General features: G+C 56.4%; 54 protein-coding genes and 1 pseudogene (1 of these 55 cut by a window edge). 35 read left to right on the forward strand and 20 right to left on the reverse strand.

From position 1 onward, the window contains the following. Both QRD42_RS04220 and QRD42_RS04225 read left to right on the forward strand, forming a co-directional pair. Positions 1-327 (forward strand): annotated as a pseudogene (locus QRD42_RS04220) (hypothetical protein); the annotation flags it as partial. A gap of 53 nt (positions 328-380) precedes the next feature. Next, a complete protein-coding gene (locus tag QRD42_RS04225; RefSeq protein WP_321988245.1) occupies positions 381-2,096 on the forward strand; it encodes a ShlB/FhaC/HecB family hemolysin secretion/activation protein in 1,716 nt (571 codons plus the stop codon). 36 nt (positions 2,097-2,132) lie between these two features. Here QRD42_RS04225 and QRD42_RS04230 read toward each other — a convergent pair whose 3' ends face one another. Continuing rightward, positions 2,133-2,948, reverse strand: coding sequence for an AraC family transcriptional regulator (locus QRD42_RS04230; protein WP_321988246.1), 816 nt, complete (start codon positions 2,946-2,948; stop codon positions 2,133-2,135). Between the two features lie 255 nt (positions 2,949-3,203). Between QRD42_RS04230 and QRD42_RS04235 the strand changes: the two genes are divergently transcribed. The 4 genes from QRD42_RS04235 (at position 3,204) to QRD42_RS04250 (ending at position 7,950) form a co-directional block, all read left to right on the forward strand. Then, entirely contained in the window at positions 3,204-4,604 is a 1,401-nt protein-coding gene (locus tag QRD42_RS04235) for an MFS transporter (RefSeq protein ID WP_321988247.1), read from the forward strand. A 10-nt stretch (positions 4,605-4,614) separates the two neighbouring features. After that, positions 4,615-6,570 carry a glycoside hydrolase family 127 protein gene (locus QRD42_RS04240; RefSeq protein WP_321988248.1) on the forward strand — a complete coding sequence of 652 codons (1,956 nt, stop codon included), beginning with the start codon at positions 4,615-4,617 and terminating at the stop codon, positions 6,568-6,570. 67 nt (positions 6,571-6,637) lie between these two features. After that, a complete protein-coding gene (locus QRD42_RS04245) occupies positions 6,638-6,949 on the forward strand; it encodes a hypothetical protein (RefSeq protein WP_072571074.1) in 312 nt (103 codons plus the stop codon). Positions 6,950-7,068: 119 nt separating this feature from the next. Continuing rightward, positions 7,069-7,950, forward strand: a complete 882-nt coding sequence (locus QRD42_RS04250; protein ID WP_321988249.1) for an ROK family protein — start codon at positions 7,069-7,071, stop codon at positions 7,948-7,950. Positions 7,951-7,964: 14 nt separating this feature from the next. Here the strand turns inward: QRD42_RS04250 and selB are convergent, their stop codons facing one another. From selB to QRD42_RS04265, 3 genes are all read right to left on the reverse strand, one after another. After that, positions 7,965-9,812 (reverse strand): selenocysteine-specific translation elongation factor, encoded by a 1,848-nt coding sequence (selB, locus tag QRD42_RS04255; protein ID WP_321988250.1) that lies wholly within the window; start codon positions 9,810-9,812, stop codon positions 7,965-7,967. Then, a complete protein-coding gene (gene selA / locus QRD42_RS04260) occupies positions 9,809-11,197 on the reverse strand; it encodes an L-seryl-tRNA(Sec) selenium transferase (protein WP_321988251.1) in 1,389 nt (462 codons plus the stop codon). Before selA ends, selB begins: the two co-directional genes overlap by 4 nt. Before the next feature lie 92 nt (positions 11,198-11,289). Then, on the reverse strand, positions 11,290-11,898 hold the full coding sequence (locus tag QRD42_RS04265) for a glutathione S-transferase (protein ID WP_072571070.1): 609 nt from the start codon (positions 11,896-11,898) through the stop codon (positions 11,290-11,292). A 513-nt stretch (positions 11,899-12,411) separates the two neighbouring features. Between QRD42_RS04265 and QRD42_RS04270 the strand changes: the two genes are divergently transcribed. The 8 genes from QRD42_RS04270 to trmL all read left to right on the forward strand — a co-directional run bounded on the left by QRD42_RS04270 (position 12,412) and on the right by trmL (position 20,975). Continuing rightward, the gene (locus QRD42_RS04270) at positions 12,412-14,319 is read left to right on the forward strand and encodes a PTS mannitol transporter subunit IICBA (RefSeq protein WP_321988253.1); all 1,908 of its coding nucleotides are present in this window, start codon (positions 12,412-12,414) and stop codon (positions 14,317-14,319) included. A gap of 103 nt (positions 14,320-14,422) precedes the next feature. Next, positions 14,423-15,571, forward strand: a complete 1,149-nt coding sequence (gene mtlD / locus QRD42_RS04275; protein ID WP_321988254.1) for a mannitol-1-phosphate 5-dehydrogenase — start codon at positions 14,423-14,425, stop codon at positions 15,569-15,571. Then, the gene (gene mtlR / locus QRD42_RS04280) at positions 15,568-16,158 is read left to right on the forward strand and encodes a mannitol operon repressor MtlR (protein WP_072571067.1); all 591 of its coding nucleotides are present in this window, start codon (positions 15,568-15,570) and stop codon (positions 16,156-16,158) included. Before mtlD ends, mtlR begins: the two co-directional genes overlap by 4 nt. Positions 16,159-16,217: 59 nt before the next feature. Continuing rightward, a complete protein-coding gene (locus tag QRD42_RS04285) occupies positions 16,218-16,580 on the forward strand; it encodes a YibL family ribosome-associated protein (protein WP_072571066.1) in 363 nt (120 codons plus the stop codon). A 277-nt stretch (positions 16,581-16,857) separates the two neighbouring features. Further along, entirely contained in the window at positions 16,858-18,513 is a 1,656-nt protein-coding gene (gene lldP, locus QRD42_RS04290) for an L-lactate permease (protein ID WP_318377490.1), read from the forward strand. Further along, positions 18,510-19,253 carry a transcriptional regulator LldR gene (lldR, locus tag QRD42_RS04295; protein WP_321988255.1) on the forward strand — a complete coding sequence of 248 codons (744 nt, stop codon included), beginning with the start codon at positions 18,510-18,512 and terminating at the stop codon, positions 19,251-19,253. Before lldP ends, lldR begins: the two co-directional genes overlap by 4 nt. Positions 19,254-19,279: 26 nt before the next feature. Then, positions 19,280-20,464 (forward strand): FMN-dependent L-lactate dehydrogenase LldD, encoded by a 1,185-nt coding sequence (gene lldD, locus QRD42_RS04300; protein WP_321988256.1) that lies wholly within the window; start codon positions 19,280-19,282, stop codon positions 20,462-20,464. Between the two features lie 37 nt (positions 20,465-20,501). Then, the gene (gene trmL, locus QRD42_RS04305; RefSeq protein WP_072571062.1) at positions 20,502-20,975 is read left to right on the forward strand and encodes a tRNA (uridine(34)/cytosine(34)/5-carboxymethylaminomethyluridine(34)-2'-O)-methyltransferase TrmL; all 474 of its coding nucleotides are present in this window, start codon (positions 20,502-20,504) and stop codon (positions 20,973-20,975) included. A gap of 2 nt (positions 20,976-20,977) precedes the next feature. On the opposite strand, the gene cysE is transcribed toward trmL, so the two are convergent. The 5 genes from cysE to QRD42_RS04330 all read right to left on the reverse strand — a co-directional run bounded on the left by cysE (position 20,978) and on the right by QRD42_RS04330 (position 24,092). Next, a complete protein-coding gene (cysE, locus tag QRD42_RS04310; RefSeq protein WP_072571061.1) occupies positions 20,978-21,799 on the reverse strand; it encodes a serine O-acetyltransferase in 822 nt (273 codons plus the stop codon). A gap of 62 nt (positions 21,800-21,861) precedes the next feature. Further along, positions 21,862-22,890 carry an NAD(P)H-dependent glycerol-3-phosphate dehydrogenase gene (gpsA, locus tag QRD42_RS04315; protein ID WP_129363858.1) on the reverse strand — a complete coding sequence of 343 codons (1,029 nt, stop codon included), beginning with the start codon at positions 22,888-22,890 and terminating at the stop codon, positions 21,862-21,864. Beyond that, the gene (gene secB, locus QRD42_RS04320) at positions 22,890-23,357 is read right to left on the reverse strand and encodes a protein-export chaperone SecB (RefSeq protein WP_072571059.1); all 468 of its coding nucleotides are present in this window, start codon (positions 23,355-23,357) and stop codon (positions 22,890-22,892) included. The genes gpsA and secB overlap by 1 nt, the downstream gene beginning before the upstream one ends. 31 nt (positions 23,358-23,388) lie before the next feature. Continuing rightward, positions 23,389-23,640, reverse strand: a complete 252-nt coding sequence (gene grxC, locus QRD42_RS04325; RefSeq protein ID WP_218336023.1) for a glutaredoxin 3 — start codon at positions 23,638-23,640, stop codon at positions 23,389-23,391. A 20-nt stretch (positions 23,641-23,660) separates the two neighbouring features. Further along, positions 23,661-24,092 (reverse strand): rhodanese-like domain-containing protein, encoded by a 432-nt coding sequence (locus QRD42_RS04330; RefSeq protein WP_072571055.1) that lies wholly within the window; start codon positions 24,090-24,092, stop codon positions 23,661-23,663. A 245-nt stretch (positions 24,093-24,337) separates the two neighbouring features. Between QRD42_RS04330 and gpmM the strand changes: the two genes are divergently transcribed. From gpmM to QRD42_RS04345, 3 genes are read left to right on the forward strand one after another with little or no spacing between them, the layout of a single operon-like run. Then, positions 24,338-25,885 carry a 2,3-bisphosphoglycerate-independent phosphoglycerate mutase gene (gpmM, locus tag QRD42_RS04335; RefSeq protein WP_072571053.1) on the forward strand — a complete coding sequence of 516 codons (1,548 nt, stop codon included), beginning with the start codon at positions 24,338-24,340 and terminating at the stop codon, positions 25,883-25,885. A 9-nt stretch (positions 25,886-25,894) separates the two neighbouring features. Next, the gene (gene envC / locus QRD42_RS04340) at positions 25,895-27,163 is read left to right on the forward strand and encodes a murein hydrolase activator EnvC (protein ID WP_321988259.1); all 1,269 of its coding nucleotides are present in this window, start codon (positions 25,895-25,897) and stop codon (positions 27,161-27,163) included. Positions 27,164-27,166: 3 nt separating this feature from the next. Continuing rightward, positions 27,167-28,117, forward strand: coding sequence for a divergent polysaccharide deacetylase family protein (locus tag QRD42_RS04345; RefSeq protein WP_072571049.1), 951 nt, complete (start codon positions 27,167-27,169; stop codon positions 28,115-28,117). Positions 28,118-28,120: 3 nt separating this feature from the next. On the opposite strand, the gene QRD42_RS04350 is transcribed toward QRD42_RS04345, so the two are convergent. The 3 genes from QRD42_RS04350 to kbl form a co-directional block, all read right to left on the reverse strand. Further along, complete coding sequence (locus QRD42_RS04350; protein ID WP_072571047.1) at positions 28,121-28,918, reverse strand: glycosyltransferase family 2 protein; 798 nt, start codon at positions 28,916-28,918, stop codon at positions 28,121-28,123. 143 nt (positions 28,919-29,061) lie between these two features. Continuing rightward, entirely contained in the window at positions 29,062-30,087 is a 1,026-nt protein-coding gene (gene tdh / locus QRD42_RS04355) for an L-threonine 3-dehydrogenase (RefSeq protein ID WP_321988261.1), read from the reverse strand. 9 nt (positions 30,088-30,096) lie between these two features. Beyond that, positions 30,097-31,293 (reverse strand): glycine C-acetyltransferase, encoded by a 1,197-nt coding sequence (kbl, locus tag QRD42_RS04360; RefSeq protein ID WP_072571043.1) that lies wholly within the window; start codon positions 31,291-31,293, stop codon positions 30,097-30,099. A 216-nt stretch (positions 31,294-31,509) separates the two neighbouring features. Here kbl and rfaD point away from each other — a divergent pair, with 216 nt between their 5' ends. Genes rfaD through QRD42_RS04385 form a run of 5 tightly spaced genes read left to right on the forward strand, consistent with a single transcriptional unit; the run spans position 31,510 to position 36,680 of the window. After that, the gene (gene rfaD, locus QRD42_RS04365) at positions 31,510-32,442 is read left to right on the forward strand and encodes an ADP-glyceromanno-heptose 6-epimerase (protein ID WP_072571042.1); all 933 of its coding nucleotides are present in this window, start codon (positions 31,510-31,512) and stop codon (positions 32,440-32,442) included. 2 nt (positions 32,443-32,444) lie between these two features. Further along, positions 32,445-33,491, forward strand: a complete 1,047-nt coding sequence (gene rfaF / locus QRD42_RS04370) for an ADP-heptose--LPS heptosyltransferase RfaF (RefSeq protein ID WP_321988262.1) — start codon at positions 32,445-32,447, stop codon at positions 33,489-33,491. A 3-nt stretch (positions 33,492-33,494) separates the two neighbouring features. Continuing rightward, positions 33,495-34,478, forward strand: coding sequence for a lipopolysaccharide heptosyltransferase RfaC (gene rfaC, locus QRD42_RS04375; protein WP_318376781.1), 984 nt, complete (start codon positions 33,495-33,497; stop codon positions 34,476-34,478). Continuing rightward, on the forward strand, positions 34,471-35,574 hold the full coding sequence (gene rfaQ, locus QRD42_RS04380; protein WP_318374920.1) for a putative lipopolysaccharide heptosyltransferase III: 1,104 nt from the start codon (positions 34,471-34,473) through the stop codon (positions 35,572-35,574). Before rfaC ends, rfaQ begins: the two co-directional genes overlap by 8 nt. After that, positions 35,571-36,680, forward strand: a complete 1,110-nt coding sequence (locus QRD42_RS04385; RefSeq protein WP_321988263.1) for a glycosyltransferase family 4 protein — start codon at positions 35,571-35,573, stop codon at positions 36,678-36,680. Before rfaQ ends, QRD42_RS04385 begins: the two co-directional genes overlap by 4 nt. On the opposite strand, the gene QRD42_RS04390 is transcribed toward QRD42_RS04385, so the two are convergent. After that, a complete protein-coding gene (locus QRD42_RS04390; protein WP_321988264.1) occupies positions 36,659-37,762 on the reverse strand; it encodes a glycosyltransferase family 4 protein in 1,104 nt (367 codons plus the stop codon). The genes QRD42_RS04385 and QRD42_RS04390 overlap by 22 nt on opposite strands. A 244-nt stretch (positions 37,763-38,006) precedes the next feature. On the opposite strand from QRD42_RS04390, the gene QRD42_RS04395 reads away from it, so the two are divergent. The 7 genes from QRD42_RS04395 to coaD all read left to right on the forward strand — a co-directional run bounded on the left by QRD42_RS04395 (position 38,007) and on the right by coaD (position 45,834). After that, entirely contained in the window at positions 38,007-39,377 is a 1,371-nt protein-coding gene (locus QRD42_RS04395; protein ID WP_321988265.1) for an O-antigen ligase family protein, read from the forward strand. A 139-nt stretch (positions 39,378-39,516) separates the two neighbouring features. After that, complete coding sequence (locus QRD42_RS04400; RefSeq protein WP_072571029.1) at positions 39,517-40,500, forward strand: glycosyltransferase; 984 nt, start codon at positions 39,517-39,519, stop codon at positions 40,498-40,500. Positions 40,501-40,509: 9 nt separating this feature from the next. After that, positions 40,510-41,481, forward strand: coding sequence for a glycosyltransferase family 1 protein (locus QRD42_RS04405; RefSeq protein ID WP_321988266.1), 972 nt, complete (start codon positions 40,510-40,512; stop codon positions 41,479-41,481). Positions 41,482-41,499: 18 nt separating this feature from the next. After that, complete coding sequence (locus QRD42_RS04410) at positions 41,500-43,134, forward strand: sulfatase-like hydrolase/transferase (RefSeq protein WP_321988267.1); 1,635 nt, start codon at positions 41,500-41,502, stop codon at positions 43,132-43,134. 176 nt (positions 43,135-43,310) lie between these two features. Continuing rightward, positions 43,311-44,585 (forward strand): lipid IV(A) 3-deoxy-D-manno-octulosonic acid transferase, encoded by a 1,275-nt coding sequence (waaA, locus tag QRD42_RS04415; protein ID WP_072571023.1) that lies wholly within the window; start codon positions 43,311-43,313, stop codon positions 44,583-44,585. Then, complete coding sequence (locus QRD42_RS04420) at positions 44,585-45,355, forward strand: glycosyltransferase family 2 protein (protein WP_321988268.1); 771 nt, start codon at positions 44,585-44,587, stop codon at positions 45,353-45,355. The genes waaA and QRD42_RS04420 overlap by 1 nt, the downstream gene beginning before the upstream one ends. Then, positions 45,352-45,834 carry a pantetheine-phosphate adenylyltransferase gene (gene coaD / locus QRD42_RS04425; RefSeq protein ID WP_321988269.1) on the forward strand — a complete coding sequence of 161 codons (483 nt, stop codon included), beginning with the start codon at positions 45,352-45,354 and terminating at the stop codon, positions 45,832-45,834. The genes QRD42_RS04420 and coaD overlap by 4 nt, the downstream gene beginning before the upstream one ends. A 12-nt stretch (positions 45,835-45,846) precedes the next feature. Here coaD and mutM read toward each other — a convergent pair whose 3' ends face one another. From mutM to radC, 4 genes are all read right to left on the reverse strand, one after another. Continuing rightward, positions 45,847-46,656 carry a bifunctional DNA-formamidopyrimidine glycosylase/DNA-(apurinic or apyrimidinic site) lyase gene (gene mutM / locus QRD42_RS04430; protein WP_072571018.1) on the reverse strand — a complete coding sequence of 270 codons (810 nt, stop codon included), beginning with the start codon at positions 46,654-46,656 and terminating at the stop codon, positions 45,847-45,849. A gap of 66 nt (positions 46,657-46,722) precedes the next feature. Beyond that, complete coding sequence (rpmG, locus tag QRD42_RS04435) at positions 46,723-46,890, reverse strand: 50S ribosomal protein L33 (protein WP_003024094.1); 168 nt, start codon at positions 46,888-46,890, stop codon at positions 46,723-46,725. Positions 46,891-46,910: 20 nt separating this feature from the next. After that, complete coding sequence (gene rpmB, locus QRD42_RS04440; RefSeq protein ID WP_002436699.1) at positions 46,911-47,147, reverse strand: 50S ribosomal protein L28; 237 nt, start codon at positions 47,145-47,147, stop codon at positions 46,911-46,913. A 216-nt stretch (positions 47,148-47,363) separates the two neighbouring features. Further along, positions 47,364-48,029: a RadC family protein gene (gene radC, locus QRD42_RS04445; protein ID WP_318362540.1), complete on the reverse strand. Its 666-nt coding sequence runs from the start codon at positions 48,027-48,029 to the stop codon at positions 47,364-47,366. A 155-nt stretch (positions 48,030-48,184) separates the two neighbouring features. Between radC and coaBC the strand changes: the two genes are divergently transcribed. From coaBC to slmA, 3 genes are all read left to right on the forward strand, one after another. Continuing rightward, positions 48,185-49,396 (forward strand): bifunctional phosphopantothenoylcysteine decarboxylase/phosphopantothenate--cysteine ligase CoaBC, encoded by a 1,212-nt coding sequence (gene coaBC / locus QRD42_RS04450; protein ID WP_321988733.1) that lies wholly within the window; start codon positions 48,185-48,187, stop codon positions 49,394-49,396. Next, positions 49,374-49,832 carry a dUTP diphosphatase gene (gene dut, locus QRD42_RS04455; RefSeq protein WP_072571014.1) on the forward strand — a complete coding sequence of 153 codons (459 nt, stop codon included), beginning with the start codon at positions 49,374-49,376 and terminating at the stop codon, positions 49,830-49,832. Before coaBC ends, dut begins: the two co-directional genes overlap by 23 nt. 120 nt (positions 49,833-49,952) lie before the next feature. Then, entirely contained in the window at positions 49,953-50,549 is a 597-nt protein-coding gene (gene slmA / locus QRD42_RS04460; RefSeq protein ID WP_072571012.1) for a nucleoid occlusion factor SlmA, read from the forward strand. Positions 50,550-50,594: 45 nt separating this feature from the next. On the opposite strand, the gene pyrE is transcribed toward slmA, so the two are convergent. Together pyrE and rph are read right to left on the reverse strand one after the other, a co-directional pair. Then, a complete protein-coding gene (gene pyrE, locus QRD42_RS04465) occupies positions 50,595-51,236 on the reverse strand; it encodes an orotate phosphoribosyltransferase (RefSeq protein WP_072571010.1) in 642 nt (213 codons plus the stop codon). 60 nt (positions 51,237-51,296) lie between these two features. Further along, positions 51,297-52,013, reverse strand: a complete 717-nt coding sequence (rph, locus tag QRD42_RS04470) for a ribonuclease PH (RefSeq protein ID WP_072571008.1) — start codon at positions 52,011-52,013, stop codon at positions 51,297-51,299. A 123-nt stretch (positions 52,014-52,136) separates the two neighbouring features. On the opposite strand from rph, the gene QRD42_RS04475 reads away from it, so the two are divergent. From QRD42_RS04475 to QRD42_RS04485, 3 genes are all read left to right on the forward strand, one after another. Beyond that, entirely contained in the window at positions 52,137-53,000 is an 864-nt protein-coding gene (locus QRD42_RS04475; protein ID WP_072571006.1) for a YicC/YloC family endoribonuclease, read from the forward strand. Between the two features lie 167 nt (positions 53,001-53,167). Then, positions 53,168-55,156, forward strand: a complete 1,989-nt coding sequence (locus QRD42_RS04480; protein WP_321988270.1) for an acyltransferase family protein — start codon at positions 53,168-53,170, stop codon at positions 55,154-55,156. Positions 55,157-55,332: 176 nt separating this feature from the next. Then, the gene (locus tag QRD42_RS04485) at positions 55,333-55,950 is read left to right on the forward strand and encodes a trimeric intracellular cation channel family protein (protein WP_072571004.1); all 618 of its coding nucleotides are present in this window, start codon (positions 55,333-55,335) and stop codon (positions 55,948-55,950) included. 9 nt (positions 55,951-55,959) lie between these two features. Here QRD42_RS04485 and ligB read toward each other — a convergent pair whose 3' ends face one another. Then, positions 55,960-56,732: the 3' end of an NAD-dependent DNA ligase LigB gene (gene ligB / locus QRD42_RS04490; RefSeq protein WP_321988271.1), read on the reverse strand. Its footprint extends 907 nt past the window's final position; only the last 773 of its 1,680 coding nucleotides appear in the window; its start codon lies beyond the right edge, outside the window; its stop codon occupies positions 55,960-55,962.

Consider the following 56,732-nt stretch of genomic DNA (forward strand, 5'->3'; position numbering starts at 1 on the left):
ACCAGCAGTAATGCGGGCCTGAGCGGCGTCGGCCAGGTGGTCAGCAATCTCGGCCAGACGGTTGCGGATGTCGGCGGCGTGGTAAAACCGGCCACCGTGACCGCGCCTCCGGCCAGTTCAACGGGCGGTATCGCAGTGGATGCGACGGCGGATGCCAGTAAAACCGGTCTGGTAGCCAATGTTGGCGCCACGGTCAATAACCTGACTGCCGGACTGACCGCCAGTGCCGGGACGACAACCAGCAATGACACCGGTGGAACGACCGCCTCCGGACCGCTTAGCGGCGTGACCGGTATCGTGGGCGGGCTATTACAACCTAAACAATAACACGCTATTCCGTGCCTCCGTCCGGGGGCACGTTTTCCTGAAGGGAATGCATCATGAGACTACACCTCTGCTATGCGCTCATGTGCGGCGCGGTGCTCGGCATCGCCCGGGCGGATACCCTCCCCGCCATTATCGATCCGGTTAACCCGTCAAAAGCCGTACCCGGCGAACAGGATCCCACTGCGGTTCAGCGCCGTGCGCCGACGGTAACGGTGCCGAAATCCGCCACGCAGCTCACCCCGGATACGCCTATCCTGGTCAAACATATTCAGTTTATTGGCGGCAAGCTTTACCCGCTGAAAAGCCTGCTTGCCCCCTTTCGCCCTTATGCGGGCAAAACCGTACCGCTGAAAGAGATCATCCGGCTGGTGAATGACATTACCACCCGCTACCGGGCCGATGGCTATCCGCTCTCTTATGCCTGGCTGCCGGACAATAATTTTCACCATGGCAAAATTAACATCGTGCTGGTCGAAGGGTATGTCGCTCACAGCGATATTAAGAGCAATAACGCCAGCATCGCCGCGCGCCTGAAGCGGCTGGCAGAAAAAATGATGACCGAAAAGCCATTGCGACAGGAAACGTTCGATCGCTACAGCCTGCTGATGACCCGCACGCCGGGCACCAAAGTGGATGTGAATGCGCAGCTGCCGAAGAATATTTATGGCGCGGCGGCGATGAAAGTGGACGCCAGCCAGCCGCGTATCTGGGATCTCTCTTCCACGCTCGACGTGCGCAGAGGCGAAAACCTGGCGCTGGTCAACGGCACCTTGAGCAACTTCACAAGTTATGGCGATCAGCTCGGCGTCGCCACTTTTATCCCGCTGGACGGTGAAACCCGCAAGACTTATGTCGGGCTTAATTATCAGCAGTTCCTCACTGACGAAGGGCTGAATATGCAGCTTCGGGGCAGCTTTTATCGTGACGATCCTGAGGAGTTCACTCCCTTGCTGAATCTTAACGGGTTCACGGTGGATGCCCGCCAGCAATCCACGCAATACAACGGCGGCATCAGTTTTGTCTATCCACTGCTGCTCACCCGTCAGAAGCAAATCAGCCTCTCCGGCGGCGTGGACTACACCAACAAACGTAACGATATCGACCTGCGGGCGCGCGGCTTCGGGCAGACCATTCCGCTGGAATCCCAGAGCCAGCATACCCGTTATCCGGCGCTGGATCTGGGGATCACCGGCTACCGGGAATTCAGTAAGGCCAGCATCAACGCCCGGCTGAACCTGCGCCAGGGGCTGGATACCTTTGACGCGGACGTCTCTCCGGTGGCCGGTACCGATCTCAGCTTTACCCGCTGGAAAGGCAACCTGGATGCAGGCTGGATGATGACGGAGAAATGGCGACTGAGTTCATCCATGGAAGGCGTCTGGTCTGATACCACGCTGCCGGATCCGGAGCGCGTACAGTTCGGCGCGCAGCGTTTCGGGCGCGGCTATCAGGACGGCGAAGCCAGCGGCGATTACGGCTATGGCGGTCAACTGGAGCTGCGCTACCTGCACAGTCGTAAAGAGAGCAAATGGCTGGCGACGGTACAGCCCTACGTGCTGGCCGACACCGCACGCACCTGGTATAACGCGTCCGGCTTTCGCCAGCAGCGGTTAAGCTCGGTGGCGGCAGGCGTGATGGTGGGCGATAACAAACACTATACGCTGGCGGTGGAAGCCGCCCGTCCCACGGGCGATCTGCCCACCGACAACCGCCGTCGCGACTGGCGCTATAACCTCACCGTGACGTGGAATTTTAATAACTTACGTTAATGGATTGACTGAATTTTCTGTAAACCGATAATAATTTCATGAATTTATATGTTCCTTGCAGTAGCGCCGTTTCCAGACGGCGGGCGTTAAGCCGGTGTGCTTACGGAAAATTTTTCTGAAATAGCCGACATCGCTGAAGCCGCACAGCGTGGCAATCTCTTTCAGCGAACACGCATCGCTGAGTAAAAACTTTTCTGCCGTCCGCACCCGCTGGCGGTGGATCGCTTCCGTCAGCGTGAGGTGAAACGTCCGCCGGTAAACGCGCCCGAGGTAATCGGCATTGCAGTGTAATTCCCGCGCGAGCGTGGCGGTGGAAACGGGCAGATGATACTGCGTACGAATAAGCTGCTGCGCTTTCCAGGCAAAAGACACTCCCCGATCGTCTTGCTGCGTTTCGGCACTTCCGGTCAGGGTAATTTGTTGCAGGATCAGTAATAAAATAAGTTCCAGAGCGACACTGCGCGTTAATTTTTCCTGTTCGCTCAGAAACTGGCGGAACAAGGAAATAACATATTGCGGATCCTCTGGCGTAGTATGCTGCGGTACGGTAAGCGTTAGCGTCGACTCAACAGGCAGGCTGCTTTCCTGCACTTCAAAATGCAGCCAGTAGAATTTAAGATCGGCGGGAAAATCCTCCACGCCTACGTGACGCCGCTGTGGCCATAATAATAGACTTTGCCCGGCGCTAACCTTAAATAGCTGCCCTTCTTCCTCGATCGTCAACGTCCCCTTTTCGACGAAAATCACTTCCCATGAATTCAGTTTACGAGCCGGATGACGCCCCATACCGCGTGAAATAAATAAACCGCCATTTTGCACTTTAATCGGATGTATTATGGATAAATTAAGCATGAATATTCAATTTCCTGTTCTTATCGCCAATAATTAAAGGCTTATAAATTGATTATTAATGAATTATTCCCCGTCAGCTCGATCGGCTTCACACTTTTCCGATGAGGTCGGGATCGTCATCTTTTTATACTTCTTTGTTGCCTTGTGGGCGGTAATAATCCGGGCAGAATTAATAAGGTCATAACCCATAATAACGGCCTGTGGTGTTTCACGGGCAACGTAAAAACGGCCTCTCCACGCTGCGAGGAGTTATCGATGACCTCTACATCTCTGTCTGAAACAGATATCGCCCATTCTAATCACGACGCCCTATTATCGGTACGCGAAAAAATAGGTTACGGCCTGGGCGATGCCGGCGGCACGGTTATTACCTGCCTGATAATGAATTTCCTTACCTTTTTTTATACCGATATTTTTGGACTAACACCGGCGTTGGTCGGCACGCTGTTTATCGCCTTACGCGTCTTTGATGCTATTTCCGATCCGGTAATGGGCATTATTGCCGACCGTACGCAAAGTCGTTGGGGACGGTTTCGTCCCTGGCAATTATGGATGGCCATACCTATTGGCGTTATCGGTTTCCTGACCTTCACCGTGCCGGATGCCAGCATGGGCGTGAAAATTGCGTGGGCGTTTGGCACCTATCTGCTGCTGTCCGTGGGCTACACGGCGATTAACGTTCCTTACTGCGCGCTAATCAATACCATGACGACACGGCACAATGAGGTGATTTCGTGCCAGTCCTGGCGCTTCGTACTGTGCGGCGTGGCGGGTTTTCTGGTCTCGGTTGGTCTGCCGTGGATGGTGGACGTGCTGGGCAAGGGCGACGCCGCCCGGGGTTATCAGCTGGGCGTTGGCGTGCTGTGCACGCTCGCCGTGGTGATGTTTTTATGTTGCTTTTTCTGGGTCCGTGAACGCGTGCCGCTGGCGCTGATGGGTAAATTTACCCTGCGCGAACACCTTGCCGGGCTGCGTAAAAACGATCAGCTGTTACTGATGCTGGTGATGTCATTCCTGCTGATCAACGTGTTCAATATTCGCGGCGGCGGCTACATGTATTTCATCACCTACGTGCTGGAGGGCAGTACGGCTTATACCTCGCTGTTTTTTACCATGGTGACTTTCGCCTCGATTTTAGGCTCGGTGATTGTTAACCCCCTGACCCGACGTATTGATGCCGTAAAACTGTATTACTACACCAATCTGGTCCTGGCCGCGCTGGCTGTCGGGATGTGGTTTTTACCGGGCGGCCCGGCGTATCAGACCCTATGGCTGGCGGTCATTCTTGGTAACGGCGTGATCCTCGGCTTCACGCTGCCGCTGCACTTTTCGCTGATGGCCTTTTCCGATGACTACGGTGAATGGAAAACCGGCGTCCGTTCTTCCGGCATGAACTTTGCCTTCAACCTGTTTTTTATCAAGCTCGCCTGGGCATCCAGCGCCGGGATCATCAGCCTGCTTTTTATCGTCGTCGCCTACCAGCCCGGCGCAGGCAATCAAACTCCCGCCTCGCTACAGGGCATTACGGCGATGGAAACGCTGTTGCCCGCCCTTTTCCACCTGCTGCTGGCCGTCACTATTCGTGCCTGCAAACTTAATAACCCGATGATGTCGCGTATTGCCACCGATTTGCGTCAGCGCCATGTTCAGTCCTGAGGAGAAGATAATGAAAGTAATGGAAACCGACCTGCACACGCTCAAGGTCACCGATCCGTTTTTAGGCGAGTATCAGCGTCTGGTGCGCGATGTGGTGATCCCTTACCAGTGGGATGCACTGAATGATCGTATTCCGGATGCCGATCCCAGCCATGCGATTGCTAATTTCCGCATCGCCGCTGATCTGCAGGAGGGAGAATTTTACGGCATGGTTTTTCAGGACAGCGATGTGGCGAAATGGCTCGAAGCCGTCGCCTGGTCCCTGTGCCAGAAGCCCGACCCCGAACTGGAAAAGACTGCCGATGATGTCATTACGCTCATCGCCGCCGCACAGTGTGATGACGGGTACCTCAATACCTGGTACACGGTAAAAGCGCCCGGCGAGCGCTGGACGAATCTTGCGGAATGCCATGAATTGTACACTGCTGGCCATATGATCGAAGCGGCGGTAGCTTATTTTCAGGCCACCGGAAAACGTGCTCTGCTCGACGTGGTCTGCCGTCTTGCCGATCACATTGATCGTGTCTTTGGCTCGGGCGTGGACCAGTTGCAGGGCTATGATGGGCATCCGGAAATCGAACTGGCCCTGATGCGCCTGTATGAAGTCACCGGCGAGACGCGTTATCGCGATCTCGTGGCCTACTTCGTTGAACAGCGCGGCACTCAGCCGCATTTCTATGATACTGAGTTTGAAAAGCGTGGCGGCACCTGGCACTGGCCGAATCATGGCACCGCATGGATGGTGAAAGACAAGGCCTATAGTCAGGCGCACGTACCGCTTTCAGAACAGGACAGTGCCATCGGTCATGCGGTACGTTTTGTCTATCTGATGACTGGCGTGGCGCATCTGGCGCGTCTGGCCGGAGATGAGCAAAAACGTCAGGATTGTCTGCGGTTGTGGCAAAACATGGCACGCCGTCAGCTCTATATTACCGGCGGCATCGGCTCGCAGAGCCGTGGTGAAGCGTTCAGTCACGATTACGATCTGCCGAACGATACGGTGTATGCAGAAAGCTGCGCCTCCATTGGCCTGATGATGTTTGCCCGGCGGATGCTGGAAATGGAAGGCGACAGCCATTATGCCGACGTCATGGAGCGCGCACTGTATAACACGGTGCTCGGCGGGATGGCGCTGGACGGCAAACACTTCTTTTACGTTAATCCACTGGAAGTACAGCCCCGTTCGCTGCCATTTAATCATATTTATGACCACATCCAGCCGGTGCGCCAGCGGTGGTTTGGCTGCGCCTGCTGTCCGCCGAATATCGCCCGTCTGCTGACCTCCATCGGCCATTACATTTATACCCCACAGGCAGATACCCTGTTTATTAATTTATACATTGGCAACCGGGCAGAGATTCCGGTTGGGGAGCGAACGTTGCGCTTACAGCTGAGCGGCAATTACCCGTGGCAGGAAAATCTTACCCTGCGTATCGAGTCGCCGGAGCCGGTGGAACATATCCTGGCCCTGCGCCTGCCGGACTGGTGCCCCAACCCGACAATTACGCTGAATGGCGGCCCGGCCATGGGTGAGATCCGCAAAGGCTATCTGCATCTTCGCCGTGTCTGGCAGGAAGGCGATACGCTTTCCCTGACGCTGCCAATGCCGGTACGCCGGATTTATGGCAATCCGCTGGTGCGCCATCAGGCTGGTAAAGTCGCCGTACAGCGCGGACCGCTGGTGTATTGTCTGGAGCAGGCCGATAACGGCGAGGAGCTGCATAATCTCTGGCTGCCGGAGGACAGCGTCTTTACTACGCTGGACGGTAAGGGAATTTTTGCGCATAAAGTGCTGATTCAGGCGGATGGTTATAAACGTACCGCCGCACAGGCCGAGCAGCAACCGCTGTGGCATTACGATGCTTCTCCCGTCAGACGTACCCCTCAGAAGCTGACGTTTATTCCCTGGTTCAGTTGGGCGAATCGAGGCGAAGGAGAGATGCGTATCTGGGTGAATGAAGAGTAACGGCATATTAGATCCGCGCGGGAATTCAGCCCATAATAGTAATTCATTAAACTCAACAGGATGTTGTATGGATACTGAAAACCGCGCGGTGACCGACATGAAACGTATTAAGGCCCGCAGCATTTATCGTTTACTGCTTATCGGCCTGAGTATTCCCATGGCCGTACTGGGCTTTATCTTTGGCTTATTCGCCTGCTTTGGCTACGACACCGTGAGCTGGAACCAGCAGTATATTCATGGTTTGCTTGCACTGCCGGTCGGGCTGCTTATCGGCATTCTTATGAGTGCGATCATGACGGCCATTCTTGGCTCACTGAGCTGCCTTGGGCTTTGGATCTACAGCCGCTTCAGGCCGCTGAGAATCGCTGTACTGGATTAATCTATCCTGCCACCCCGTCATAATTTAAGAATAAGTGAAGGTGTTTATTACCTTACTTTACGTTGCGCTGGCCTGCCTGAACCATACTTAGCCTGAGCGGTTATCACAGGAAAAAAACTATGCAGTATTTTATTGGTTTTGACGTGGGTGGTACACACATCAAGCACGGCGTGATTGATGAGAATGGCGAGGAACTGACCTCGGACGAGTACGACACGCCGGAAGACGTTGAGACGTTTAAGCAGAAATGGCAGGCGGTGGTTGAGGGCTATCAAAAGGAGCACGACATCGTCGCCGTTGGCATCAGTTTCCCCGGATACATCAACATCCGTACTGGCGTTGCCATGAAAGCCGGAGCGCTGGACTTTATGGACGGCATTAACCTGCGCGAGTTGTTTGCGGAACTCAGCGATCTGCCGGTGATTGTCGAGAACGATGCCAACTGTGCCGCGCTGGGCGAGCGCTGGCTGGGTGCAGCGCAGGATTACGACAACGTCGTCTGTATCACCGTCGGCACCGGTATCGGCGGCGGCATTATTTTTGACGGCGAACTGTATCGCGGATCGCATTTCCGTGCCGGTGAGTTTGGCGTGATGCCGGTCGGTAACGACGGCGAATGCATGCATGAAGTGGCGTCCGCCCGTGGCCTGATGGAAGCCTGCCGCCGTGCGCTGGCACTCTCCGCCGAAGAGATGCCTCACGGCAAAGAGATTTTCGAACGTATGGACAGTGACGTGCACCTGCGCGAAGCCGTTAACCAGTGGGCGCGCTTTCTGTCGCGTGGCATTTACAGTGTGATTTCCATGTACGATCCGCAGGTTGTGCTAATTGGCGGCGGATTAAGCGAGCAGGAGAAAGTCTATCAGCTGCTCGATCGCCATCTGGAAACCTTTGAGATGTGGGAGTTTCTGAAAGCGCCCATCCTGCCATGCAAACTGGGTAACCAGGCGGGCAGGCTCGGCGCGGTATGGCTGGCGAAACAACAGGTTAAAGCCGGGTAAAAACCCGGCTGGATTCAGCTATTTTCCGGAAACAGCTGCGCATCCCGCAGCAGGTGGTCGTTGCCGCGTCGGCGGGTAAAGCCGATGCGGTCGAAATATTCCAGGATCTGGATCGCCAGCTTGCGGCCAACGTTCAACCGATCGCGGAAATCTGCCGCACAGGTTGATCCCCGCGCCTGATCCAGTTCGCGGATCATACTGGCAAAGGCGACGATCCGATCGTTACGGTAATAGCGATCTTTGACGATCGCCGTTATCAGTCCCTGCTGCGCCGCCTGTCGTAATACACTCCGCATTAACTGCTCATCCGTGCCCGTTTCCCGCGCCAGATCGCGTACCCACCAGGGTTCATCCGCAAACAGCGGTGCCGCACGCTGCCAGATCGCCGCCTGCTCTTCGGTAAAACCGGCTTTGTGTTGCGGCAGATGCAGCCAGCCGTGATGGCTGGCAATGTCGCCGCTTTCCCGCATCCGCTCGATTAACGTCAACACCAGCGCATCGTCTTCCATCGGCAGCGCCATGCGCCGCAGACGCTCGCGTCCGGGGCCGGGTTCGTCTTTATGCTGTTCGTGATAGGTCGCCAGCGTGTCGAGCAGTTTACGCAGCCAGCCTGCGGCCACCGCCGCGCTCAGTACGCTGTCCCCCGACTGGATCAGCCCGTCATTGCGGGTTAACGCGTCCAGTCCGCTGCGGCTTAACTGCCGCGCCCAGCCAAAGCGACTCAGGGATACCGCACCGCGGATCAGGTGCGCTGCCAGCGCGCTGGTATCGTCCTGCGCGGCGGCAAGCGTAGCGAGCCAGTCCAGATACGCTGTTTTACGTTTGCCACGGCGGGGCGGATCGAGCATCACCACCCGCGCGCCAGCCAGCGTGATACGCGCCGAAATATCACGCAGCACCAGCCGATCGTTATCCGCCAGCCACAGCGGGCTGTCGAGCACCAGCTCGGCCAGATCGTCGGTCAGCAGCGAGACGCGCCCGGTGATATGGCTGGCGGCATGGTGAATATGTAAGGGCTGCCACTGCGTCAGGGGCGTATGGCTTTGCAGCGCCACGATAACGCGGGAAGACGGCTCCGACGGCGCCTCGCTGAGCAGCCAGTCGCCGCGGGTTATGGATCCCTTTTCGGCGTCGCCGCTAATATTCAGCGCGATACGCTGCCCGGCCATCGCATGATCGACCGGCTGGTTTTGCGCATGCAGACCGCGCACGCGCATGGGTTTGTTAATGCCGGTCAGCCACAGGGTATCGCCGGTGCGCACCTCGCCAGACAGCGCCGTGCCGGTCACCACCAGGCCCGCGCCCTTCACGGTAAAGGCGCGGTCAATCGCCAGCCGGAAACGCTGATGCTGCACGTGCTCCCGCTCCGGGAGGCGTAGCAGATGCTCGCGCAGTTCATCGATGCCGCGTTGGGCGGTCGCGGCGGTGATAAATAGCGCCGCGCTCGTAAAGCCGTACTCCCGCAGCGTGTTGCGCACCTCGTCCTGAACGGCAGCAATGCGCGCCTCGTCGACCCGGTCGGCTTTGGTCAGCGCCACGGTCAGGGTTGGCTGGCCGGTCAGCTGCAAAATCGCCAGATGCTCACGAGTCTGGGCCATCACGCCATCATCACAGGCCACCACCAGCAGCGCGTGATCGATACCGCCGACGCCTGCCAGCATATTGGCGAGAAACTTTTCATGGCCCGGCACATCAATAAATCCTGGTACGCGGCCATCAGCCTGCGGCCAGTAGGCATAACCCAGATCGATGGTCATGCCGCGCTTTTTCTCTTCCGGCAGGCGGTCGGCATTTACACCGGTGATCGCTTCCAGCAGTGTCGTTTTGCCGTGATCCACATGTCCGGCGGTGGCAATAATCATTTCAGTAACATCTCCAGAAAACGGGTTTCGTCCTCAAGACAGCGTAAATCGAGCCACAGGCGGCCATCGGTGATGCGGCCAATCACCGGGACTTCACCTGTGCGCCATTGCGCCGCGAGCGTTTCAAGCCTGCTGCCGCGCCCGTCCTGCGGGGTGAAGGTCAGGGCCACGCTCGGCAGCCGATCCACCGGCAGGGAACCGCTGCCAATCTGCGACAGACAGTCTTCGATCTGCACATGGAAGTCAGAAAAATGCGCGGCCAGTACCGGCTGAAGTTTTTCCGCCAGGGCGCGGATCGTCGCGGTATCGCGGGTCAGCAATCGCAGCGTCGGCAGATCCTGCGTGAGTTTTTCCGGATGCAGGTAGAGGCGCAGCGTGGCCTCCAGCGCGGCGAGGGTCATCTTGTCTGCCCGCAGCGCGCGTTTTAACGGGTGCTGTTGCAGACGGGCAATCAGCGCTTTTTTGCCGACGATGATCCCGGCCTGCGGGCCGCCGAGCAGTTTATCGCCGGAGAAGCTGACCAGGCTGACGCCCGCGGCGATCAACGCCTGCGGCATGGGCTCTTTCGGCAGGCCGTACTGGCTGAGATCCACCAGCGAGCCGCTGCCTAAATCCACCACCACCGGCACGTCCCGCTCGTTGCCAATAGCTACCAGTTCCGCTTCGTCCACGGCTTTCGTAAAACCTTCGATCTGATAATTACTGGTATGCACTTTCATCAGCAGCGCAGTATTGTCGTTGATGGCCTGACGATAGTCTTTCGCGTGGGTGCGGTTAGTGGTGCCGACTTCATGCAGCTCGCAGCCCGCCTGGCGCATGACGTCCGGAATGCGAAATGCGCCGCCAATCTCCACCAGCTCGCCGCGCGACACCACCACTTCCTGGCCGCTGGCCGTAGCCGCCAGCATTAACAGTACCGCCGCCGCGTTGTTATTGACGATACAGGCGTCTTCCGCCCCCGTCAGACGGCACAGCATGGCGGCCAGCGCGCTGTCACGATGTCCGCGCCCGGCACCATCCAGATCGTACTCCAGCGACACCGGAGAACGCATCGCCTGTGCCACCGCCTCGATCGCCGCTTCCGCCTGTAATGCCCGCCCGAGATTAGTGTGCAGCACCGTGCCGGTCAGGTTGATCACTGGACGAATGGCGCTTTGCTGCTGATGATGAAGATGCTGGCGCGTCGCCCCGGCCCAGTCAGCGCTCCAGTCTGGCAGCGTCTGGCTGTCATGGATGGCGGCGCGGGCCTCGTTCTGCAACAGGCGCAGCGCCTCCACCACCCGCGTATGGCCAAAAGTGGCTAACAGCGGGCGGAACGCGTCATCACGCAATAAACGGTCGGTTGCCGGGATCTGGCTGAACAGGGAACGATTTTCAGGGGTCATGACACTGCCTTGCTGTGATTGGCCCCTCCGTCGGGAAGGGGTCGACGTGAGGGGATTGTACAGCGTCTTTGCTCAGGCTGTCATAATGCGTATCAAGCCTTTGGCGGTTCGGTGCGGGCAAAGCTTTCGCGCTGGAAGAGCGTTTCCACCAGCTTCACCAGCTGCGGGCGCTCCACGCACCAGCCTGGCGACACGCGGCGGAAGTTCAGATAGCCAATCGCGCAGGCGACAGCGATGTTCGCCAGATCGAGGGACTGCGACTGCAACACGCCGTTGGCGGCGTATTGTTCCAGGGCATCCAGCGCGCGGCTGATTTTTTCCCGCTGGCGCACCAGTTCGCTTTCCGACTGCTGTGCTGCCGGACGGGCCTGCTCGCGCACGGAGGTCAGCGCCGCATCCATGATGCCGTCCGCCAGCGCTTCCAGCTGCCGCACCCGTAATGCCGCTTTCGCATCGCTGGGCAGCAATGCAGGCGCCATACCCAGCTGTTCCAGATATTCCGCAATAATGGGGGAATCAAACCAGGTTTCGCCGTCGTCAGTCACCAGCGCGGGCACTTTACCAAGCGGGTTAAATTGCGAAACGCCATTCTCTGCGTTATAGGGCATTTCGTTGACGAATTCGAAGGTGATGCCTTTTTCCAGCAAGATCACGGAAATCTTCCGCACGAAGGGGCTGGTGTAGCTGCCAATCAGTTTCATGGCCGGGTCCTTAATCGCCTGTGAAGAGATAATTATGGCCCACCGCCGCACAAAAGGCAGGGGCGCCTTCATAAATGTGAAAAGTCTGTTCCGTAAGGTGTCGGCAGTGTAAGGAAGTTACATCTGTCGTCTGCGTCTACATCACAGTTTGCCTTTGATCACAGTCAGAAAACTCCTGACAAAAATATCTTGTGATTAAGATCACAAATAAATAACAAAGTCATGAAATACAAATGTGATTAACATCACATTAACAGCCATTCTGCGTCGATTTTTTCGGCGGTGTTCTTTTTTTACACCAGTGTTTTGTGAAGTTGATCACGCCTTATCCCCGGATACACCCTATGTTTATGTGATTCAGATCACACCAAAGGGCACTGTCTGGACAGAAAGGCGATTCGGTGCCAGATTTCGCCTCACACACATCATGGGTCCGGCTACCTCTGCCGCCACATTAACAACAAACCTCGGGCTTCCGGCCTGTGCGCTAGCAAACATAAGAAGGGGTGTTTTATGTCATCCGATATCAAGATCAAGGTGCAAAGCTTTGGTCGGTTCCTTAGCAATATGGTAATGCCCAACATCGGCGCGTTTATCGCCTGGGGTATTATTACTGCACTCTTTATTCCAACAGGATGGTTACCTAACGAAACGCTGGCGAAACTCGTCGGCCCGATGATTACTTATCTGCTGCCGCTGCTGATCGGTTATACCGGTGGTCGTCTGGTTGGCGGTGAGCGTGGCGGCGTGGTCGGTGCTATCACCACCATGGGCGTTATCGTGGGCGCAGATATGCCGATGTTCCTCGGCGCTATGATTGCCGGTCCGCTGGGCGGTCTGTGCATCAAGAAATTTGATGCCGCGGTAGATGGTAAGATCAAATCCGGTTTCGAAATGCTGGTGAATAACTTCTCCGCCGGCATCATCGGTATGATCCTCGCCATTCTGGCGTTCCTCGGCATTGGCCCGGCGGTGGAAGTGCTGTCCAAGGCACTGGCTGCGGGCGTTAACTTCATGGTTGTCCATGACATGCTGCCGCTGGCGTCCATCTTTGTTGAACCGGCGAAAATCCTGTTCCTCAACAACGCCATCAACCACGGTATCTTCTCGCCGCTGGGTATTCAGCAGTCTCACGATCTCGGCAAGTCCATCTTCTTCCTGATCGAAGCAAACCCGGGTCCGGGTATGGGCGTGCTGCTGGCGTATATGTTCTTCGGTCGCGGCAGCGCGAAACAGTCTGCGGGCGGCGCGGCAATCATCCACTTCCTGGGTGGTATCCACGAAATTTACTTCCCGTATGTCCTGATGAATCCGCGTCTGCTGATCGCGGTGATCCTCGGCGGTATGACTGGCGTGTTTACGCTGAGCGTGCTGGGCGGTGGTCTGGTGTCTCCGGCGTCTCCGGGTTCTATCCTGGCGGTACTGGCAATGACGCCGAAAGGTGCCTATTTTGCTAACCTCGCGGCAATCTTCGCAGCGCTGGTCGTCTCTTTCGTTATCTCCGCCATTCTGCTGAAAACCAGCAAAGTGAAAGAAGATGACGATATTGAAGCCGCAACCCGTCGCATGCAGGACATGAAAGCCGAGTCCAAAGGCGCCTCTCCGCTGACCGCGGGCGAAGTGTCCAACGACCTGAGCCATGTGCGTAAAATCATCGTCGCCTGTGATGCCGGTATGGGCTCCAGCGCCATGGGCGCAGGCGTGCTGCGTAAGAAAGTGCAGGATGCGGGGCTGACTAACATCTCCGTGACCAACAGCGCGATCAACAACCTGCCGGGCGATGTTGACCTGGTGATCACGCACCGCGACCTGACCGAGCGTGCGATGCGCCAGGTGCCGCAGGCGCAGCATATTTCGCTGACCAACTTCCTCGACAGCGGCCTGTACACCAGCCTGACTGAACGTCTGGTTGCCGCACAGCGCCACGAGCAAAATGAAGAGAAAGTGCGCACCAGCCTGCAGGACAGCTTCGACGAAAGTAACAGCCACCTGTTCCGCCTCGGCGCAGAAAACATCTTCCTGGGCCGCACGGCGAGCACCAAAGAAGAAGCCATTATTTTTGCCGGTGAGCAGCTGGTGAAAGGCGGCTACGTTGAGCCGGAATATGTGCAGGCGATGCTGGATCGCGAAAAACTGACCCCGACCTATCTGGGTGAGTCCATCGCCGTGCCGCACGGTACGGTTGAAGCGAAAGACCGTGTTCTGAAGACCGGCGTGGTATTCTGTCAGTATCCGGAAGGCGTACGCTTCGGTGATGATGCCGACGACATTGCCCGTCTGGTTATCGGTATCGCCGCCCGTAACAACGAGCACATCCAGGTGATCACCAGCCTGACCAACGCGCTGGACGACGAATCTGTGATTGAGCGCCTGACGCACACGCAGAGCGTTGAAGAAGTGCTGGCTCTGCTGAACAAGTAAGGTTACGCCCTTTTCCCTCTCCCATTGGGAGAGGGTTAGGGTGAGGGGAATTCGCCTCCTCACCCCAGCCCTCTCGGGTAAAAACATTGATGAAGGTAATTCTATGAAAGCATTACATTTTGGCGCAGGTAATATCGGACGTGGTTTCATCGGCAAATTGCTGGCGGACGCGGGTATTGAGCTGACATTCGCCGATGTGAATCAGGCGGTGCTCGACGCCCTGAATGCCCGTCATAGCTATCAGGTTCACGTTGTCGGTGAAAATGAACAGGTGGACACCGTTTCAGGTGTTAACGCGGTCAGCAGCATTGGCGACGAGGTTATCGATCTCATCGCGCAGGTTGATCTGGTGACCACGGCGGTTGGCCCGGTGGTGCTGGAGCGCATTGCACCGGCTATCGCCAAAGGTCTGGCAAAACGTAAAGCCCAGGGTAACGACACGCCGCTGAACATCATCGCCTGTGAAAACATGGTACGCGGCACCACACAGCTGAAAGGTCACGTGTTTAACGCGCTGGCGGAAGAAGATAAAGCCTGGGTGGAAGCACATACCGGCTTTGTGGACTCCGCCGTTGACCGTATCGTGCCGCCGTCGGCCTCCGCCACCAACGATCCGCTGGAAGTCACCGTGGAAACCTTCAGCGAATGGATCGTCGATCAGACCCAGTTCAAAGGCACGCTGCCGAATATTCCGGGCATGGAGCTGACCGATAACCTGATGGCCTTTGTGGAGCGTAAGCTGTTCACCCTGAACACCGGCCACGCCATTACCGCCTATCTCGGCCAGCAGGCGGGTCTGCAGACTATCCGTGACGCCATTCTCGACGAGAAAATCCGTACTGTGGTAAAAGGTGCAATGGTGGAAAGCGGCGCGGTGCTGATCAAACGTTATGGCTTTGAAACGCAGAAACACGCTGCCTATATCCAGAAAATTTTGGGTCGCTTCGAAAACCCCTATCTGAAAGATGATGTCGAGCGCGTTGGCCGTCAGCCGCTGCGTAAACTGAGCGCGGGCGATCGCCTGATCAAGCCGCTGCTGGGCACGCTGGAATACGACCTGCCGCATCACAACCTGGTGCTGGGTATTGCCGCCGCGATGCACTATCGCAGCGAGCAGGATCCGCAGGCCATTGAGCTGGCGCAGTTGATTGAAGAGAAAGGCCCGCAGGCGGCTCTGGCGCAGATTTCCGGGCTGGACGCGGCGAGCGACGTCGTGACCGAGGCCGTTAACGCGTACAACGCAAAGGCATGATGCCAAACCCGGCGCGGAGCTTTCCGCGCCCGAACAACAGATTGTCGGATATGCAGGCAATAATGGAAGAAACCCAGGCCTTTGAAAACCGTGTGCTTGAGCGTCTTAATGCAGGCAAAACCGTACGCAGCTTTTTGATCGCCGCCGTCGAGCTACTGACCGAGGCGGTGAACATTCTGGTGCTTCAGGTTTTTCGCAAAGACGATTACGCGGTGAAATATGCCGTTGAGCCGCTGCTGGACGGCAACGGCCCGCTGGGCGATTTGTCGGTGCGCTTAAAACTGATTTACGGGCTTGGCGTCATCAGCCGTCCGGAATACGAGGACGCCGAGCTGCTGATGGCGCTGCGGGAAGAGCTGAATCACGACGGCAACGAATACGCTTTCACCGACGACGAGATCTTGGGCCCCTTCGGTGAGCTGCACTGCGTCGCCGCCCTGCCCCCCGCGCCGCAGTTTGATCTCAGCGATGCCGATCTCTATGCCATGCAAAAGCAGCGTTATCAACAGGTTGTACGTTCCACCATGGTGCTTTCCCTGACAGAGCTGATCTCCCGCATCAGCCTGAAAAAAGCCTTTCAGAAGTAACCGCCCGCGGTTTAGTGTATCCTTAGCGCAATATCTCCCCGATTCAGAGTCCAATTGTCATGAAAGAAGTTGAAAAGAGTGAAATTAAACGCCTGAGCGATCGCCTTGACGCTATCCGCCACCAGCAGGCCGATATTTCGCTGGCCGAAGCCGCCGACAAATACGCCGAGCTGGAAAAAGAAAAAGAGACGCTGGAAGGCGAAATCGCCCGTTTGCGCGCCCTGCACGGGCATAAGCTGAGCAAAGAAGCGCAGAAACTGGCGGATATGCCGTTCCGCCGCGCCATCACCAAAAAAGAACAGGCCGACATGGGCAAGCTGAAGAAAAGCGTGCGCGGCCTGGTGGTGGTGCATCCGATGACCGAATTAGGTCGCGAAATGAAGCTGACCGAGATGACCGGCTTTTCGAAAACCGAATTCTGATCCCCTGCTTTCTGACCTCTCCCCGTCCGCGGGAGAGGTTTTTATCTGCGCTTCCCTTCTGATGTGGTCCTACCAATCCTGCCCCTGAGTCCTGTTCTGCTCACAGATATATCATTTCCTGTCACACATGCATTGCCAGTCAATAACATTTAGTTAACCATTCATTGTCATTAACCCTACAAACCTTAACTGGCAGGGCCACTTTTACAGACAGTGTGACGTGCAGACGAGCGCAGACTCGCCGCGCGACAGGATAAATGGCCCTCAGGAGATCTTCATGAGCCTCTGGCAACAAAATTACGATCCGGCAGGGAATCTGTGGCTGTCGAGCCTTATCGCCTCGTTACCGATCCTGTTTTTCTTCTTCGCCTTAATTAAGCTCAAGCTGAAAGGCTACGTCGCCGCCAGCTGGACGGTTGCCATCGCGCTGGCCGTTGCCCTGTTCTTCTACGATATGCCGGTGGATAACGCCCTCGCCTCGGTGGTGTACGGCTTCTTCTATGGCCTGTGGCCGATTGCGTGGATCATCGTCGCGGCGGTCTTTGTCTATAAAATCTCGGTCAAAACCGGCCAGTTTGAGATCATTCGCTCGTCCATTCTCTCCATTACGCCGGACCAGCGCCTGCAAATGCTGATCGTCGGCTTCTCGTTCGGGGCCTTTCTGGAAGGGGCCGCGGGCTTTGGCGCGCCGGTCGCCATTACCGCTGCGCTGCTGGTGGGGCTGGGCTTTAAACCACTGTATGCCGCCGGGCTATGCCTGATCGTCAACACCGCGCCGGTGGCGTTTGGCGCGATGGGTATTCCCATTCTCGTGGCAGGCCAGGTAACCGGCCTCGACAGCTTTGAAATCGGCCAGATGGTGGGCCGTCAGCTGCCGTTCCTGACCATCATCGTGCTGTTCTGGATCATGGCGATTATGGACGGCTGGCGCGGCGTGAAGGAAACCTGGCCTGCGGTGATCGTGGCGGGCGGCTCCTTTGCCATCGCCCAGTACCTCAGCTCTAACTTTCTCGGGCCGGAACTGCCGGACATTATCTCCTCGCTGGTTTCGCTGGTGTGCCTGACGCTGTTCCTGCGCCGCTGGCAGCCGGTGCGCATCTTCCGCTTTGAAGATGTGAATGCCACTGCGAATGATGCCGCCGTTACGCCGAAATCCTACTCCCGCGGGCAAATCATACGCGCCTGGTCGCCGTTCCTGTTTCTGACCGCCACCGTCACCCTGTGGAGCATTCCGCCGTTTAAAGCGCTGTTTGCCCCTGGCGGCGCGATGTACGACTGGGTGATTAATATCTCCGTGCCGTATCTGGATAAGCTGGTGGCGCGTATGCCGCCGGTAGTGAGCGCGGCCACGCCTTATGCGGCGGTGTACAAATTCGACTGGTTCTCCGCCACCGGCACGGCCATTCTGTTCGCGGCGCTGATCTCCATCGTCTGGCTGCGTATGAAGCCGAAAGAGGCGCTCTCCACCTTCGGCAGCACGCTGAAAGAGCTGGCGCTGCCGATCTACTCCATTGGCATGGTGCTGGCGTTCGCCTTTATCTCCAACTATTCCGGCCTGTCCTCGACGCTGGCGCTGGCGCTTTCCCATACCGGTCATGCGTTTACCTTTTTCTCGCCGTTCCTCGGCTGGCTGGGGGTATTCCTGACCGGCTCCGACACCTCATCGAACGCGCTCTTTGCCGCCCTGCAGGCGACCGCCGCCCAGCAAATCGGCGTCTCGGATGTGCTGCTGGTGGCGGCGAATACCACCGGCGGCGTAACCGGCAAGATGATTTCGCCGCAGTCTATCGCCATCGCCTGCGCGGCGGTGGGGCTGGTGGGTAAAGAGTCCGATCTGTTCCGCTTTACCGTTAAACACAGCCTGATTTTCACCTGCATGGTGGGAGTGATCACTACACTTCAGGCATACGTTCTGACCTGGATGATCCCATGATAGTGATGCCCGTGCGTCTGTCCGACACCATCGCCGATCGCTTGCGTGCGCTGATAGACGAACAGCAGCTTGAGCCGGGGGCGCGTTTGCCCGCCGAGCGCAAGCTGGCCGCCCAGCTTGGCGTCTCCCGCAATTCCCTGCGGGAGGCGATTGCGAAGTTGATCAGCGAAGGCGTGCTGCTCAGCCGACGCGGCGGCGGCACCTTTGTGCGCTGGCCGCAGGAAGACTGGACAGAGCAAAATATTGTTTATCCGCTGAAAACCCTGATGGCAGACGATCCGGACTACAGCTTCGATATTCTGGAAGCCCGCCATGCCATTGAAGCCAGTACCGCCTGGCACGCCGCCCTGCGCGCCACCGCTGCGGATAAAGAAAAAATTCAGCTCTGCTTTGACGCCACCCTGAGCGATGACCCGGATCTCGCTTCGCAGGCGGACGTGCGCTTTCACTTAGCCATCGCCGAAGCTTCGCACAATGTGGTGCTGTTGCAGACCATGCGCGGCTTTTTCGATCTGCTGCAACTGTCAGTGAAACAGAGCCGCCAGCGGATGTATTTCGTGCCGCCGGTGTTCGCGCAGCTCACCGAACAGCATCAGGCGGTGATGAACGCGATTATGGCCGGTGACGCCGAAGGCGCGCGTAAAGCGATGATGCTGCATCTGGAATTTGTGCATACCACCATTAAACGATTCGATGAAGATCAGGCCCGCCAGGCGCGTATCACCCGTCTGCCCGGTTAACCCAATAAACTGTCAGGGAGAAACCCATGATTATTTCCGCCGCAAGTGATTACCGCGCCGCCGCGCAGCGCATCCTGCCGCCCTTTCTTTTTCATTACATCGATGGCGGCGCGTACGCGGAATATACGCTGCGCCGCAATGTGGAAGATCTCTCGCAGGTGGCGCTGCGTCAGCGCGTGCTGAAAAACATGTCCGATTTGAGTCTGGAAACCACGCTGTTTAATGAAAAACTGTCGATGCCGGTGGCGCTGGCTCCGGTCGGGCTGTGCGGCATGTACGCGCGGCGCGGCGAAGTGCAGGCGGCAGCGGCTGCCGATGCGAAAGGCATCCCTTTCACCCTGTCGACGGTATCCGTCTGCCCGATTGAAGAGGTCGCCCCGACCATTAAGCGCCCGATGTGGTTCCAGCTGTACGTCCTGCGGGATCGAGGCTTTATGCGTAATGCGCTGGAGCGCGCAAAAGCGGCAGGATGTTCAACGCTGGTGTTTACCGTGGATATGCCGACGCCAGGCGCGCGTTACCGGGACGCCCATTCCGGCATGAGCGGCGCCAATGCGGCGATGCGCCGTTACTGGCAGGCGGTGACGCATCCGCAGTGGGCGTGGGATGTCGGCGTCAATGGCCGTCCTCACGATCTGGGCAACATCTCCACCTACCTCGGCAAGCCGACCGGGCTGGAAGATTATATTGGCTGGCTGGCGAATAACTTCGATCCGTCGATCTCCTGGAAAGACCTGGAGTGGATCCGCGAATTCTGGGACGGCCCGATGGTGATCAAAGGGATCCTTGATGCAGAGGATGCGCGCGATGCAGTGCGCTTTGGCGCAGACGGCATTGTGGTATCGAACCACGGCGGCCGCCAACTGGACGGCGTGCTCTCGTCTGCCCGCGCGCTGCCCGCCATTGCCGATGCGGTGAAAGGGGACATTGCGATCCTTGCAGACAGCGGCATTCGTAACGGGCTGGACGTGGTGCGAATGATTGCCCTGGGCGCAGACACCGTGCTGCTGGGCCGTGCCTATCTGTATGCGCTGGCGACCCACGGCCAGGCGGGCGTGGCGAACCTGCTTAACCTGATCGAAAAAGAGATGCGCGTGGCGATGACGCTGACCGGGGCGCGTTCGATCAGCGAAATCAGCCGCGACTCGCTGGTGCAGAACGTTGAGCATGAATCGGTGTTTGCGCCGGTGAAAACAGGCGATGCCGCCTGATTTTTGCTATGCTGCCCGCCATTATTGAGGGGGCAACATGCTGAACATTGTTTTATTCGAACCTGAAATCCCGCCGAACACCGGGAACATTATCCGCCTGTGCGCCAACACCGGTTTTCGCCTGCATATTATCGAACCTATGGGTTTTACCTGGGATGATAAGCGTCTGCGCCGCGCCGGGCTGGATTATCATGAATTTACCGCGGTGGTGCGTCACGCTGACTACGCCGCTTTTGTGGCAGCGGAAAATCCGCAGCGGCTGTTTGCCCTGACCACCAAAGGCACGCCGGCCCACAGCGCAGTGAGTTATCAGGACGGGGATTATCTGATGTTTGGCCCGGAGACACGCGGTCTGCCTGCCGCCATTCTGGACGCGCTGCCCAAAGAGCAGAAGATCCGCATCCCGATGATGCCGGACAGCCGCAGCATGAACCTGTCTAACGCCGTGTCGGTCGTGGTGTACGAGGCCTGGCGTCAGCTTGGCTATCCGGGCGCGGTACTGCGCAGCTAGCGTTAAATACCGTCGCCGTACTCGAAGCGGTGATTCGCGCCGTTAAAATGCTGATCCATATCCATCGCGGGTTTGTCTGACTCCGGCTTGCCGACAATGCGGGCCGGTACGCCCGCCACCGTGGTGTGCGGCGGCACCGGTTGCAGCACCACCGAACCCGCGCCAATCTTCGCGCCGCGCCCGACTTCGATATTGCCGAGAACTTTAGCCCCGGCGCCAATCATTACGCCTTCACGGATCTTCGGATGGCGATCGCCGCTGGTTTTGCCGGTCCCGCCGAGCGTGACCGACTGCAAAATCGAAACGTCGTCTTCCACCACTGCCGTTTCCCCCACCACAATGCCGGTGGCATGGTCGAGCATAATGCCGCGGCCAATCTTCGCTGCCGGGTGAATATCCACCTGGAAGGACACCGATACCTGATTTTGCAGGAAAATCGCCAGCGCGCGGCGGCCCTGATTCCACAGCCAGTGACCGATGCGGTAAGACTGCAGGGCGTGAAAACCTTTCAGGTAGAGCAGCGGCGTGGAGTATTTATCCACCGCCGGATCGCGGGTGCGCACCGCCTGAATATCGCAGGCGGCGGAGGCGATCATTTCCGGGTCGGCAGCGTAGGCTTCTTCCACCACTTCACGAATGGCGATGGCGGGCATGATTGGCGACGCGAGTTTGTTCGCCAGCATATAGCTCAGCGCGCTGCCGAGGTTTTCGTGCTTGAGTAAGGTTGCGTGATAAAAACTGGCCAGCATTGGCTCACAATCGGCCAGCGCCCGGGCTTCGGCTTTAATATTATTCCAGACGAGATCCAGTTCTTCACACGGCATTGCATACTCCAGGCGAAATAAAATGACCGGCCACTCTGCGATGGCCGTGTCAGTGATGAGGATTAGGGAGCCGGATGGCTGGTACGCTCATCCTTGCGGGAGCGGCCTAACAGGGTCAATGCTGCCTCGCGCGCATTTTTTCCGCAATACAATACTTGATAAATTTCCTCGGTTATTGGCATTTCAACACCAAAGCGGTGTGCCAGCTCGCGGACTTCTTTGGTATTGCGGTACCCTTCGACCACCTGGCCGATGCTCTCCTGTGCGCTTTTTACGTCCATGCCCTGACCTAAGGCCATCCCAAAACGACGGTTACGGGACTGGTTGTCGGTGCAGGTTAAGACCAGATCGCCCAGACCCGCCATGCCCATAAAGGTGGAGGGATCGGCGCCCAGCGCTACGCCCAGACGGGACATTTCGGACAGACCACGGGTGATCAGCGCGGTACGCGCATTCGCGCCAAAACCGATGCCGTCAGACATGCCCGCGCCGATAGCAATGACGTTTTTCACCGCCCCGCCCAGCTGCACGCCGATAAAATCCGGGTTGCTGTAGACACGGAAACTTTTGCCGCAGTGCAGCAACTGCTGCAAATCTTCAGCGAAAACCTCATCGGTGGAGGCAAGTGAGATGGCCGTCGGCAGACCTGCCGCCAGCTCTTTGGCGAAGGTTGGCCCGGAGATTACTGCCAGCGGAATGGCATCGCCCAGCGCTTCACGCGCTACATCCTGCAACAGACGGCCCGTTTCGGCTTCTAAGCCTTTGGTCGCCCATACCACGCGCGCGTCGTCGCGCATCAATGGTTTGATTTGTCGCAGCACATCGCCAAAGACATGGCTTGGCACCACCACCAGAATATTGCGGCTTGCGGCAAGCGCCGTGGCTAAGTCGCTCTCAAGGTGCAGCGTGTCGGGGAAAGGCACATCCGGGAGGAACGCCACGTTGCAACGGTCGTGTTGCAGTGTCGCGATATGTTTGGGATCGTGGCCCCAAAGCACCACTTCATGGCCATTTCTTGCCAGGGTAATGGCAAGAGCGGTGCCGTAAGAGCCGGCACCGATCACAGTCATATGAGCATTTATCGTACTCATCAGGCATCCTGAGGTTGTTCGGTACCTTCGCCTGCCTGCTGCTGCAAATAGTTCATGAACAGCGCATCGAAGTTGACCGGTGCAAGGTTCAGCTGCGGGAATGTACCGCGGGAAACCAGGCTGGTGATGCATTCACGGGCATACGGGAACAGAATGTTCGGGCAGTATGCGCCTAAGCAATGCGCCATCTGGGTACCTTCGATACCGCCAACGGAGAAGATACCAGCCTGCTGGACTTCGCACAGGAAGGCCGTTTCTTCGCCCAGGCTTGCGGTCACGGTGACGCGCAGCACCACTTCATAAACGTCTTCAGCGAGCTGGCTGGAAGCTGTATCCAGATCCAGTTTCACTTCCGGCTGCCAGTCTTTCTGGAAAACGTGCGGCGCGTTTGGCGCTTCGAAAGACACATCCTTGGTATAAATACGCTGGATCTGGAAAGCCATTTCGGTGTTATTTTGTTCTGACATGAGTAGTCCTTAGTGTTGTCCTAAATACGCTCTAGCGTAACAGGGGATCGAGTCCACCACGCGCGTCCAGCGCATACAAGTCGTCACAGCCGCCAATGTGCTGTGCATCAATAAAAATCTGCGGCACGGTCGTACGGCCACTACGTTGAATCATCTCTTCGCGCTTCACCGCATCGCCATCAATCGGCAGCTCTTCGAAGGCAACGCCTTTGCTGTTGAGCAATGCTTTTGCGCGATGGCAAAACGGGCAGGTCGCTTTGGTATAGATTTCAATGTTGGCCATGACAGCACTCCACTTATGATTTATTTACCGCGAACAAGCGGGAGGTTTTCACCACTCCAGCCAGCTACGCCATCTTTCAGTACATAGACTCGTTCGAAGCCCGCTTTAATCAGCTCGTTCGCCGGAGCCTGGGCCTGCATACCGGCACCATCTACCACAATAATGGGTTTGCTTTTATTTTTCTCAAGCTCGCCGAGGTTATTGTTTTTGATATCGTTAGGCAGCACGTTGTGCGCGCCCGCGATGTGGCCTTTGCGGAAATCATCACGCTGGCGCAGATCCACAACCACCGCATCTTCTTTGTTGATCAGACGCGTTGCTTCACCACGCGTGATGACTTTAACTTTCGACACCAGACCCTTGAAGGTGGTGAACAGCACCGCCGCCAGTAAGACAACCCATGCGATACAAAGTATGGGGTGACGGCTAACAAATTGCATAATTTCTTGCATGGAGGGCAACAACTCCCGACTCAATGATTAAAAACCAGGAAAGGAGTATACCTGTGCGGTGTAGCAAATACAGCCAGCGAGCACAACGGAATGCATTTTCTGCGGCGCGTTACGAAAAAATTGCCTGAAGCCATTAAAAACACAGCCCTTCCCCACCTCATTCTTTGATCTTCTGCGGCTATTTGATCGATTCAGCTGTAGTAAAATTACGCAAATTTTTGACTCATGAGCATGAGGTTGTCGCAATGTCGGTTTCTAAAAAACCTATGGTACTGGTGATCCTCGATGGCTATGGCTATCGTGAAGACCAGCAGGATAACGCTATTTTTAACGCTAAAACGCCGGTCATGGATGCCCTGTGGGCGAAACGTCCGCATACGCTGATTGACGCATCCGGCCTGGAAGTGGGTCTGCCGGACCGCCAGATGGGCAACTCGGAAGTCGGTCACGTCAATCTGGGCGCGGGCCGTATCGTTTATCAGGATCTGACCCGTCTGGACGTAGAAATCAAACAGGGCACCTTTTTCAGCAACCCGGCGCTGACCGCTGCGGTGGATAACGCCACCACCAGCGGCAAAGCCGTGCACATCATGGGCTTGCTGTCTGCGGGCGGCGTGCACAGCCATGAAGATCACATTCTTGCGATGGTCGAACTGGCAGCTCAGCGCGGCGCAGAAAAAATCTATCTGCATGCTTTCCTGGATGGCCGCGATACCCCGCCACGCAGCGCAGAATCGTCCCTGAAACGCTTCGAAGACAAATTTGCTGAACTGGGCAAAGGCCGCGTCGCCACTATTATTGGTCGCTACTATGCGATGGACCGCGATAACCGCTGGGATCGCGTGGAACAGGCGTACAACCTGCTGACGCAGGCGAAAGGCGAGTTCCAGGCCGACAGCGCGGTCGCAGGTTTACAGGCGGCCTATGCCCGTGATGAAAACGACGAATTCGTTAAAGCGACAGTGATCCGCGCCGAAGGCCAGGCGGATTCCGCGATGGTCGACGGCGATGCGCTGATTTTCATGAACTTTCGTGCCGACCGCGCCCGCGAAATCACCCGCGCCTTTGTGAATGCCGATTTCGACGGCTTCGCCCGTCAGAAAGTGGTGCAGTTAAGCGATTTCGTCATGCTGACCGAATATGCCGCCGATATCAAAACGACGGTGGCTTACGCACCGGCGTCCCTGGCGAATACCTTCGGCGAGTGGATGGCGAAGCATGACAAAACCCAGCTGCGCATTTCCGAAACCGAGAAATACGCCCATGTGACCTTCTTCTTTAACGGCGGCGTTGAAGAGTCGTTTGCCGGCGAAGATCGCATTCTGATCAACTCTCCGAAAGTGGCGACTTACGACCTGCAGCCGGAAATGAGCAGTGCAGAATTAACTGAAAAACTGGTCGCAGCGATCAACAGCGGCAAGTATGACGCCATCATCTGCAACTACCCGAACGGCGATATGGTAGGACATACCGGCGTCTTTGAAGCGGCGGTTGCCGCTGTCGAAACCCTGGATAACTGCATCGCGCAGGTCAGCGAGGCGGTGGAGTCCGTGGGCGGTCAGCTGCTGATTACCGCGGATCACGGCAATGCTGAGCAGATGCGCGACCCGGCCACCGGCCAGGCGCATACCGCCCACACTAACCTGCCGGTGCCGCTGATCTATGTGGGCGACAAAACCGTGAAAGCGGTGGATGGCGGCAAACTTTCCGACATCGCGCCGACCATGCTGGCGCTGATGGGCATGGAAATCCCGCAAGAGATGACTGGTAAGCCGCTGTTCATCGTGGAATAATCGCTCCCCATGAGGGGAAAGGCGATTTTTTCAAACACCTGGACTGTGTCGATCCGGTCCGTGATCTACGCCAGCGCGCTCAGCGCTGGCGTATTGTTGTGCGCCTTTTCAGCCCACGCGGATGACCGCGACCAGTTAAAATCCATTCAGGCAGACATTGCCGCCAAAGAACGTGCCGTTCGTAAGCAACAGCAGCAGCGCAGCACTCTCCTCGCCCAGTTAAAAGCGCAGGAAGAGGCGATCTCTGCCGCCGCCCGCTCCCTGCGCGAAACCCAGAACACTCTCGGCCAGCTCAATAAACAAATTGATGAGATGAATGCGTCTATCGCCAGACTGGAGCGTCAGCGCGCCAGCCAGGAGCGTAATCTGGCCGCGCAGCTTGATGCGGCATTCCGTCAGGGCGAACACAGCGGGATGCAGATGATCCTCAGCGGCGAAGAAGGCCAGCGGTCGCAGCGTCTGCAGGCCTATTACGGCTACCTGAATCAGGCGCGTCAGGAAACCATCGCCCAGCTCCAGCAAACCCGCGAAGAAGTGAACTCTCAGAAAGCCGAGCTGGAAGAGAAGCAGAGCCAGCAGCAAACCCTGCTTTATGAGCAGCAGGCACAGCAGGCTAAGCTTGAGCAGGCGCGCAACGAGCGTAAGAAAACCCTCGCCGGCCTGGAGTCATCCATCCAGCAGGGCCAGCAACAGCTGAGCGAACTGCGGGCTAACGAATCACGGCTGCGCAATACCCTTGCCCGCGCCGAAGCCGCCGCCAGAGCGCGGGCGGAACGTGAAGCGCGCGAAGCCCAGGCGGTGCGCGATCGCCAGAAAGACGCCTCGCGCAAAGGCACCACCTATAAGCCGACGGAAAGCGAACAGTCGCTGATGTCCCGCACCGGCGGCCTGGGGTCGCCACGCGGCCAGGCCTACTGGCCGGCACGGGGCACTATCCTGCATCGTTATGGCGAACAGTTACAGGGTGAGCTACGGTGGAAAGGGATTGTGATCGGCGCCTCTGAAGGCAGCGAAGTAAAAGCCATTGCCGATGGCCGTGTGATCCTCGCCGACTGGCTGCAGGGCTATGGCCTGGTGGTGGTGGTTGAACACGGTAAAGGCGACATGAGCCTTTACGGCTATAATCAGAGCGCGCTGGTCAGCGTGGGCACGCAGGTGCGTGCCGGTCAACCGATTGCCCTTGTGGGCAGCAGTGGCGGTCAGGGCAGACCTTCACTCTATTTCGAAATTCGCCGCCAGGGTCAGGCGGTCAATCCACAGCCGTGGTTGGGAAGATAAGTTTTGCTTCAATTTCGTCGTCTGATTGTTGCTGTTGTCAGCGTTCTGGTTTTCACCGCCCCGGCGTTTGCCGGAAAACTCGCCATCGTGATCGATGATTTTGGTTATCGTCCGCACAACGAAAATCAGGTGCTGGCGATGCCTGCCGCCATCTCTGTTGCCGTGCTGCCCAATGCGCCTCATGCGCGGGAAATGGCGACCAAAGCGCATAATCTGGGCCACGAAGTGCTGATTCACCTGCCAATGGCCCCGCTCAGCAAACAGCCGCTGGAAAAAGACACCCTGCGCCCGGACATGAGCAGTGATGAAATCGAGCGCATCATCCGCAATGCGGTAGACAGCGTGCCCTATGCCGTTGGCCTGAATAACCATATGGGCAGCGCCATGACCTCCAGCCTGTTCGGCATGCAGAAGGTGATGCAGGCGCTGGCGCGTTACGATCTCTATTTTCTCGACAGTATGACCATCGGCAACAGCCAGGCAATGCGCGCGGCGACCGGCACCGGCGTAAAGGTGATCAAGCGTAAAGTGTTCCTCGACGATACCCAGAACGAAGCCGATATTCGCCGCCAGTTTAACCGCGCGGTAGAACTGGCGCGGCGTAACGGCTCGGCGATCGCCATCGGCCACCCGCACCCGTCGACAGTGCGCGTCCTGCAACAAATGCTGCCCACTTTGCCGCCGGATATCACGCTGGTACGTCCGGGCAGCCTGCTGAACGAACCGCAGATCGACACCTCAAAACCTGTGCTGACGCCGCCCGCCAGCCAACCGCAGGCACCGCGCAACCCGTTCCGCGGCGTGAAGCTGTGTAAACCGAAGACAGCCCCTGAGCGCGTTGATGCGACGCGTTTCTTTAGCGTGCTGAGCGAAAGCATCAGCGAGAGTCCGCTGGTGAAATACGTGCAGGGCCAGTGGCAGGGATGGGGCAAAGCCCGCCAGCAGGCGGGCTGATGATCAGATCAGGCGGCGATTTTTTTGCGTTTTCGGCAACGCCGCCTTTTCATCCTGATGAATATACCAGGCTTTGAAATATTTCAGAAAACTATAAAGCGTGGCATATAAACCGGTTACCACCCCGACTTTCCCGCTACGCCATGCCCCGCTAAACAGATACCATTTAAAAAACGCGCCTATGGCGCTTATTATGCCGCGCCCGATTGACGGTTTCACCTGCTGATATTTCACCAGCCGCGAGGTATAGCTGTTGAGTTTGTTGAAAACTTCATGCAAAGAATAAAAGGTATCGTGGCGCACGCGTCCGGGAATTTTTACCGAAGTGCTAAAGCCTTCGACTTTATCGTCCACCGGTCGATCGTTAAAACGCGCATGCTGACGGTTGAATAATCGCACCGGAAAATCGGGGGACGACACCGGATAAAGGGTGCGCACTTCTTCCCCCAGCACATACCAGTAGCGGGAAAGCCGCCACGCCTGGTCAGGGGGAGGCGTCTCTCCCGCTTTCAGACGTAAAATAAAATCAATGGTTTCGGGATCCAGCACTTCATCGCTGTCCAGACATAACACCCAGTCATTGGTCGCCAGACTGATGGCATAGTTCATCTGCGCGCCATGCATAGTGTAAGGGTGGTGGTGAATAACCAGTTCATATTCATGACATATATCCAGGGTGGCATCGCTGCTCCCGGAATCCACGACAATAATTTCATCCGCCACCGCTAAAACGGGCGGCAGAACCTCACGTAATAATCGCGCTGAATTACAGGTCAGCAGACACACGGATAAGGTGAACATACAGTCAATCGCACCTGTTAATAGGATCGTCAATGCATGTTATAACCGGATATTAAAAAAGGTGATAAAGAAATCATGCTTTCGCTATTAAAAATGCAGAAAGATGTGATGGGGCTAAAAAGGCACCCGAAGGTGCCTTTTATTTAATCCCAGCTCAGAATGACTTTTCCTGACTGGCCCGAACGCATGGCGTCGAAGCCTTCCTGGAACGCGTCAATGGGGAAGCGATGGGTGATGATCGGCGTTAAATCCAGACCAGACTGGATGAGCGCCGCCATTTTGTACCAGGTTTCGAACATCTCACGACCGTAAATGCCTTTAATGAACAGGCCTTTAAAGATCACTTTATTCCAGTCGATGGACATCTCTGACGGCGGAATACCCAGCAGCGCAATACGCCCGCCGTGATTCATGGTGTCGAGCATGGTGCGGAACGCTGCCGGCGCGCCGGACATCTCCAGACCCACGTCAAAACCTTCGGTCATGCCCAGCTCGGCCATCACGTCGTTCAGGCTCTCGTTGGCAACGTTGACCGCGCGGGTGACGCCCATTTTACGCGCCAGATCCAGACGGTATTCATTCACATCGGTGATGACGACATGGCGCGCGCCGACGTGTTTCGCCACCGCCGCCGCCATGATGCCAATCGGGCCTGCGCCGGACACCAGCACATCTTCGCCCACCAGATCGAAAGAGAGCGCGGTATGCACTGCGTTGCCGAACGGATCGAAAATAGACGCCAGTTCATCGGAGATATTGTCCGGGATTTTGAAGGCGTTAAACGCCGGGATCACCAGATATTCAGCAAAGCAGCCCTGACGGTTGACGCCCACGCCGATAGTGTTGCGGCACAGATGCGTACGACCACCGCGGCAGTTACGGCAATGACCACAGGTGATATGCCCTTCGCCGGAAACGCGATCGCCGATTTTAAAGCCTTTCACTTCCTGACCGATGCCGACCACCTCGCCGACATACTCATGGCCCACGACCATAGGTACCGGGATCGTCTTCTGTGACCATTCGTCCCAGTTATAAATATGCACATCCGTGCCGCAAATTGCGGTTTTACGGATTTTAATCAGCAGATCATTATGTCCGACGTCCGGCTTCGGTACATCGGTCATCCAGATCCCTTCCGCTGGCTTCAGCTTGGATAAGGCTTTCATTACAGGTCCTCAGGCAATCACGCCAAGTTTTTTACCGATGCGGGTAAAGGCTTCCACCGCACGTTCGATTTGCTCAGGGGTATGCGCCGCCGACATCTGGGTGCGGATACGCGCCTGGCCTTTTGGCACCACCGGGAAGAAAAAGCCGGTGACGTAAATGCCTTCTTTTTGCAGTTCGCGGGCAAAGTTCTGCGCGACCACAGCATCGCCCAGCATCACCGGGATGATGGCGTGATCGGCTCCCGCCAGCGTAAAGCCTGCGGCGGTCATTTTTTCGCGGAACAGGCGCGCGTTAGTCCACAGACGGTTACGCAGCTCGCTGCCTTCCGCCAGCATCTCCAGCACTTTGATGGAGGCGGCGACAATCGCCGGGGCCAGCGAGTTGGAGAACAGATACGGACGGGAGCGCTGACGCAGCCATTCCACCACTTCTTTGCGCGCCGCCGTATAACCGCCGGATGCGCCGCCGAGGGCTTTACCGAGGGTGCCGGTAATGATGTCGACACGGCTCATCACATCGCAATACTCATGGGTGCCGCGGCCATTTTCACCGACAAAGCCTACCGCGTGGGAATCATCCACCATCACCAGCGCATCGTATTTGTCCGCCAGGTCGCACACGCCTTTCAGGTTGGCGATCACGCCGTCCATTGAGAACACGCCGTCGGTGGCGATCAGCACGTGACGCGCGCCGCCGTCGCGGGCTTCTTTCAGACGCGCTTCCAGCTCCTGCATATCGTTATTGGCGTAACGGAAACGCTTCGCTTTACACAGGCGCACACCATCAATGATCGAGGCGTGGTTCAGCGCGTCGGAAATAATGGCATCTTCCGCGCCCAGCAGGGTTTCAAACAGACCGCCGTTGGCGTCGAAACAGGAGGAGTACAGGATCGCATCTTCCATGCCGAGAAATTCAGCCAGCTTCTGCTCCAGCACTTTATGACTGTCCTGCGTCCCGCAAATAAAACGCACCGACGCCATGCCGAAACCGTGTGAATCCATGCCCGCTTTGGCGGCCGCGATCAGGTCCGGGTGGTTCGCCAGGCCCAGATAGTTGTTGGCGCAAAAGTTGATCACCTGGCTGCCGTCGCCGACGGTAATGTCCGCCTGCTGCGCCGAAGTAATGATCCGTTCTTCTTTAAACAACCCTTCCGCACGCGCGGTTTCCAGGTCATGGCTTAACTGTTTGTAAAAATCCCCACGCATTGCAATTCTCCAGACTGGACAAATTTCGGCACATATTACCCAAAGCTATACGTTGATACGAGATGACGCATCATCCATTGTTCATTTTGCAGCATAAATCACGTGTCGTCGGGAAGGTTGGCGGTGAATGGCTGAAGGGTCTGCAATGTGATGGTATGATAAGAAATATTCGTGTCCGGGATTGTCCCGGCGCGCCTCAATTCAAAGGTCACAGTTATGATTATCGTTACCGGCGGCGCAGGCTTTATCGGCAGCAACATCGTTAAAGCGCTGAATGACAAGGGCATCACTGACATTCTGGTCGTGGATAACCTGAAAGATGGCACCAAGTTTGTAAACCTGGTGGATCTGAATATCGCCGACTATATGGATAAAGAAGACTTCCTGATCCAGGTGATGGCGGGGGAAGAGTTCGGCGATATCGAGGCGATTTTCCATGAAGGTGCCTGCTCGTCCACTACGGAGTGGGACGGTAAGTACATGATGGATAACAACTATCAGTACTCTAAAGAGGTGCTGCACTACTGCCTGGAGCGCAACATTCCGTTCCTGTATGCCTCTTCTGCGGCGACCTACGGCGGCCGTACCTCTGACTTTATTGAATCCCGCGAATACGAGAAGCCGCTGAACGTTTACGGCTACTCCAAGTTTTTGTTTGATGAATATGTGCGCCAGATCCTGCCGGAAGCGACGTCCCCGATCGTCGGTTTCCGCTACTTCAACGTCTATGGCCCGCGCGAAGGTCACAAAGGCAGCATGGCGAGCGTGGCCTTCCATCTCAACACCCAGCTGAACAATGGCGAAACGCCTAAGCTGTTCGAAGGCAGCGAAAACTTTAAGCGCGATTTCGTCTACGTGGGCGACGTGGCGGCGGTCAACCTGTGGTTCTGGGAAAACGGCGTGTCCGGTATTTTCAACCTCGGCACCGGACGTGCAGAGTCCTTCCAGGCGGTGGCTGATGCGACCCTGGCGTTCCACAAAAAAGGCAGCATTGAGTACATTCCGTTCCCGGAAAAACTGAAAGGCCGCTACCAGGCGTTCACCCAGGCGGATCTCACTAACCTGCGCGCCGCAGGCTACGATAAGCCGTTCAAAACCGTGGCCGAAGGCGTAACAGAGTATATGGCCTGGCTGAACCGCGACGCCTGACGATGAAGATCCTTGTGGTAGGCCCGTCATGGGTGGGCGACATGATGATGTCGCAAAGTCTCTATCGCACGCTCAGGGCGCGCTATCCTCAGGCGATTATTGACGTGATGGCACCCGCGTGGTGTCGTCCGTTATTGTCGCGCATGCCGGAAGTCAACGAGGCGATTGCCATGCCGCTGGGACACGGTGCGCTTGAGCTTGGCGAGCGGCGCAGGCTCGGGCACAGCCTGCGTGAGCGACGTTACGATCGCGCTTACGTCCTGCCGAACTCCTTTAAATCCGCGCTGGTGCCGTTCTTTGCGGGCATCCCGCACCGTACCGGCTGGCGCGGTGAAATGCGTTATGGCGTGCTCAACGACGCCCGCGTGCTGGATAAACAAGCCTGGCCGCTGATGGTGGAGCGCTATGTGGCGCTGGCGTGGGACAAAGGCGTGATGCAGTCGGCGAAAGATCTGCCGCAGCCGCTGCTGTGGCCGCAGTTGCAGGTCACGGAGGCGGAAAAAACCCGAACCTGCGATGCGTTCGGCCTCTCCACTGAACGTCCCCTCATCGGCTTTTGCCCCGGCGCAGAATTCGGCCCGGCCAAACGCTGGCCGCACTACCATTACGCAGAGCTGGCTAAGCAGCTGATCGACGAAGGTTATCAGGTGGTGCTATTCGGATCGGCGAAAGATCACGACGCCGGTAATGAGATCCTCGCCGCCCTGAGCATTGAGCAGCAGGCCTGGTGCCGCAACCTCGCCGGTGAAACTCAGCTGGAACAGGCAGTGCTTTTACTCGCCGCCTGTAAAGCCGTGGTGACGAATGACTCCGGCCTGATGCACGTCGCCGCGGCTCTGAATCGCCCGCTGGTGGCGCTGTACGGCCCCAGTAGCCCCGACTTTACCCCGCCGCTGTCGCATAAAGCCCGGGTTATTCGTCTGATCACCGGCTATCACAAAGTCCGCAAAGGCGACAGTGAGCAGGGCTATCACCAGAGCCTGATCGACATTACGCCTGAGCGGGTGCTTAATGAACTTAATGCGTTACTGCTGGCGGAAGAAGGGTAACGGATGCGGGTTCTGATCGTAAAAACCTCGTCGATGGGCGATGTGCTGCATACGCTGCCCGCGTTAACCGACGCCATGCAGGCTATTCCGGGCATTCGTTTTGACTGGGTGGTTGAAGAGGGCTTCGCGCAGATCCCCGGCTGGCATGCCGCCGTCGATCGCGTGATCCCGGTGGCGATCCGCCGCTGGCGTAAGGCGTGGTTCTCCGCACCGATCCGCGCCGAACGGCAGAAATTTCGTGACGCCGTCCGCGCTGTACAATACGACGCTATTATTGATGCGCAGGGCTTAGTGAAAAGCGCAGCGCTGGTGACGCGTCTGGCGCGCGGCGTTAAGCATGGTATGGACTGGCACAGCGCCCGCGAGCCGCTGGCGAGCCTGTTTTATAACCGTCGCCATGCCATCGCCAAAGCGCAGCACGCCGTGGAACGCACCCGCGAGCTGTTCGCCCGTAGTCTGGGTTATGCCCGACCGCAAACCCAGGGCGATTACGGCATTGCGCAGCACTTCCTGACCGACCAGACGCAACCTGCTTCTTACGCCGTGTTCCTGCATGCCACTACCCGCGATGATAAGCACTGGCCTGAGTCCCACTGGCGCGAGCTGATCGCCTTGTTGCAGCCCACCGGACTGCGCATCAAGCTGCCCTGGGGAGCCGCCCACGAAGAAGCGCGCGCAAAACGGCTGGCGCAGGATATGGATCACGTTGAGGTACTGCCGCGCATGAGTCTGGAAAAGGTGGCGCGCGAACTGGCAGGCGCTGCCTTTGTGGTGTCGGTGGACACCGGATTAAGCCATCTGACCGCCGCCCTTGATCGTCCTAATATCACGTTATATGGCCCGACCGATCCGGGATTAATTGGCGGTTATGGCAAAAATCAGGTCGTTTGCCGCCCTGAACATTCATCGCAGTTAAGCGATCTCCCCGCCGCTGCGGTCCTGGAAAAATTACAGCCCTTGCTGGCAGCAGAGAATGTCCATGTCTGACTTTTTCACGGCTGAACGCCCGCCGAAACGGGTGCTGATCATCAAGCTTCGTCATCATGGTGATGTGCTTTTAACCTCGCCGCTGTTTACCGTGCTGAAAAAAAACTGGCCGGGCGTGGAAGTGGACGCGCTGGTCTATGACGATACACAGGCGATGCTCACCAGCCACCCCTATATCGATCGGGTGCACACCATCGGGCGCAACTGGCGTAAACAGGGCTGGCTGAAGCAGCTGAGCCTGTATCGCCAGCTGCGTAACTCCCTGAAAGCGCGGGATTATGACGTGCTAATCAACCTGACCGAGCACTGGCACGGCGCACGGCTGGCGCGCAAGCTGAAGCCGCGCGTTTCCGTCGGCTTTAAGCCGGATAAACGTAGCGGACTGGCGCGCTGGCGCTGGGTGAAATCTTTCACCACGCTCTATCCGGCGATCCAGGACAACAGCCGTCATATGGTGGAAGTGAACCTCGATGCACTCCGCCGCATTGGCATCCATCCGGCGAGCGTGGAAGACAAACGCACGCTGTTCGTACCGGGCGAGGACGCGGAAACCTCTGTGCTCAACAAGCTGGCCGGTTTTGGTCTGGTGGGAAAAGATTATGTGCTGGTGCATCCCACCTCACGCTGGATGTTCAAGGCCTGGCAAATTGACAAGCTGGCGGCCACCGTTGATGCCATTGCCGCGCGCGGCATTCCGGTGATCCTCTCCGCTGCGCCATCGAAAGAAGAAACCGCCTATATGGATCAGCTCCGCGCTGCGCTGACGCAGCCGGTGTTCGATCTCAGCGGACAGCTGAATCTGAAAGAGCTGGGCGCGCTGATGAAACATGCGCGGCTCTACTTTGGCGTCGACTCGATGCCGATGCATCTGGCCAGCGCTGTGGGGACGCCGACGGTGGCGATTTTTGGTCCGACCGGGGCGATTAAGTGGGCGCCCTGGGGCGTGGCCTACCGGGTAATTATCGCAGGCTTCACCTGCCAGCCCTGCGGGAAAGCAGGCTGCGGCGACAGCGGCGTGTCGGACTGCATCACCGCCATTACGCCACAGCAGGTGCTGAGCGCCATTGATACGCTGCTACTGGAAAATCCGGCATGAAACTGGCGATTGTCCGACAGACCTATAACCCCAACGGCGGCGCGGAGCGGTTTGTTTCCCGCGCCCTGAATACCCTGGCGGGCGACAGTTCGCTGGACGTCACGCTGATCGCCCGCCAGTGGGAGAACGCCACCGGCTGGCAGACGCTGACCGTCGATCCGCCCTTCCGTAACCGCACCGCCCGGGAAGCTGGCTTTGCCCGCGCGGCGTCTCAGCTGTTTAACCGCTTCGACATTGTGCAGAGCCACGAGCGTATTCCCGGCGCCACCATTTTTCGCGCCGGTGACGGCGTGCACGCCACCTGGCTTGAGCAGTACAGCCGCATTCTGTCGCTGCCGAAGCGCTGGTCGCAGTCCTTCAGCCCTTACCACCGCTACATTTTGCAGGCGGAGCAGGCGATGTTCACCCATCCGGCGCTGCGCAAAGTGATCTGCAACTCTAAGATGGTACGGGATGACATTGTTCGTCGCTTCCGTCTGCCCGCTGACAGGCTGACGGTGATTTATAACGGCGTCGATACCACCCATTTCCATCCGGACGTACGCAAACTGACGATGCGGGAAACGCTGGCGATCCCAGCCGATGCGCCGGTGCTGGCTTACGTCGGTTCCGGCTTTGCGCGTAAAGGCGTGGCGACAGCACTGGCGGCCATCGCGGCGCATCCCGGCGTCTGGCTGCTGGTCGCCGGGCGCGATAAAAATGCCCGTAAATTCGAAAAGCAGGCGCAGTCGCTGGGCGTGGCGGATCGGGTAAAATTTCTCGGCCCGGTGGCGGATGTGCGCCAGGTCTACGGCACGGCGGATGCACTGATCCTGCCGACCCTGTACGATCCCTTTCCAAATGTCTGCGTGGAAGCGCTGGCCTGCGGATTACCGCTGTTTACCAGCCCCGGATGCGGGGCGGCGGAATGGATCCGCGAAGGGGAAAACGGCTGGGTGCGCGATGCGCTGGACGTTTCCGGCTACCGGCAGGCTATCGGCGAATGGCTGTCGGGTCGCGAGGCGGGAAAAGCGTACGCCATAAATGCCCGCACCACCGCCGAGCCCTGGACGCTCGACCGCATGGCGCAGGAGTTACAGTCGCTTTATCGCGAACTATTATGCTGAATCGCGTCGGAAAACACCTTTTCCATCGCGCTCAACATGCAGTCCCGCGTGAGATGGGCGAGAAGATAATCATAACCCTGCTGCGCCAGCTGGTCGCGAAGCGCAGCATCTTTGTGCAGCGTGACAATCGCATCACGCAGCGCCCCGGCATCACGCTGGCCGACCAGCAGGCCGGTCTGGCGGTCAATCACCGCATCCGCCGTACCGCCCGCGTCGGTGGCAATAGTAGCGATGCGGCTGGCGAGGGATTGCAGCACGCCCTGCGGCACACCTTCCATATCGTGGGACGGGCTTAACGCAATATCAAACGCCGGGAACCACTTCTCCGGCGCAGCCTGATGCCCCGCCATCAATACGCGATCGGTCAAACCCAGCCGTACGATTTCCTGCTCCAGCGCCGCACGGTGTGGACCTTCGCCGACAATCGCCAGCTTGATCGTCGGATCAGAGATCTGCGCCAGCGCCTCCAGCAACACGCTGTGGCCTTTGTTGGGGCGCAGGTGCGACACCACGCCGAGCCAGAAATCATCCGCCGACAGACCGCACTGCTGGCGCGCCGCCTGTTTATCCGCCGGATGAAAACGTGCCGGATCGACGCCGCTGGGTACGGAGGTGGTTTGTTCCAGCGGCACGCCAATCGCCGTCATCTGATGCCGCAGCGCTTCGCCCGTGGTGACGATATGCGCGCAGGCGGTGCGGAACAGCCAGCGGCTGCCGGCATTATTGCGCGGTAAACCGGATGCATGACGGGTGCGCACCAGCGGCACCGGGCGTGAGAGCGTCAGGTTCGCCAGCGCCACCAGCCAGGTATCGGCTGAGTTATGGCTATTGACCACGTCCACAGCCTGCCGGTTGGCCTGCAGCCAGCGGCGTAACGCCAGCAGGTTCGGCACATTTTTCCGCCTGAGCGGAAGCGTCACCACCGTCAGCCCGGCATTCTGCGCCAGCGCATGCAGCGGCGCGCTCTCCGGACAAAGAATGGTCACCTGATGACCACGCTGGATCATACCCAGTGACTCATTGATGATGCGCAATGGCTGACCGCCCTTACCGCCATCGGCTTCTGTGTGAACAATATGCATACGCTTCCTGTGAGTGGCTAACGACCTCATTAATCGAATCATTATATACTTGCAGGCCCGCCTGACGCACATTCATCGCCCGCTCAGTGATAATCTTACTTACAAACATTATTCTTCTTAAGTTGTGCTATCTATGGTAATTTTCCTGCGCTTTCACAAATCTCTCCGCCCTGTCGTGGAATTCTTGTGCTGCTGCGTTACTACCCGGTCACCACGCCGAAATCCTTAACTAGCCTAAATAATTATGACGAAAACTCGTAACATCCTGACAGGCCTGTTAGTTCTCTATACATTAGCATTATGCTTCGCCTGGCCGATTCCTAACGATCAATTACCGTTTCATCGAAATGGCCTGATTTATCCTTTAATTGCTTTATCTGTTGGCCTTTTCTTTTCTTCACCTGAAGCCCGCACTCGTTTAAATTTCAGACAGATTAAGTTTGTTCTTTTTGCCGTCTGGGTATTAACTTTCTTTATTCTGATTAATGGCTTTGTTGTCACTCCCGATATTAAAGAAATGGTTTCGGCGTGGAGCGGCCAGTGGTTACGACCGGTCCTGCTATTCTGTGCCGGTATGGTCATGTTACCTGCCATACAAACCGCCTTCCCCAACTTTTCCGCGGCCCGTCTGTTTACGCTGATCGTTTTATTCTTCTGGGGCGTCATCTGTATCCATCTGCTGGATACCCTCTGGCTGTACTGGCGTGATGGGTATATTCACTGGGGGGAAACACGGATCGTCTTTAACCGCACCCGTATGAGCTTCCAGGTGAATATGATCACCGGTTTTCTGATTGCCGAGTTGCTGGCCCGAGGTTTACTACACCAGCGTTTCCTGCGTCTGAACACACCAGTACTGGTAGCGATTTTATTGTCTAACCTGGTTTGTACCGCCCTTATAGATACGCGATGGGGAACCATTGGGCTAGTGGGCAGCCTGTTTTCAACCTTTGTTCTGCTTGGTGTGCATCATATGCGCCGTAGTAAAGTCGTGCTGATGGGCACTATATTAGTGCTATTTATCGCCGCCTCTTTGACATTAGGTTATGCCTCATGGAAAACCGATCCGCGCTGGCAAACGCTTGAGAGTGATGCCATTGCCGGATGGAATGCGCCGTTAAACAGTTTTTGCTACAACAATGTCATTGGTGTTGTGCCCAAAAATAGCCTTGGCGTCCAGATGAATCATTCTAATGGCTGCCGCGCCAGTTTCTTTCACACAGGCTGGAAGATCATAGCCGAGCACCCGGCAGGCATGGGCCCGCGTAAAGAGGCCTTTAATTACATCCTGCGTCGCGATACGGGTTCCGATTTCATTACCGTTCCGCACAGCCACTACGGCTTGATCGAATTTGGTCTGCAAAACGGCATTGCGGGGATTGCGGGCTGGCTGATTTTGCTGATGGGCTGCTGGTATATCGGATGGCGGCAGTTCCGCCGCGGCAACACCATGGCAGGCATGTTCCTGCTGCTGTTCACGGTAGGCTTCTTCTCACGTACGCTGGTCGATCATAACCTTAAGGATCACTACCTTGAGCAATATATGATGCTCACCGGCCTGCTTATCGGCATCTGCTCGTTGACGCCGCGCAATGAGAAACAGCCCACTTCCTGATGGTAATGTTCCTGCACCAGTGGTTTTCTTTATCACTTAGTAGATAATAGCCACCGCTGGTGCTGCCATACCCCGGCAGAACTCATTCAGATAATGGCTGTCGAAAAGCCACCGCATTGCCCGCTTTTACGGAGAAAGCATGTCAGATACCCCGCAATTGAGCCTCGTTGTCGCCGTCTATAATGGTGAAAAGTTTCTGAGCGCTTTTTTTGACAGCATCAAAAGTCAGAACCTGAACAGCCTCGAATTGATTATCGTAAACGACGGTTCGACCGATAATTCTGCGGCGATCATTGCCCGCTACGCCGATGAATTCAGCGATTATCAGGTTATCGATCAGCCCAATCAGGGGGTTTCAGCGGCACGCAATACCGGGCTGGCGGTTGCCCGAGGTGAGTACATTGCGTTTCCGGATATTGACGATGTGATCTATCCGGGGATGTATACCCGCCTGCTGGAAATAGCCAGAAAGGGCGATCTGGATGTGGCAACCTGTAATGGCACCTATATTTACGATGATGGCCGCCCGGCGAAGAAAATTTTCCCGTCCGATAAGCTGCCCTCAACCGGCGTGCTGGACGGGCCGACCTGGCTGCAAAAAGCGCTGTCGTCACGTAAATTCCTGCATGTGACCTGGCTGAACATCTATCGCCATGCTTTTATCAAAGCGCAGGGTTTTACCTTCGAGCATGGTCTGCGCCATCAGGATATTCCCTGGACAACGGAAGTGCTGCTGACCGCGAAACGCGTGCAGTACATCGACGAAACCTATTACGACTACCTGATTCATTCGGCTTCCGTGTCCCATACCCCGGGCACCGACGACACCCGTATGCGCTCGGCTCGCCACTACATGAAAATCCTTGAGATGCTGCATGCGATTAACCAGCGTTATCCGCGACAGGTTAAGCGCGTACCCGCCTGCCACTGGCAAATTGCCAAAGAGGGGCTGGGTATTCTGCACAGCATCAATAACATTGAGGATGCGGCGAAAAAGCGCGAAATCACTGCGGAGCTTTTTTCCCGCGGGATCTGGTCCATGATCTGGCAAAATGCGCGCGGTTTCCGTCAGCGCTGGCGTCTGGGACGCCGTTACTTTCGTCTTAAGAAACTGATTAAATAAAGCGAACCTATGAATAAGCTTAAATTGCACGCCGTATCCCGGGCGGACTTTATCGCCAAAAACTACGCCGATTTTGATGCGCTGCTTGCCGCAGGAACGGATCCGAACACCATTCCTGAACGTTTCTATTGCGGCGGACGCGGTGGCTGGACATTCCAGACCACGCTTGCTCTGAAGCACTATTACGGTGATGCAATCGAGTGTTCATTCGGTTCCGAATGCCGTCCTGATGCGATCAATCTGATGCATAACGATGACTTCGGCTCACGGGTCAAACCCTGGAAAGGCATCACTGTCGTCGCCCGCGCCGACCGCCCGCCGGTAATAGGCGCAGATTATGTGGTCGATCAGAACCCGGAAGTTGACGGCCACAGCAACCGCATTTTTGTGCCGTACTGGCCCCAGCCAGGCGTTCAGCCGCGCGAGCGCACCGATGATAGCGTGCAGACGGTGGCCTACTTTGGCCGGGTGGACAGCTTCCCGGAAGAGTATCGCAGCGAAGCGTTTAAACAACGTCTTGCAGAACAGGGCATCACCCTGCGTATCTCCTTTGATAACTGGGTGGATTACCGCGATGTGGATGTCTGCGTGAGCTTCCGCAAATCTCATGACCACAAGCTGGCCCGTAAGCCAGCCAGCAAACTCATCAATAACTGGCTGGGTAAAACAGTCATGGTGTGCGATGACGAGCCGTCATTCCGCGCTATCCGCGAGAGCGAACTGGATTATCTGATTGCCAAAAACCCTGACGACGCTTTTGCCGCCATCATGCGACTGAAAAACTCGCCAGAGTTATTCCGTCAAATGCGCGAGCAGGGCGAAAAACGGCTACAGGTTTACTCCCGTGAAGCCGTAGCTGCCCGCTGGTATGCCTTGTTTGAGGATATCTGGCGTAAAGGCTTACATAACCGTCCGACGTTCGTCCGCGCGGTGCGCTTTGGTTTTGGTAAAGCCATTCGTCCCCTGACCAAGAAATTCTAAAACCATTCGGGTTAAAACATGTTCAGATCGTCATTGCTGTCCCGCCCTTCGCTGGGACGAAATCTGCTTAAGACCATTATTCTTACGCTGATTTTTACGGCGTTTTTTGCGCTTTCCGAAATTATTGTCAGCCTTAAAGACACAGCATACAGCCCGAAATCAGGTGATATTGCGCTGTATGTGATCATCTCTCTGCTTGCGGCGGTCAGCATTCGTTTTATGCTGACGCGCGTGCTGCTGGCGATCACCTATATCGTGCAGCTATCTGAGGCTATCTACCACCAGTTTTATGGGCAGTTCTATGGTCCGAGCGAAGTGTGGCTGGCGTTTGTTGAAACGAAAGATATTGCCAGCGGCATTACTGACAGCCTCGGTGCGCTGGGCATTTATTTTGTGATCATGCTGGTGGCGATCGTCTTCGCGCTGGTGTTTGCCCGCCGTATTGGGCCGCACTGGCACAAATGGGTTGCCGCCCCCTGCCTGCTGGCGATTGCCGTGATGTTTTTAGGCCAGTTCTACAAAGCCATCGACGGCCAGATGTATAAATTCAATCCTGACCTGCGCCACTCCCTGCTGCGCAACGGCCTGTCAGCGATGAGCTTTAGCGCGGTACGGCTGATCCCGGAAGCGCTGTCGGGCGAAAACCAGAATATCGCCCATTACGAGCCTTACCAGGTCACGCCGGTTGCAGACCACCAGACCGGGAAATACTCAGTGATCCTGGCCATTGGCGAGAGTCTGAACCCGCATCATGTCAGCGCGCTCGGCTATGAAAGAGAGACCACGCCAGAACTGAAAGCGCTGATGGAGCAATACCAGGGTAGTGGACGTCTGATTGTCTCTAACGCCGTCTCCACGCGTGTCGCCATTCCGATGCTGGTCAACAACCTGCGCGAGCCGGATAACTTCTCGGCGTATAAAAGCAAAGCGACCAATATTTTTGCCAATGCGAAGAAACAGGGTTATCAGACCGCGTTTATTTCAGCGCAGGGTCTGGAAGGGCTGAGCAACTGGATTGGCATTCATGACATCGATTTTTGGGAAGATACGCAGGTGCGTCCGGCCCCGGATGTGGGCGCTGACCGGATCCTCACCCCGTCCGTTGAAAAAGCCCCGCTGGACTGGAATAAACCCTTCATGATGGTGCTGAACAGCCGCGCACCGCATATTCCTTATGAGCGGAACATTCCGGCCGGATTCGCGAAGTTTTCCACTCCGCATCTTGATGATGACGTGGCGCAGAAAAAGAATGAATATGACGATGCCGTTCGTCTTTACGACAAGGAGCTGGCCTCTGCGATCCGTACGGTGATGGCGAAATCGAAACTGCCGGTGCTGGTCTTTATCACCTCCGATCATGGTGAACGCGTCGGAGATGGCGGGCTGTTCGGGCACTCCGTCGTGGAAATGCCGATTGCGCAGGTGCCGTTCATCTATTTCAGTAACGATCCGGCGATGTCCCTGAAAAACATCAGCCCGCAGATGCCGCTGAACCATTTCCAGCTGGCGACGCTGATCAATAAAGTGCTGGGTTATCAGGTGACAAACCCGAATCAGAAAGATGACAGTTATTTCATTACCGGCGGCGATATTCGGGGTCTTTCGGAGCGGATCACCTATCATCTGAACGAACTCCCGCCAGCAGAGCAGTAATCGTTTTTCCCGCGCACAGGGCTTTTCTGCCCTGTGCCGTCCAGTGGTTCTTCGTTTTCCCCTTTCGCATTGTACGAAACAGTGGCAAAAGCGTGACCAAAAGCGCCAAAAGTATAGCTTTAGCCCGCTTTAATGCTTAGAATTTGCCCGCCGAAACTCAAAAAACGGATAATCGCTTGGAATTGTTGTATACCGCCCTGCTCTATCTTATCCAGCCGCTGGTGTGGCTGCGTTTGTTGCTTCGCAGCCGCAAGGCTCCCGCGTATCGTAAACGCTGGGCTGAGCGCTATGGCTATTGCAGTAACAAAGTGAAGCCGGACGGTATTCTTCTGCATTCCGTGTCGGTGGGGGAAACCCTGGCGGCCATTCCGCTGGTGCGTGCGCTGCGCCACCGTTATCCTGCGTTACCCATCACCGTGACCACCATGACGCCCACCGGCTCGGAGCGCGTGATGTCGGCCTTCGGCAAAGACGTGCATCACGTCTATCTGCCTTACGATTTACCCTGCGCGATGAACCGCTTTCTCGCTACCGTGCGGCCAAAGCTTGTCATCGTTATGGAAACCGAGCTGTGGCCGAATATGATTTCCGCGCTGCATGCCCGTAAAATCCCGCTGGTGATCGCCAACGCCCGCCTGTCGGAACGCTCAGCAAAAGGCTACGGCAAGCTGGGCAACTTTATGCGCCGCCTGCTGGGCAAAATTACGCTGATTGCCGCCCAGAATGACGAAGACGCCGATCGCTTCCTGAAGCTCGGCCTCAAACGTAATCAGCTGGCCGTTACCGGTAGTCTCAAATTTGATATTTCCGTTACGCCGGAGCTGGCGGCGCGCGCCATTACGCTGCGCCGACAGTGGGCGCCGCGCCGTCAGGTGTGGATCGCCACCAGCACCCACGATGGCGAAGAAGAGATTATTCTTCAGGCGCACCGCAAGCTGCTGGAAACCTTCCCCGATTTACTGCTGATCCTGGTGCCGCGCCATCCGGAGCGTTTTAAAGACGCGCGCGATATGGTGCAGAAAGGCGGCTTCAGCTTTACCCTGCGCAGCACCGGCGAGATCCCGTCCGGCAGCACGCAGGTGGTGATTGGCGATACCATGGGCGAGCTGATGCTGCTGTACGGCATTGCCGATCTGGCGTTTGTGGGCGGCAGCCTGGTGGAGCGCGGCGGGCATAACCCGCTGGAGCCGGCGGCGCATGCCATTCCGGTGCTGATGGGCCCGCACACCTTCAACTTCAAAGATATTTGCGCCAAGTTGCAACAGGCGGATGGTCTGATCACCGTTACCGATGCGGATTCGCTGGTGAAAGAGGTTTCGACCCTGCTGACCGATGAAGATTATCGCCTGTGGTACGGCCGCCATGCCGTTGAAGTGCTGCACCAGAATCAGGGCGCGCTCTCACGACTGCTGCAACTCCTGCAACCTTATCTGCCGCAGCGGAGCCACTAATGCGCCTCTCGGTGGTGATGATCGCCAAAAACGCCGCCGATCTGTTGCCGGATTGCCTGGCTTCGGTGGCCTTTGCCGATGAGATCGTGCTGCTGGACTCCGGCAGCACCGATGACACCCTCACTATCGCCCGCAACGCCGGGGTCAAGGTCTTCACCAATACCGACTGGCAGGGCTACGGTATTCAGCGCCAGCGGGCGCAGGCGTATGCCACGGGCGATTATGTGCTGATGATCGACACCGACGAGCGCGTCACGCCGGAACTCGCCCGGGCCATTCAGGGCGTGCTGGCCTCCCCTGCGCCAGATACCATCTACAGCATTGCCCGCCGTAACTATTTTCTTGGCCGTTTTATGCGCCACAGCGGCTGGTACCCGGATCGCGTGATGCGTCTGTATCCGCGGGAAAAGTATCAGTACAACAGCAATGCCGTGCATGAATCCCTGGAAAGCGCAGGTGCGTCGATGGTAAACCTGCAGGGCGATCTGCTGCATCTGACCTGCCGCGACTTTGCCAGTTTCCAGCAAAAGCAGTTCAACTACGCCACCGCCTGGGCGAAAGAGCGCCATCAGCAGGGCAAGAAGACCAGCATTACAGGTATCTTTGCGCATACGATCGGCGCGTTTATGAAAACGCTGGTGCTGCGCGGCGGCGTGCTCGACGGCAAACAGGGCTGGCTGCTGGCCGTGGTGAATGCGCAGTATACTTTTAATAAATATACCGGGCTGTGGGCGCTGAACCACGGCTACTCAGAAAAGAGCGCGCCATGACGACAAAAGCCATTTATCCCGGCACTTTCGATCCCATCACCAACGGCCATGTTGACATCATCACCCGTGCGGCCTGCATGTTTGACAAGGTCATCATGGCGATTGCCGCCAGTCCGGGGAAGAAACCGCTATTTAGTCTGGATGAGCGCGTTGATATGGCGCGTCAGGCCACCGTGCATCTGACTAACGTTGAAGTCGTCGGTTTTAGCGATTTGATGGCGAATTTCGCCCGCGACCAGAAGGCAAATATCCTGATCCGCGGACTGCGGGCAGTGGCTGACTTCGAATATGAAATGCAGCTCGCCCAAATGAACCGTCACCTGATGCCGGATCTGGAAAGCGTCTTCCTGATGCCGTCAAAAGAGTGGTCGTTTATCTCGTCATCGCTGGTCAAGGAAGTGGCCCGTCATCATGGCGACGTCACCCACTTCCTGCCTGCGCAGGTACATCAGGCGCTACTCGCTAAGCTGCAGGCGTAGCGCCCGGAGGTTTTACTTCTGGCAGTTGCGGCAGTAAAAGGTGGAGCGCTGGGCATGTTTGCTGGCCACTATGGGCGCGGCGCAGATCCGGCACGGCTGACCTTCCCGGCCATACACCTGTAGCTCCTGGGCAAAGTAACCCGGTTTACCGTCGCTTTGCAGGAAGTCTTTCAGCGTGGTGCCGCCCTGCTCGATAGAGCGCAACAGCACGGCCTTGATCACCCGCACCAGTAATTCGCACTCCTCCGCCGACAACGACGACGCCAGACGATCGGGATGGATCCCGGCGGCAAATAGCGACTCACTGGCGTAAATGTTACCCACCCCTACCACCAGCTTGTTATCCATCAGCCAGGGCTTGATGGCGATCTTCTTCTTCGCGCTTTTCTGGCGCAGATAGTCGGCGTTAAAGGCATCGCTGAGCGGCTCGGGGCCTAAATGCGCCAGCACGTTGTGCCCTTCAAGGGACGACGTCCACAACCAGGCGCCAAAGCGGCGCGGATCGGTGTAGCGCAGCACTTTGCCGTTGCTCATCACCAGATCGACATGGTCATGTTTTTCTGCCGGCATTTCATAGGGCAGGATACGCAGACTCCCGGACATGCCGAGATGGATGATGATCCAGCCGTCAGGCAGCTCCAGCAGCAGATATTTGGCGCGACGCTGCACGCTCAGCACCGGTTTGTCGCTCAGGGCATGGATTTCATCGGAAACAGGCCAGCGCAGGCGTCCGTTGCGCACGACAGCATGCAGAATAGTTTCACCCACCAGATGCGGCTCAATGCCACGGCGGCTGGTTTCCACTTCAGGTAATTCAGGCATGATTTCTCCGGAAGCTGAATGCAAAAAACCCCGCACAGGCGGGGTTCTTGTACATCAAAGCGAAAATTATTTAATTTTTGCTTCTTTGTAAAGCACGTGCTGACGGACAACTGGATCGAACTTTTTCAGTTCCAGTTTTTCCGGCTTAGTGCGCTTGTTCTTCGTGGTGGTATAGAAGTGACCAGTACCAGCAGAAGAAACCAGCTTGATTTTCTCACGAATACCTTTAGCCATGATTTATTTCCTCTAAGTACTTAGTACTTTTCGCCACGGGCACGCAGTTCGGAAAGAACTGTATCAATGCCTTTTTTATCGATTACACGCATACCTTTAGCAGATACACGCAGTGTGACAAAACGCTTCTCGCTCTCAACCCAAAAACGGTGAGAGTGCAGGTTCGGCAGGAAACGGCGTTTGGTCGCGTTCAGTGCGTGGGAACGGTTATTACCGGTCACCGGACGCTTGCCAGTAACTTGGCAGACTCGGGACATGTCTATTCTCCAAAAATCAAATTAGCTCGAGCTTCGTATAGGGTTATGGCGCCTCGTCAGGCTGCAAACCTGGCCTCTGGCGGTTCAATGTGAACCCACAATGCCAGGCCCATAATGCCAAACCCGAGATTCTCAAAGGTGGCGTAGTATACGCTGTGTAATCGATGTGCTCAAGTCCCGAACAGACAAAGATCCCAATGGATCGCGTAAAGTGGCCTAAATCCAGCCACGTTCGGCAAATGAAACATACTCTCCACGGCCAATTACCAGATGGTCTACCACCCGGATGTCCATGAACTGGCAGCACTTTACCACATGTTCGGTGATGATTTTATCGGATTTACTGGGCTCCGCGCTGCCCGAAGGATGATTATGCGCAAGGATCACGCCGACGGCATTAATTTTGATGGCTTCGCGGACAATTTCACGCGGATGCACCTCAACATTGGCGATAGTGCCGGTAAAAAGGCGGCAGTGCTTGAGGATCCGGTTCTGGTTATCAAGATAGATCACCATAAAGATCTCGCGCTCTTCCGCCGTTAACTGACTTTTTATAAAGGCTAATGCGACATCCGGGGACATGATGGCAAACTCCTCTGCCACCTTAACTTCGTAGAAACGGCGCGCCAGTTCGGCAATTCCTTTCAGTTGGGCATACTTTGCCAGCCCAATGCCGCCCACCTCGCTGAACGTTTCAAATTCCGCAGTCAGCAGACCATACAGCGAGCCAAAATGCCCCAGCAGATGGTGTGCCAGCGCCATGACATTTTTTCCGGGTGTGCCGGTACGTAAAAACAGCGCCAGTAATTCAACGTCGCTGAGCGATTTGACGCCAAACAGCAGTGTTTTTTCACGCGGTAGTACAGATAGCGTTTCTTCCATAATGTCACCTCCCTGTTGAGCGCCTATCCTGCCACAAAGCGGGTTAAAGGCTTTGCGTAGCGCCTCGCAAAGTGCGCAATGCGCAAAAGCACGCCAGGTGGAGGATTGTGATAAAATGCCCGCCTTCTGGTGAAATCCAACAGGAAAGAATCATGATGAGTCTGGCCGGTAAAAAAATCGTTCTTGGCGTCAGCGGCGGTATCGCAGCCTATAAAGCGCCAGAGCTGGTGCGCCGTCTGCGCGATCGCGGCGCGGAGGTGCGTGTCGCCATGACCGAGGCCGCTAAAGCCTTTATCACGCCCATGAGTTTACAGGCGGTGTCAGGCTATCCGGTTTCCGACAGCCTGCTCGATCCGGCAGCCGAAGCGGCAATGGGGCATATCGAACTGGGGAAATGGGCCGACCTGGTGATCCTGGCCCCCGCCACCGCGGATTTAATCGCCCGCGTTGCCGCCGGGATGGCCAATGACCTGGTATCGACCATTTGTCTTGCCACTCCGTCTCCGGTCGCCGTGGTGCCAGCCATGAACCAGCAGATGTACCGCGCCGCCGCCACGCAACATAATCTGGGCGTACTGGCTTCCCGCGGCTTACTGCTCTGGGGGCCGGACAGCGGCAGCCAGGCCTGCGGCGATGTCGGCCCGGGGCGAATGCTCGACCCGCTGGAGATTGTCGATCTGGCCGCGGCGCATTTTTCGCCTGTCAAAGACCTGCAACATCTGAATATCATGATTACCGCAGGCCCGACCCGGGAGCCGCTGGATCCGGTGCGCTACATCACCAATCACAGCTCCGGGAAAATGGGCTTCGCCATTGCCGCGGCTGCCGCCCGACGTGGCGCGAACGTCACGCTGGTCAGCGGGCCGGTCACGCTTGCCACGCCGCCGCAGGTTAAGCGCATTGACGTCACCACGGCGCTGGAAATGGACGCCGCCGTACAGGCCAATGTGCAAACGCAGCAGATTTTTATTGGTTGCGCCGCTGTGGCAGACTACCGTGCCGCCGCCGTTGCCGATGAGAAGATTAAAAAGCAAGGCGATGAAATCACACTGAAAATGGTGAAAAACCCGGATATCGTAGCGGGCGTCGCCGCGCTGTCCGCGCATCGCCCCTATGTTGTTGGGTTTGCTGCCGAAACGAATAATGTGGAAGAATACGCCCGGCAAAAGCGCAGCCGTAAAAATCTGGATCTGATTTGCGCCAATGACGTTTCCGGCGCGCAGCAGGGTTTTAACAGCGATAACAACGCACTGCACCTGTTCTGGCAGGACGGCGATAAAGTCTTACCGCTTGAGAGCAAGGCACTTCTGGGCCAACAACTACTGGACGAGATCGTTACCCGTTATGATGAAAAAAATCGACGTTAAGATTATGGACCCGCGTGTTGGTCAGGAATTTCCGCTGCCAACCTATGCCACCTCCGGCTCTGCCGGTCTTGACCTGCGCGCCTGTCTTGATGACGCCGTAGAACTGGCGCCGGGCGCCACCACTTTAGTTCCGACCGGACTGGCGATCCACATTGCTGACCCAACGCTGGCAGCGGTGATCCTGCCGCGCTCAGGGCTGGGACATAAACATGGCGTGGTGCTGGGTAACCTGGTGGGCCTGATCGACTCCGATTATCAGGGGCAACTGATGGTTTCCGTCTGGAACCGCGGACAAACCAGCTTCACCATCGAACCTGGCGAGCGCATCGCCCAGATGGTTTTTGTGCCGGTGGTACAGGCAGAATTTAATCTGGTGGAAGATTTCGACGCCACCGAACGTGGTGAAGGCGGCTTCGGCCATTCAGGCCGTCAATAAGCGGCTTTATAAACGCATCCCACAGCGCCATAAAGTAATAACATTACCGCAAACTTCGGTTTGCGGTCGCTGCGTGGATGCCCGCCTGACAAGTGCTTATTTTCAGGGGTATTTTGGAACATGGCAGAAAAACAAACTGCGAAAAGGAATCGTCGCGAAGAAATACTTCAATCTCTGGCATTGATGCTTGAATCCAGCGACGGCAGCCAGCGCATCACGACGGCGAAGCTGGCAGCCTCCGTTGGCGTTTCAGAAGCGGCGTTATATCGTCATTTTCCCAGTAAAACGCGTATGTTCGATAGCCTGATTGAATTTATCGAAGATAGCCTGACCACGCGTATTAACCTGATCCTGAAAGACGAAAAAGACACGACCACGCGTCTGCGTCTTATCGTGCTGCTGGTGGTGGGATTTGGTGAACGTAATCCAGGCCTGACGCGCATTCTGACCGGTCACGCGCTGATGTTTGAGCAGGATCGCCTGCAGGGTCGCATTAACCAGTTGTTTGATCGTATTGAATCGCAACTGCGCCAGGTGCTGCGCGAGCGGAAAATGCGTGAAGGCGAAGGCTATACCGTGGATGAAGCACTGCTGGCAAGCCAGTTACTGGCCTTCTGTGAGGGAATGCTGTCGCGCTTTGTACGCAGCGAGTTCAAATACCGTCCGACAGAAGATTTTGACGCCCGCTGGCCGCTGATGGCCGCGCAGCTGCAGTAACGTTAACTATGCCCGGTACGCGTCGCGCCACCGGGCAGAATTTATTTAAACGCCAAATTCATCGCGGTACGCCTGTACCGATGCCAGATGATCCGCCATCTCAGGCTTTTCTTCCAGATACGCAATCAGGTCTTTCAGCGTGATGATTGAAATCACCTGGCAGCCATAGTCACGCTCGACTTCCTGGATCGCCGAAATCTCGCCGCGTCCGCGCTCCTGACGGTCAAGGGAGATCAGCACACCCGCCAGGGTCGCGCCGTGCGCCTGAATAATCTCCATCGACTCGCGGATGGCGGTTCCGGCGGTGATCACATCATCCACCAGCATAATGCGGCCCTGTAACGCGCTCCCCACAAGGCTTCCGCCTTCGCCGTGATCTTTGGCTTCTTTACGGTTAAAGCAGTAGGGCACATCACGCTCATGGTGTTCCGCAAGCGCAACAGCGGTGGTGGTGGCAATGGGAATGCCTTTGTATGCCGGGCCAAACAACAGGTCAAAATCAATGCCGGAGTCCACCAGCGCTTCGGCATAAAAACGGCCTAACAGCGCCAGATCGCGGCCGGTGTTAAACAGCCCGGCATTAAAGAAATACGGACTTTTGCGCCCGGATTTCAGGGTAAATTCACCAAACTTCAGTACCTGCTTGTTAAGCGCAAATTCAATAAACTGGCGCTGATACGGTTTCATGGATTTGCTCCTTAAGCTTTTTTCAGACATAAAAAAGGCGACTATCAAGTCGCCTTAAAATCAATTTTCTAACGCCGCCTTCTGCATGGCGACGATGGATTCGATGCCTCCCCGGGCCAGAGCCAGCAACGAGAGCAACTCTTCGTGGGTGAAAGGCTCGCCTTCGGCGGTGCCCTGCACTTCAATGATGCGGCCATCTTCCGTCATCACCACGTTCATGTCGGTTTCAGCGGCGGAGTCTTCAACGTACTCCAGATCGCACAGCGCTTCACCCTTGACGATGCCCACGGATACCGCGGCGACCATGCCCTTCATCGGGTTGGTTTTAAGCTTACCTGCCGCCACCAGCTTGTTCAGCGCGTCGGCCAGCGCCACGCAGGCACCGGTGATAGATGCGGTACGGGTGCCGCCATCCGCCTGGATCACATCGCAGTCCAGCGTGATGGTGAACTCGCCCAGTGCTTTCAGATCCACGGCGGCGCGCAGTGAACGGGCAATCAGGCGCTGAATTTCCAGGGTACGGCCGCCCTGTTTACCTTTGGCCGCCTCGCGCGCGTTACGGGTATGCGTCGCGCGGGGTAACATGCCGTATTCGGCGGTGATCCAGCCCTGTCCCTGACCTTTCAGGAAACGCGGCACGCCTTCGTCAATGGACGCGGTGCACAGAACTTTGGTATCACCGAATTCGACGAGCACGGAACCTTCAGCGTGTTTTGTATAATTTCGGGTCAGAGTGACGGGACGCACCTGATTGGCACTACGGCCTGCTGGACGCATGATGATTTCTCCGGCTTCTACGAATGTGGCTGCGCATTATACGGATTAAAGTCGCTTATTCCTATCCTGTGTAAGCCCTGAAAGCTATAATCCCCCCATCTCTCCTTCAAAACAGGAACGTTTATGATCCGCAGTATGACAGCCTACGCCCGCCGTGAAATCAAGGGTGAATGGGGCAGCGCAGTCTGGGAACTGCGCTCGGTAAACCAGCGTTATCTGGAAACCTGGTTCCGCCTGCCGGAACAGTTTCGCAGCCTCGAACCCGTAGTGCGCGAGCGGATCCGCACGCGTCTGACGCGCGGCAAAATCGAATGTAACCTGCGTTTTGAGCCTGACGTCAGCGCGCAGAGCGAACTGATCCTGAATGAAAAACTGGCTAAGCAGCTGGTAACCGCCGCGAACTGGGTCAAAATGCAGAGCGACGAAGGCGAAATTAATCCGGTGGATATTCTCCGCTGGCCTGGCGTGATGGCCGCGCAGGAGCAGGATCTGGACGTGATCGCCGCAGAAATCCTCTCGGCTCTCGACGGTGCGCTGGACGACTTTATCATTGCCCGCGAAACCGAAGGCCAGGCGCTGAAAACCCTGATTGAACAGCGTCTTGAAGGCGTGAGTCAGGAAGTGGCTAAGGTACGCGCACAGATGCCGGAAGTGCTGAAATGGCAACGCGAGCGTCTGGTCGCCAAACTGGAAGACGCCCAGGTACAGTTGGAAAATAATCGTCTTGAGCAGGAACTGGTGCTGATGGCGCAGCGTATTGATGTCGCTGAAGAACTCGATCGCCTCGAAGCCCACGTAAAAGAAACCTACAACATTCTTAAGAAGAAAGAAGCGGTAGGCCGCCGTCTGGACTTTATGATGCAGGAGTTTAACCGCGAGTCGAACACCCTGGCGTCCAAATCCATCAACGCTGACGTGACCAATTCTGCGATTGAGCTGAAAGTGCTGATCGAACAGATGCGTGAGCAGATCCAGAATATCGAATAGTAATATTCATCAGTAACTTAATCCCTTTAAAAAGCCCGCCTGATGACGGGCTTTTATTATTCAGGGTACGGCATTTAACCTCTCCGCATTACTCCCTTTTTAGAAAAAATCTGTTAATAAGATCATATTTTATTACCATTACGGCGGGTAACGCTAAGAAACTTCTTATGAAGCTTGGTATACTCGCCGCCTTTCTGGTTCCGCACAGACATTTCACAGGTTATGGCATGGCAAATCTTTCTTTATCAATTGAGAGCACTGAACGCTACTCAGTCGATAGTCAGTTCCGTCAGGACATTAATCTGCTACGCGGGATCGCCATTGTATCCGTTGTTTTTTACCACTTTGCCGCACAGTTATTACCCGGTGGCTTTGCCGCAGTAGATGTGTTTTTTGTTATCTCTGGTTTTCTGATGACAAAAATCATCGCCGGAGGGCTGGAAGCGCAGACATTCAGTTTGCTGCGATTTTATACCGCGCGTTGTAAAAGGATTATTCCGGCTCTTCTGGCGTTGTGTCTTCTGTTGCCATTATTGATGTGGTTCTGGTTACCAGCGCTCGAATTCCGGCGACTCGGTAACTACATTAGCTACGCTATCCTCTTTATTTCTAACATAAAATTAAATAAAGATGCAGGAGGATATTTTGCTACCAGTTCACATGAAAACTGGCTCCTCCATACCTGGTCTCTCTCGGTAGAATGGCAGTTTTATCTGGCACTGCCGCTGTTATTAATGGCGTTACATCTGGTCAGAAAACGCATCAGCATGATGTTTTCATTAATGCTGCTCGCCATATGCTCTTTTATCGGCTGTGTGATTTATGCCAGCGCAGGAAATCTTTCTTCTCTGTTTTATCTGATGCCGTTTCGCGCATGGGAGATGCTCTGCGGCGGTCTGGTGTGGTTTATTTCACAGCGTTATACCTTCTCCCGCGCCCGGGCACGCCTCAGCGCGCTGGTCGGTTATCTGATAATAGCCGCCTCAGTGGTGCTGATTACGCCGGATGGCGCCTGGCCCGGATACCTGACGCTTTTTCCCGTGCTGGGCACTATGCTGGTCATCGCAAGCAATTACCAACCGCTGGCAGAAAGTATCGATCGCCATTGTCGGTGGATTGGTCTTAGCTCATATTCGGTGTATTTGTGGCACTGGCCGATCGCCGTTTTTATTGTCTACGCCGATCGCCAGCACGATGCGTTATGGATCACCAGCGGCATAGCACTCTCATTTCTGCTGGGCTGGTTGTCATGGGTATTAATTGAGCAACCGGCGAACAAATCCCTGTCCCGCTTATCTGCTCCGGCATTCTGGCTGGTGATGCTGGCAACGGTGTCAGGCTGTTATATTTTTGGCAATCTCGTTAAGTATCAAACGCTGGTGAATTCTCCCAATCCGTTGGTTAATCAGATTGCCAACGAAGCCGAAAATAAAAACCGCGCAGCCGATCCTAAAACGTCGCTCAGTTATTACGGTACTGGGGCGCTGGCTGCCGTCATCGTGGGTGACAGTCATGCCGAGGCCACAGCCACAGCGCTTGCCACCGCCGCACAGGGGCATGGTTCGGTGATGGGTATGACATGGTCCGGATGCCCGAACCTTTCTGATGCCCACGTCGATAAAAACGAAGGCTGTTACAAATTCAACAAATCCCTTGCCGCACGGCTTGCGGATATCCCGTCCACAACACCGGTGGTTATCGTCAACAGGCTGGGTCATTATGCCGAAAGCCATCTGGTGCATTTTGATGATAAGAACATCGTTGGGATCCAGTATTTGCATACTTATGCCGAGTCGATGATCTCGATGGCCTGCGCGCTGAATCAACATCATAAAGTTTACCTCGTTCGTCCTGTCCCTGAAATGAATGTCAATGTACCCCGCTACCTTTCCCATGCTCTGATGATGGGTAAACAGCCGCAGGATGTCTCCATCCAGGAGGCGGAGTATCGTAAGAAAACAGAATTTATCTGGCAGGCGCAGGACAGAGCAGTCAATCAGTGTGGCGTTAAGGTTATCGATCCTTCCCGCTGGTTATGTACAGATGGCCGCTGTATGGGCAGTAAAAACCTGCAGCCTCTCTATTTTGATGACAATCATCTGAGCGAAACAGGCAACCGCGTACTGGTGCCAATGTTTAAAGAAATTTTCCGTTAGGCCCGAGATATGCCATACAATTTCTAATGCATTTTTGTTGGCTTTTCTACTTCTGAAGGCAGTACTGGTCAAAAAATGCATAAGTTATAGTAATCAATTAGCCTGACCCTGAAAAAATCTCAATCGAGATCCCTGCCACTACTCGCTACCCTGCGCCTTCACTAACGGGGGCGCGCATGCTGTTACACATTCTTTATATTATTGGAATCACCGCCGAAGCCATGACAGGTGCGCTGGCGGCCGGGCGTCGCCGTATGGATACTTTTGGCGTCATTATTATCGCCACCGCGACTGCCCTTGGCGGCGGTTCCGTGCGCGATATTCTGCTGGGGCATTACCCGCTTGGCTGGGTAAAAAACCCGGAATACGTGATTATCGTCGCCACCGCTGCGGTGCTGACGACTATTGCCGCGCCTGTTATGCCCCATCTTCGCCGTCTGTTTCTGGTGCTGGACGCGCTGGGCCTGGTGGTGTTTTCCATCATCGGCGCGCAGATTGCGCTCGATATGGGCGAAGGGCCGATCATCGCCACTATTGCCGCAGTCGTGACCGGCGTCTTCGGCGGCGTACTGCGGGATATGTTCTGCAAACGTATTCCGCTGGTGTTTCAGAAAGAGCTGTACGCTGGCGTCGCCTTTGCCTCTGCGGTGCTCTATATTGCTCTGCAACATTATGTCTCCAGTCATGACGTGGTGGTCATCGCCACCCTGCTGTTTGGTTTTACCGCCCGCCTGCTGGCGCTGCGCCTGAAGCTGGGTTTACCCGTCTTTCACTACACACATAACGTACATTAATCCACCGTATTAAAAGCCGTTCATTCCCTGTTCGCCCAGCCATGCCGTCAGCTTTTCCAGCGCGGCATGGTGCGTAAAGGCCACCAGTTGCCCGGCTTTTTCCTGTCCGATACCGGGCAGTTGCTGCCATTGCTGTTCAGTTCGTTCCAGCAGTTGTTGCCAGCGATAATCTCCCGCAGCCTTCAGCGCGCCCTGAGACAGCGGCGTACCCAGGGCGATAACCCAGCGAATAAACGGGCGCTTACGGGCCAGCTCAAACTGATGCCACAGTTTTTGCCCTCTGGCCGGTGAGATCCCCGGCGTATGCTGCAACTGCTGAGGCGTTAACCTCAGCCAGGAAAAGATATGCTCGAACCGCCAGGCCTGGTGCAGCGTGCGCCAGGCTGCCTCCCCCAGCCCGGTTAAATCCAGCGCCTGCGGAGAGCTTAGCCACTCCAGACGGGCCAGAAATTGCGCTTCACACTCTGGCGCCGCATAAAAACAGGTCAGCGAATTAAAACGGGATGAGGGCGGCGCGGGCTTGTCCCGCGAAGCGTTGCGCCATGCCACGCCGTCAATCCGTGGGATCCCCTGGCCGGCAAGGCTGATTTGCAGCTGATCGCCGGGGGCGATGTCCAGCTCCTGCCAACGCCGGACCGAGCCGATATTGACCCGCCCCACGCGTTTATCATCCAGCTGTACCGGCTCAAGCTCTGCCACCACCGCGATTTTCCCGCTGCGCCCGACGTTAAAGCGGATATTTTTCACTTCCGCCACCTGTACAGCTGGCGGATATTTCCATG

This window comes from Enterobacter sp. PGRG2, assembly GCF_030291195.1.
GTDB lineage: Bacteria > Pseudomonadota > Gammaproteobacteria > Enterobacterales > Enterobacteriaceae > Enterobacter_D.

Excerpts from the sequence above, each read along its gene's own strand:
- rfaQ (WP_318374920.1), top strand. The coding sequence starts at position 34,471 with ATGTCTGACTTTTTCACGGCTGAACGCCCGCCGAAACGGGTGCTGATC.
- lldD (WP_321988256.1), top strand. The coding sequence starts at position 19,280 with ATGATTATTTCCGCCGCAAGTGATTACCGCGCCGCCGCGCAGCGCATC.
- radC (WP_318362540.1), bottom strand. The coding sequence starts at position 48,029 with ATGGAAGAAACGCTATCTGTACTACCGCGTGAAAAAACACTGCTGTTT.
- QRD42_RS04330 (WP_072571055.1), bottom strand. The coding sequence starts at position 24,092 with ATGCAAGAAATTATGCAATTTGTTAGCCGTCACCCCATACTTTGTATC.
- dut (WP_072571014.1), top strand. The coding sequence starts at position 49,374 with ATGATGAAAAAAATCGACGTTAAGATTATGGACCCGCGTGTTGGTCAG.
- lldR (WP_321988255.1), top strand. The coding sequence starts at position 18,510 with ATGATAGTGATGCCCGTGCGTCTGTCCGACACCATCGCCGATCGCTTG.
- gpmM (WP_072571053.1), top strand. The coding sequence starts at position 24,338 with ATGTCGGTTTCTAAAAAACCTATGGTACTGGTGATCCTCGATGGCTAT.
- QRD42_RS04485 (WP_072571004.1), top strand. The coding sequence starts at position 55,333 with ATGCTGTTACACATTCTTTATATTATTGGAATCACCGCCGAAGCCATG.
- rfaD (WP_072571042.1), top strand. The coding sequence starts at position 31,510 with ATGATTATCGTTACCGGCGGCGCAGGCTTTATCGGCAGCAACATCGTT.
- QRD42_RS04385 (WP_321988263.1), top strand. The coding sequence starts at position 35,571 with ATGAAACTGGCGATTGTCCGACAGACCTATAACCCCAACGGCGGCGCG.
- selA (WP_321988251.1), bottom strand. The coding sequence starts at position 11,197 with ATGACCCCTGAAAATCGTTCCCTGTTCAGCCAGATCCCGGCAACCGAC.
- QRD42_RS04400 (WP_072571029.1), top strand. The coding sequence starts at position 39,517 with ATGTCAGATACCCCGCAATTGAGCCTCGTTGTCGCCGTCTATAATGGT.
- rph (WP_072571008.1), bottom strand. The coding sequence starts at position 52,013 with ATGCGTCCAGCAGGCCGTAGTGCCAATCAGGTGCGTCCCGTCACTCTG.
- rpmG (WP_003024094.1), bottom strand. The coding sequence starts at position 46,890 with ATGGCTAAAGGTATTCGTGAGAAAATCAAGCTGGTTTCTTCTGCTGGT.
- QRD42_RS04285 (WP_072571066.1), top strand. The coding sequence starts at position 16,218 with ATGAAAGAAGTTGAAAAGAGTGAAATTAAACGCCTGAGCGATCGCCTT.
- QRD42_RS04245 (WP_072571074.1), top strand. The coding sequence starts at position 6,638 with ATGGATACTGAAAACCGCGCGGTGACCGACATGAAACGTATTAAGGCC.
- rfaF (WP_321988262.1), top strand. The coding sequence starts at position 32,445 with ATGAAGATCCTTGTGGTAGGCCCGTCATGGGTGGGCGACATGATGATG.
- coaBC (WP_321988733.1), top strand. The coding sequence starts at position 48,185 with ATGAGTCTGGCCGGTAAAAAAATCGTTCTTGGCGTCAGCGGCGGTATC.
- QRD42_RS04265 (WP_072571070.1), bottom strand. The coding sequence starts at position 11,898 with ATGAAACTGATTGGCAGCTACACCAGCCCCTTCGTGCGGAAGATTTCC.
- kbl (WP_072571043.1), bottom strand. The coding sequence starts at position 31,293 with ATGCGTGGGGATTTTTACAAACAGTTAAGCCATGACCTGGAAACCGCG.
- gpsA (WP_129363858.1), bottom strand. The coding sequence starts at position 22,890 with ATGAGTACGATAAATGCTCATATGACTGTGATCGGTGCCGGCTCTTAC.
- QRD42_RS04350 (WP_072571047.1), bottom strand. The coding sequence starts at position 28,918 with ATGTTCACCTTATCCGTGTGTCTGCTGACCTGTAATTCAGCGCGATTA.
- QRD42_RS04270 (WP_321988253.1), top strand. The coding sequence starts at position 12,412 with ATGTCATCCGATATCAAGATCAAGGTGCAAAGCTTTGGTCGGTTCCTT.
- QRD42_RS04405 (WP_321988266.1), top strand. The coding sequence starts at position 40,510 with ATGAATAAGCTTAAATTGCACGCCGTATCCCGGGCGGACTTTATCGCC.
- QRD42_RS04475 (WP_072571006.1), top strand. The coding sequence starts at position 52,137 with ATGATCCGCAGTATGACAGCCTACGCCCGCCGTGAAATCAAGGGTGAA.
- QRD42_RS04250 (WP_321988249.1), top strand. The coding sequence starts at position 7,069 with ATGCAGTATTTTATTGGTTTTGACGTGGGTGGTACACACATCAAGCAC.
- envC (WP_321988259.1), top strand. The coding sequence starts at position 25,895 with ATGAGGGGAAAGGCGATTTTTTCAAACACCTGGACTGTGTCGATCCGG.
- mtlD (WP_321988254.1), top strand. The coding sequence starts at position 14,423 with ATGAAAGCATTACATTTTGGCGCAGGTAATATCGGACGTGGTTTCATC.
- pyrE (WP_072571010.1), bottom strand. The coding sequence starts at position 51,236 with ATGAAACCGTATCAGCGCCAGTTTATTGAATTTGCGCTTAACAAGCAG.
- grxC (WP_218336023.1), bottom strand. The coding sequence starts at position 23,640 with ATGGCCAACATTGAAATCTATACCAAAGCGACCTGCCCGTTTTGCCAT.
- slmA (WP_072571012.1), top strand. The coding sequence starts at position 49,953 with ATGGCAGAAAAACAAACTGCGAAAAGGAATCGTCGCGAAGAAATACTT.
- QRD42_RS04480 (WP_321988270.1), top strand. The coding sequence starts at position 53,168 with ATGAAGCTTGGTATACTCGCCGCCTTTCTGGTTCCGCACAGACATTTC.
- QRD42_RS04420 (WP_321988268.1), top strand. The coding sequence starts at position 44,585 with ATGCGCCTCTCGGTGGTGATGATCGCCAAAAACGCCGCCGATCTGTTG.
- cysE (WP_072571061.1), bottom strand. The coding sequence starts at position 21,799 with ATGCCGTGTGAAGAACTGGATCTCGTCTGGAATAATATTAAAGCCGAA.
- rpmB (WP_002436699.1), bottom strand. The coding sequence starts at position 47,147 with ATGTCCCGAGTCTGCCAAGTTACTGGCAAGCGTCCGGTGACCGGTAAT.
- QRD42_RS04240 (WP_321988248.1), top strand. The coding sequence starts at position 4,615 with ATGAAAGTAATGGAAACCGACCTGCACACGCTCAAGGTCACCGATCCG.
- lldP (WP_318377490.1), top strand. The coding sequence starts at position 16,858 with ATGAGCCTCTGGCAACAAAATTACGATCCGGCAGGGAATCTGTGGCTG.
- QRD42_RS04390 (WP_321988264.1), bottom strand. The coding sequence starts at position 37,762 with ATGCATATTGTTCACACAGAAGCCGATGGCGGTAAGGGCGGTCAGCCA.
- secB (WP_072571059.1), bottom strand. The coding sequence starts at position 23,357 with ATGTCAGAACAAAATAACACCGAAATGGCTTTCCAGATCCAGCGTATT.
- selB (WP_321988250.1), bottom strand. The coding sequence starts at position 9,812 with ATGATTATTGCCACCGCCGGACATGTGGATCACGGCAAAACGACACTG.
- QRD42_RS04410 (WP_321988267.1), top strand. The coding sequence starts at position 41,500 with ATGTTCAGATCGTCATTGCTGTCCCGCCCTTCGCTGGGACGAAATCTG.
- QRD42_RS04225 (WP_321988245.1), top strand. The coding sequence starts at position 381 with ATGAGACTACACCTCTGCTATGCGCTCATGTGCGGCGCGGTGCTCGGC.
- mutM (WP_072571018.1), bottom strand. The coding sequence starts at position 46,656 with ATGCCTGAATTACCTGAAGTGGAAACCAGCCGCCGTGGCATTGAGCCG.
- QRD42_RS04230 (WP_321988246.1), bottom strand. The coding sequence starts at position 2,948 with ATGCTTAATTTATCCATAATACATCCGATTAAAGTGCAAAATGGCGGT.
- trmL (WP_072571062.1), top strand. The coding sequence starts at position 20,502 with ATGCTGAACATTGTTTTATTCGAACCTGAAATCCCGCCGAACACCGGG.
- coaD (WP_321988269.1), top strand. The coding sequence starts at position 45,352 with ATGACGACAAAAGCCATTTATCCCGGCACTTTCGATCCCATCACCAAC.
- rfaC (WP_318376781.1), top strand. The coding sequence starts at position 33,495 with ATGCGGGTTCTGATCGTAAAAACCTCGTCGATGGGCGATGTGCTGCAT.
- mtlR (WP_072571067.1), top strand. The coding sequence starts at position 15,568 with ATGATGCCAAACCCGGCGCGGAGCTTTCCGCGCCCGAACAACAGATTG.
- tdh (WP_321988261.1), bottom strand. The coding sequence starts at position 30,087 with ATGAAAGCCTTATCCAAGCTGAAGCCAGCGGAAGGGATCTGGATGACC.
- QRD42_RS04395 (WP_321988265.1), top strand. The coding sequence starts at position 38,007 with ATGACGAAAACTCGTAACATCCTGACAGGCCTGTTAGTTCTCTATACA.
- QRD42_RS04235 (WP_321988247.1), top strand. The coding sequence starts at position 3,204 with ATGACCTCTACATCTCTGTCTGAAACAGATATCGCCCATTCTAATCAC.